Here is a 56312-nt window from a genome sequence, read left to right as displayed (position 1 = left end):
AGGACGGAAAAGTTCGAAACCTCCGGGGTGAGCCGCTGTACTACATAGACATGGACGAACGTGCGTTCATTTCGGTCGATTTTGTCTTTCAGGGTGAAATACAAAAATGTCGCGACACGTTTTGTGTGCTTAGCGACAAAACGCTTTTCACATTTTCCGAGATGCAGGTTAAGCCACTGGGAAACGAGACCGAGGAGCAGGCGCTTCACAAGGAGTTCAAAAAGAGGTCGCTAAGTTTGGCAGGGCAGATTGTTCAGGCGAAGAATGAGATGGTGCAGGCACGCTTGGATATGGCCTGGTCCAATTTAAACCCTTGCCGCCGTTTCCGTGCCTTCTTCACGAGCCGAGCCCGCAGGGAGCGAGCATCGCCAGGACGGCGTTACAGTGGGTTAGAAAGTGATCATGAGTTCAAATCGAAGTCTGTCCCCATCTCCTCGTCGTCTCTCGCGACAATGGTCTTGTGGGCTGCGGATGCAAGGAAAACACAGGCAGACCACGATTATGAGGCGGTCCGATTACACGTGGACTCAAATCGCGGTCTGCCCCCAGCTTTCTGGTTTCCGCCGATTGAGGTGGGTTCCATAGCGGCACTTGCAGCAAGTCCCCGTCGTAGCTCGCGCTGGGAAAGCATCCAGTCAATCTATACTCCGCGTTTTGCCCGGACACTCGTCAATTGATTGGGACTTAAATGAAAAAGGTAGTTTTGGCTCTCTCGCTGGCCGCACTGGTAGCCTGCATGCCTTATCAATCAGTGAGCTCGCCAGATCCAAATTGGATGCGTCTGGGTGGAGAAGAGCCTGAAGGTTATCCAAGGACGTTTGTTGAGAACCTGAGCGGCCATTGCGCTCTGGTTACCGAGTCATGGACTGATGGAAGAATCAACGGTCGTCTTTTGTGGACCAAGAAGCAGTCTCGAAAAGCTATTACCTGCCCATAGGCATCTGTGTAAGGGCTGATTCGCGGCGGGGGAGAAGGGACATACCGCGATTTTTGAGATCGCTAAATTAATGTACGCAATATCGTGGCCTGTCCCAGTCGTTCTGACTCCCACCCCGGCTCGTAGTAGCGAAGTAATGGTGCTAAATTCTGCGCGTCCAGCGTGTGCGCCCATCTGGCTAGACGGGGATATTCAACGCCCTCTCTCAACCGATTTTGTGGATATGGAAATTCAATGAACACATCCAAGCTTTCGATTGCGCTGTCCTGTGCTGTTGCTGTTTTGATGTTGAGCGGATGCGCTGCCTCTGTAAAAAGCGGCGGAACTGAAACGCTCGTCATTCAGGAGTCAGCCAAGCAGAATCTGGTCGTTAACTTTGAAGGAAATAGCAAGGTTCAACAAAACGAGGACTGGCCTCGCTTGAAGCGGGAGTGGAATGACGCCCTTCAGGTCGAAGCGACTCGCGCCGGCTACAGCCTTACAGAAGCTCAGGCATCAAGCCTCGACGGCAAGGACGGTGTTGGTATCAAGATCAACGTGACCAATTTCCGTTACCTGACCCCAGGCGCTCGCTACGGAGCAGGGGTTATGGTGGGGAATGCGTGGGTCAACTCCAGTGCAGATTACTCGGACCTGAAATCAGGCCGCCTGATTGGAACTCGGACGTATGACACGTCGTCTTCTGCCTGGGAAGGTGTCATGTCGGCTATGACCCAAGAGCAGGTTCAGGCTATTTCTCAGAAAATCATCAGTGACATCAAGAGCGCAAAAGCCAAGTGATGCAATCCTGGCTAATCAGCGTCGTTGATCGGGGCGGGTGTCGATCTGATGCACGCCGCTGTTGATCTTTCGGAAAGCGGATAGGTGGCAGGGGAAACGGGGGGCAGGTCACGATTATGGGATTCAGATGAATTCAAAATCGTGGTTTGTTCTGGTTTTTTAGTGGCTGGCTAGTCATCTGTTTTTAGTTTTTTAATGTCTCCGTTTGAAGTCTTGAAGTAGTTTATTATATCTTTTTGTTGTAATCCCGAGATTACTTTCATTTCGTTGAGGTTGTTGAAGTGAAAGAGCTTTAGTTCTCCGGCGTATGTGGCGACAATTGTTTCGTCGTTTTCAAGGTGGCATACATACATGTTGTGAAATGGGCCGCGTGTTTCGGGCCAGTCATCAGGCTTGGTGGTTGTGGATGGTATTGGGCCGGCGAACGTTTGATCGTTTCCTGACTTGAAGTCTTCAGTTAGATTTCCTGTATAAAATTCAAGGTGACCAATAACATATTCTATTTTTCGAGTTTGAGGTGGTGCCGACGGAAAGTGGTAAATGTCATTAAAGTCTCGGCTTAGAAAAGAGCCTGTGTCTCTATAGTTTCCTGCAGAATTGATCCCCTTGGAGATTTTCCATGATTCCCAGTAGGTTACAGTTTGGTTGGGGGTTTTTTCTACAAAGACTTCATCTGCCAGTGAAAACTCTCTTGTTGTAATAGTGACTTTTTGTATTAGATATCCATCCGATTTGGGGTTGTTAATTAAGAATGAACATTTCCAGCTTACGTCTCTTCCTTGTGTTCTGCTAGGTAAGTCCAGAGAAACTATTGCTATTTGGGGTTTGTCTTTCATTAATTCCATATGTGCGATCTCCGGGGGTATTACTTTCGGACTCCAAGAACCTTGAGCAGACTTATGGTTGAACGCCTGATCACCGGTGGAGTAGACCAGGACTTCAGTATGATCGATACCACGACAAGTCACGAACGCTGGTGTCTTGTGAGAGTGGTCCTTACCTATCCACCCTCCGAACTGGAAGCATAGCTGCGTATGGAAAAATGGAAAGACCACGATTGTGGGACGAGCTGATTGCAAATGAGCTCAAAATTGTGGTGTGTTCCCAGTTCTCTCTTTTGCTCGAAACCTTGTTGCTCATACAGGTCCGGTACCGAGAGTGCGAATGGTTGGTCGTTAGCCGGGTCTGGACACCTGCATAGTGTTCTGGCGCGTGATGTAATCGCGTTGATGCTGATGAAGCAACGCCCCCGAGGAAGGGTCAATCAATGCCAAAGAAACTTCAGGAAAGCAAAGCAGCGACTGCTGCTGACATTGAGCGTTCTATCCAGGCGCTGAACAAAATGGCTGAACGCCTTTGGGGTGATGGGCGGGAAGCTGAGGCGAAAGCCCTGCTCGATGCCTTGGATGCTTTAAACAGGGCGCTCGATAGGATCAGGATTGGGGAGAGTCGCCGGGTTCTTCATTGAAGCGTGAAGATATTGGGGGCACACCCACGATATGAAGCGGGTTTCCGATTCAGCCGTTGCTGTGCCCCAACAACCACTCACTAAACACCTGTACAGCCGCCTGTCGTTCCCGCCCCGGCACACACACCACGCTATACCGTGCACCCACCAGACGAACCTCAGGCCGATAGCCAACCAATTCCCCACGCGCCACAGCCTCAGCAACCAGCACATTGCTGGCAAGCACCAGCCCATGCCCGGCAATCGCCGCCTGCAGCGCATGTTGTTCTTCGTCATAACGCCGGAATCGTGCGTTATCCAACCAGCCCAGAGTGCCAGCCTTGGCGCACCAAGCAGGCCAGTCAACCGCTACGTTCGCGCTACTCAGCCACGGCACGTCGATCAATTCGACGGGGGAGCCCATAGCGGGCGGTTGCCAGCCAGGGCGGCAATAAACGCCAAAGTACTCGTCCAGCAAAGGCTGTTCGAACAGTTGTGGGTCAGGCGTGAACAGGGCGCGGATCGCCAGGTCGATGCTGGCGTCTCGCAGCAGGTCGACCACGTCGTTGCTGGTATGCAGCCTGACGTCGATATCCGGGTACAACCGATGAAAATCCCCCAGCCGAGGTATCAACCACAGGCTGGCGAACGCCGGCGTGGTGCTCACGACCAGGGACTGCGCAGCACAAGGCGGCGCCAACACTTGCAGGCCGTGCTGGATATCAAGCAGGGCGCGGTGCATGTAAGGGTGGAGGCGCTCGCCGTCGGCGCTCAGGCGCACGTTTTGGCTGGAGCGTTCGAACAGGCGCACGCCAAGGAAGGCTTCAAGGCTTTTGACCTGATGGGAAATCGCCGCCGGGCTGACATTCAGTTCCTGGGCCGCTGCCTTGAAGCTGCCCAGCCGTGCGGCGGACTCGAAGCCGCGCAGGGCGGTGAGGGGCAGTTTGGCGAACATGGGCGGGTAGGTTACTCAGGTTGAGCGTGGCTCAATTTAGCTCAATTGTGCGCGGGGGCTCAACTTGCCAGGCTGTGGTTTCCAAGTCCAACCAAGGAGCTCTCCGATGCAAGGCGCACCCCGTAAAATCCTCCAGGCCATCCTCTACGAAGCCGGCGGCGTGCTGTTCGTCGCACCGGCGCTGGCGCTGATCTACGGTCAGGGCGTGGGCTATTCAACCCTGCTGTCACTGGTTATTTCTGCCGTCGCGCTGGCCTGGAACATGCTGTTCAACGGCTTGTTCGAGTGGTGGGAGCGTCGCCAACGCAGCCGCCATCGCAACTGGCAGCGACGACTGCTCCATTCCCTGGGATTTGAAGGTGGCTTGACGCTGATTCTTACCCCCGTGATCGGGGCGTGGTTGGGCATTAGCCTGTGGCTGGCGTTGGTGACTAACCTGGGGCTGTTTGTGTTCTTCTTTTTTTACTCGCTGGTTTTTCAATGGCTGTTTGATCGGGTGTTTGATGTTCCGCTTTCGGCGCAGTCCTGAAGGCGGCTTTCGTTGGCTACAAAGTAAGCGTCATTCAGGCATCTCCCATATAGTGGCAATTGAATGGCATGATTGGCGCTCACCTAAGGAGAGACGCATGCAATTTTTACAAAAGGAAAAACGCCATTATTTGACTGACGAGTTCATCGGCACGGAGCAAGGGTGCGGCATATTCATACCTGCCAACAAAGCGCTCTACAGCTTTGTGCGAGAAAATCCCAGTCATACCGATCATGCGCAGGTGGCTTCAAAGGCGCTGATCATTGGTCGCAGCCTGGCTGCATCGGTCGAGCGTCGCACCAAGGATGAGGAGGATGGCTATGAGGGTTCCACGGGAGGCTTCTATGCGCGGTTGGCTAAATCTATTTGCATCTCAGATGTAGGTCTGGAAGCGTCCTTTCTTCCAGTCGGGGAAAGGCTTGCCGGATCTGTCTGTATCACGGTGAACAAGGTGCATTCCCGGCTCTGCGAGGCTATCAGTGCCGTCACTAACAAGGACGCGAGCAGCTTCGCTTCGAAGTATCTGCACTTCCATTATCCGACTTTGTTTCCAATGGTCGATTCGCGAGCCAGGGAAGCGCTGAAGTGGATCGCGGATGAGGAGGGGTTGGTTTTCGCTCCGACCACGGCGGGTATGTCGAAAAACTACGCGACCTACGTAGACTTCTATTTGCGCGTTCGCAGCCTGTTTGAAGAAGAACTTGGCCGGGAAATCAGTCTTAGGCAGATGGATAATATTCTGCTTAATCGCTACGACAATTGGGTTTAGAGACATCCTTTCAAACCTGCGTTGGCGGTTTTTATCGGAGCAACTAAGGCGCTAAGGTCATCTCGAGGGGGCTCCCAATGTTCTCCCAACTCTTCGGCAGTGTCCCGAGTTACCGGCGCCAGGTACTGACATCGATCCGCAACGCCCAGCCGACCGCAATCGATGAAACCCGTAAAACGAACGTCAATACCTCCCGATCGACAAGCCCGGCTTCCATTCGGGCTTGGGCCTCGGCAATGCGATGGCTGGTGCTATGGTCGAAGGGGCATCGACCGGATCGAGTTGATGGAGTTGGCGCAGGGCGTCGGTGATGACATTGACCTTGGATGCCTCGTCGATGGGGGCTGACAGCAGGTCAACCCCCGGCACTGCGCTTGACAACAGCCAATCCCTGTCAGTTGTGTGGGCTTCATCAAGGACATGGGCGCAAGGTGTGCCGGTAGACGCCAGCCAACGCAGACCAGGGCAGGGTGTCATTGGTCGGCGACTCGTCTAGACCGGGGTTTATACGGGGATAAAGGGTTGTCATGCAGGTTGATGGCGACTACCCTGAAAATGTTTGGATTGTTACGAAGTGTTTCAAGCGTGACGATTTTCGGTAAACCTACTTAAGGACGAGGTGAACACAATGTTTTCTCATGAAGGTACTGCAATAGAGGTTCTGCTCTTCATTTTTGGCTTTGCTGGGTTTGCCCTGGCGCTGTGGTTTTTTCACTCTTATTTTGAGCGCAAGAGAGAGAATGGTGTAAAAAAACAACATTTCGAGCGTTGAACACCAACTGTCGCTTCTTTCGCAGGTATGTAATCCCCAGAAACAACAAACCCGCACACTCGTGATGAGGTGCGGGCTCTTGATGACTCAAGCCTGCAATCAGAGACGCATGCCCTTGAACGGGTTCCAGCCTTGCTCGCCTTTCACTTCTTTGAGGTAGTACGCGTAGTTGGTCATGAGTGCGTACATCATCGACAGGGCGATGCTCAGGCCCGTGTTCAAAGGCCGAGGAAACTCCATGCCGATGATTGCGAAGATCACGCTCAATGCGATGTTGATCGCCAGGAAAATCCCAAGCAGGGCAAGATTTTTCTTCCACAGGCCCAGGACGAACAGGTAGATAGGGCCGAAGAAAAACGCAATCACGTTGGCGTTGATGAGAATTTTCTTCTTGAAGCCAGGCAGCGTCTTGACGGCTTCCTTGTAACGCGGGTCGTTTGGTGCCCCATAGGTTTCAAAGAAATCAAAGCGTTCCTGCCACTTCGCGCTGTACTTACCGGCGCTTTGCACTTGTTCGGTGCTGCTCATTGTTTAAGGCTCCTGTTTTCCATGAATGTTTTTTTCTTCCGAGAAATCCTGTGCCCTGTGTTTAGAGCATTGATTGCCTTGGTCTTGTCGAGAGGGCTCAAGTGAATCGCGTGAGGTGCTTATTCTGCCGTTTTATGGTCGTCGCTGTGGAACATTCCATACTGGTAGCTTAAGCGCTCATCTGGTCTGTGACGTGCTTCACTCTATTTGTTTCAACGGGCTCCTACTGCTCCAAGGCCGTCAGGTAGTCAGTCGCCTTCCGGTACTTTTCAAGTCGGTCCAGGTCTTTCTGGCTTGGTTCGCTTATGCGAGATAAATCGCTGTTTTCCGCAAGGTCAGCCAGCTTCACTCGGCGCGCTATCGGGTCACGCGCAGCTCGCTCGATAAAGGCCTGGTAAGTCTCCCCCTCGCGCTTGGTGAGGGAGTCGATGGCGCCAACGACCGCCTCACTGAAGCCTTCATTGCGCAGGTCGGCGAGGGTTACAGCGGTATCTTCGACCACGTCATGCAGCACCGCCACAATGCGCTCCTGATCATGGGCCAGGCGCAGCATGACCTTCAGTGGATGCAAAACGTAAGGGGAGCCGCCCTTATCCACTTGCCCTTCATGGGCCTGCGCGCAAATCGATATCGCTCTTTCAAGAGTACTCATGACATTTACCTTTAGCGTAGTGGCAATTTGATGCTGTTTCGGGTTGAATGACGCCGTTTTAAATGGGGAAATGGGGCAAGGTGCGCGTTCAGCGCGAGCTTTATGACTGTTTGCCTTTGGCAAGTGAGTGGCTGATTTTTATTCAGGGAGTGAAGTGTTGTGTATAAAACCACGATTGTCGTGTCGAGTCTGACTGAGTACATCGACGCAGTTAAGAAGCTCAATAAAGAATCCAGTACGGTCCACGGGTCGGTATATCGAGGCCAAGGCAACGCTAACTGGGGGTTAACGACTTCTCTGGCTCGAAGCCCCAAAACCAGGTCAGGGGATTTGATCTCTAGGGCCATCAAGGCCTTCAGGAAATTCAACGCCGAGCGTCACGCCTATCATCAACTTTCTTCTCATAATGATTGGGATGCGCTTGCGCTTGCGCAGCACTACGGCATGCCCACTCGCTTACTGGATTGGTCGTTGTCGCCCTTGGTTGCGCTTTTTTTCGCGCTGGACGGCTTGAGGTACAAACGGATTCCTCTGATCGAGAATGCTGGTTTGATCGCTGGCTACAATGAAAACGACACGATTCCTGTCGATACGGATGATCGGCTTGGGATCGTTGAAAATGATGCAGCGGTGTATGTGGTGACACCTCGCGGACAAGGAGGTGAACACATCTGGGTGGAAACCAAGGCCTTGCCGGAAGACGTTTTTTCGAGCGTCCCGGAGGCTCGCGAAGACGGGTTCTGTTTCTACACGCCGAACTATATGAATGAACGGCTGAGGTCTCAAAGCGGGTTATTCAGTATCGGCTACGAGGTAGAAGACAGTTTTCCAGCATCGGAGGCGCACCAAATCATCATAAGAAAACAGAGCGTAGCGACGGTGTTCTCCGAGCTGTTGTTGATGAATGTTGGTTCCAAGCTTGTTTATGGCGACCTGGAAGGCTTATGCAAGGATTTGACGTTCACCAACTTTGGTGGTTTTGCCACTCGAAACTCTAACTGAAAGGTAGCCATCCAAAGTCGCCCGCCGCATAAGCGGGCGACTGATTCCAATCAACACCCAGGTCAAAAACTCAGCGCAGCCGCCTCTCCGAACGAGTGATCCTGTACACCCGTCATAAAGTGCAACGACATCTCCTGTGGCGCTTCGATGGGTGGAATTTCAAAACTCCCCACCACCTGACCCTGAAGCGCACTCAGCCGCATCGACTCTTCTTCCTTTAACTTTGCCATTCTCGCGTGGTTCGCTGCGATTTCGTTGAGAGTTGACACGGTACATCTCCGTTTGCTGACCAAGCATTGATTAATTTGCCGCCGCGTCAGAATTACGTCGTTCTTGGCTGCTGAGACAGGCCAGTGCAAACCCTGAGCCAGACGTGGCCGCTTGTTGACCCCGACACTCGACAGGTGACGAATGGCGGGGCAGACGTGCATTGACGCCAACAACGTTGCAACCATGCCTCAACAATAAGTCACTGATAATACAAACCGCTCTCCGGAAGGGTCAGTCGGTCTCGGCGCTGTAGACGCTTGACCGGTGTGTCGAATACCTGTGCACCACAACCACCCCGGCTCCGATCAGGCTGCAGGCAACCGCCAACAGCAGAATCACCTCTTGCGTTCCAACCGGCGCCGCGAGCACCGCGACCAACAGCCCCGCGAGCGGTTGCGACAGGTTGTTGAGCAGCGTGATGACGCCGACGGTCTTGCCGAAGTCCTGGGGCGGAATGACTTGCTGGCGCAGGGTGCGGAAGTAGACGTTGAACATTTTGTCGAAACCGACAATCAGCAAGAAACCGACGACGTAGCCCCCTGTGTTCGGGCTGAGCGCGGTGATGAAGGCGCCGACGGCAATCAGCGTGTAGGAGAGGGCGCCCAGTAGTTTCAAGGGCAAGGTCAGCCGGGCCAGGAGGAACAGGATGAGGATGGTGGTCACGGCACCGGCTGCCTGTAAACCTGCATAGTCATCCTTGCCGGCGCCGTAATGGCCGATGACCATGGCAGCCGAGGTGGCGAGGGTGACGCCGATGATCAGGTTGACGCCCACCGCCAGGCCGATGATTTTTTTCAGCTCCGCCAGGCGACGGATATGGCCGAAGGCGATGCGCAGCGGGTTCAGCCAGAGGTCGTGATGCTGCTCGAAGGTTTCCAGGATGACCGAACTGGTGCGCTGCCAGTACAGCATGGCCAGGTCCGCCAGCAGGAACAGCCCGGCAATCGCCAGTACCACCCAGTGCCACGCCCACACCTCAAGCAGCAGCGCAGCGACCAGCGGGCCCAGTACCAAGCCGGTCTGATCGGCGATTTGCGAGTAGGACAGGGTCTTGGTGTAGGTGTAGTGCTTGAAGATGTAAGGCATCACCACTTCGCGGGCCATGATGCCTTGAGTGGTCAGTACGCCACACAGGGCCGAAAGGGCGACGATCCAATAGATACCGCCGAAGACGCCATAGAGCGCGACCGCTACCCCGCAAGCTACGGCGCGATAAACCTGGCTGATGTGCAGGATGCGAATTGGCGGAAACTTGTCGCACAGCGCGCCGCAGATCGGGAACGACAGGTAGCGTGGCAAGGATTCGACGAAGAAAGCCAGGCCCGCCCAGGAGACGCTGTTGGTGGTCTGGAAAACAATCAGCGGGACGATGAACAGCAAAATCTGATCGGCCAGCCGGGAGAGGAACATCGAGGCGAAAAAAGCCAGGTAATCCTTGCGCATGGAGCTCCTTGATTGCGGGTTGAACGCGTCATTCTGTCCTGGCGACGACGGTAGCGTGATATGGAACTAATATCACCGTTAGTCTCTATATCTTTACAGGGGACATCCCTTTTTCGAGAGAACTGCCATGTTCAAATTGCGCTCGTTGATTGCTGCAGTTACTTGTTTCGCCCTGGCGGCGGGCCCTGGCATTGTTGTCGCAGACCCGGGCAACGGCAAGGGAAGCGCTCAATTCGATCAAGGCCCCGGTCACGGCCAGGGAGGCAAAGGCGGGCAGGGCAACAAGGGCGGTCAAGGAAATTCTGGCAACAAGGGCAACCAGGGCGGCAAGGGAAACCAAGGCGGTGGTGGCGGCGATTGGCATAACGGCCCGAGCATCGATCGCGGCGGCATCCTGGGTGTGATTGGCGGCTATCGCGATTACTGGAGCCCTGGCCCGGCATTGCCGCCGGGCATCCAGAAAAATCTTGCCCGGGGCAAGCCGTTGCCACCCGGTATCGCCAAGAAACTCGACGGTCGACTGCTGGGGCGGTTGCCGCACTATGACGGTTATGAGTGGCAACAGGTCGGCACTGACCTGATCCTGGTAGCGATCGCCACTGGCATCATCTATGAAGTGCTCAACGGGGCGTTTGATTGACCCGGTGTTCCAACGAAATGGCAGCCTCTTCGGAGTAATGCCAGTCAGTTGAGTGCAACTCTGTGGGAGCGGGCTTGCTCGCGAAAGCGTCGGGTCAGTCAACATCAATGTTGAATGACACACCGCCTTCGCGAGCAAGCCCGCTCCCACAGTTTTTCCGAGTTGTCTCAGGTATCGCATTCACCACAGGTTTCGTATCAGTTTTCCAGTTGCCGCAGGCGTTTGTACAAGGTATTGCGGCTGACCCCCAGCCGTCGCGCCAAGTGCGAGATATTCCCGCCCACCGCCTGCAACTGGCGGTTCAGGTCCTCGGCATCGTTAAGGTCCACCGTCAGCGGCTCCGGTGTTTCCACCGGCTCCATTTCCAGGTCGACAAAAAAGTCGTCGGGCAGATGCTCCGGGCGGATCGGCTGTTCCTCGGCCATCGCCAGGGCCACTTGCAGCACGCTGCTGACCTGGCGCAGGTTGCCCGGCCATGGATGGCGCTCGAACAGATCCAATACTTCGCGACTCAAACCGGCCCATTGGGTCGGTTCGCGGTGGTGTTCCCAGAGGCGCTTGAATAGCGCCTGCTTGTCACTGCGTTCGCGCAGCGGTGGCAGTTCCAGGGTCAGGCCGCCGATGCGATAGTACAGGTCTTCGCGAAACCGCCCCAGTTGTACCTGTTCACGCAGTGAGCGGTTGGTGGCGGAGATGATGCGGATGTCCACCGGGAACAGCTCGGCGCTACCCACCGGTTGCACGCAACGCTCCTGCAAGACCCGCAGCAGCCGGGCCTGGGTTGGCAGGGGCATGTCGCCGATCTCGTCGAGGAACAGTGTGCCCCGGTCGGCCTTGCGGATCAGGCCGATACTGCCTTTCTGGTTGGCGCCAGTGAACGCGCCTTTTTCATAACCGAACAGTTCCGACTCCACCAGCTCAGCGGGGATCGCCGCGCAGTTGACGGCAATGAATGGCTGCTTGCAGCGGGAACTGGCCTGGTGTAAGGCTTTGACGAAGACTTCCTTGCCGACGCCGGTCTCGCCATGGATCAGCAGCGGAATGTCCTTCTCCAGCAGGCGCTCGGCCTGGCGCACGGCTTTTTCCACGCGGCTGTCGCCGAAGTGCAGGGTGTTGAGGCTGATAGCGTTGCTGGCGGGCGCTGGTGCAGGCGCTGCTTCGGTGAAAACCCGGGCCTTGATCGACACTTGGCTCGGGCGCCTGAGCAAGCACTGGAAGCGATTGCTGCCGGATGCTTGCAGGGCGAACGGCAGGCCGTCGGGTTGGTTCAGCAGTTCCAGTAACGAGACCTTGAACAGGCTTTCGATGCTGACCCGCGACAGGCTCAAGCCCAGCAGGTTGTCGGCCCGGCGGTTGGCGGACAGTACCTGGCCGCTCTCATCGAAGATCAGCAGCCCGGCCCATTGGCTGTCGAGGTTGTTCAAGCCGGTGTTGAAGGTCAGTTGGAAGTGTTCACCGCGAAACAGGTTGAGGATCAGCCGGTTCTCCACGGTCTGGCTCATCATCTTGACCATGCCCAGGGTGTGGGACGGCGGCAGGTAGCTGTCGCTGGATACGTCCAGCACGGCGATGACCTTGCGCTCGGCATCGAAGATCGGCGCGGCGGAGCCGGTCATGAAGCGGTTGGCCTTGAGGAAGTGTTCATCGTGTTCGATGTGCACCGCCTGTTCGCAGGCCAGCGCGGTACCGATGGCATTGGTGCCGGTGCAGCGCTCCATCCAGCTCGCCCCGGCGCTGAAGCCATGGGCCAGTTTCGGCTCGATGAAACGCTGGGTGCCCCAGGAGGTCAGCACTTGGCCCTGGTTGTCGGCCAGCATGATCAGGCAGTTGGAGTTGCTCAGGATGTTTTCGTAATACGGCAAGACTTCCTGGTGGGTGGTCTGCACCAGCGAATGCTGGCTCTCCAGCAACTGGGCGATGCCTTGGGCGGGCAATGGGTCGAAGGCCGGCACGCTTTGATGGTTCAGGCCGAAGGCGCGGCAACGGGACCAGGATGCCTGGATGATGGCCTCGTGGGACAAGGCTGGAGCAGGTGCGGCCATGGGGCACTCTCGCAGGTGCTGTTTTTATTGTTGTGATCAGTCTCGCACATCCTCCTTGTGCTGGGGCAGCCTGAATATCACTTCATACACAGCCCCTTTTGTGGAAGCAAGTCTGCTCGCGATAGCGATAGATCTGATGCATTAATGCGGCTGACACACCGCTATCGCGAGCAGGCTCGCTCCCACAGGTGTTATTCAGTGTTGTTCAAAATTGTTCATTGTCAACCCGAGCGTTGTTCAGTTGTTCACTCATGATTGTTCATTTGTGTTCATCAATGAACGCCTTTTTCCTACAGATCAAGGGAAATACCAATCTGATCAAAGGCTTGTAATTTCTGGCACGGCTTTCGCTTTCTAGCTCGGGTCGCTTGACTCCAAATAATAAAAAGGCCGAGCCATGTCATTAAAGCTTGAGCACATCTGTCGCACCGTCGAAGGCCAGACCTGGATCGACGATGCCAATCTGAGTTTCGAACCCGGATCCTTCAACGTCCTGCTGGGCCGCACGCTGTCCGGCAAGACCAGCCTCATGCGCCTGATGGCCGGTCTGGACAAGCCCGACAGCGGCCGCATCCTGATGAACGGCGTCGACGTCACCAACCGCCCGGTGCGGCTGCGCAACGTGTCGATGGTTTACCAGCAGTTCATCAACTACCCGACCATGACCGTTTTCGAAAACATCGCTTCGCCGTTGCGCCAGGCCGGGGTGTCCGAGGAGGTTATCCAGGGCAAGGTCCTGGAAACCGCAAAAATGCTGCGGATCGAGAAATTCCTCAAGCGTCATCCGCTGGAGTTGTCCGGCGGCCAGCAGCAGCGCACCGCCATGGCCCGGGCGCTGGTCAAGGACGCCGAGCTGATCCTGTTCGACGAGCCGCTGGTGAACCTGGACTACAAGCTGCGCGAAGAACTGCGCCAGGAAATGCGCGAACTGTTCCAGGCCCGCCACACCATCGCGGTCTACGCCACCACCGAGCCCAATGAAGCATTGGCCTTGGGCGGCACCACCACCATCCTGCATGAAGGCCGGGTCATCCAGAGCGGCAAATCGTCCTCGGTGTATCACCAGCCGCAGACCGTGCTGGCCGCCGAGCTGTTTTCCGAACCGCCCATCAACCTCATGCCCGGACGCATCGCCGGCAATGAAGTGAGCTTCGCCAATTTCGTGCACTTCCCGCTGAACGTCGACCTGCGCCCGGTGGGCGAGGGCGAGTTCCGCTTCGGCGTGCGCCCCAGCCATATCTCCCTGGTGCCGAGCAACGACGACGACCTCGAACTGGCGGTGACCGTCGAAGTGGCCGAGATCAGCGGCTCGGAGACGTTCCTGCATGTGCGCAACGAACATTTCCTGCTGGTGCTGCACTTGCCAGGGGTACATGAGTACGACGTGGATGCGCCGATCCGCATCTACATTCCGACCCATAAACTGTTTGTCTTCGATGCCCAAGGCAAGCTGGTCCAGGCCCCGGGCCTGCGTATTGCGAGGGTTGCCTGATGGCTGAAATTCGTTTGCAGAACCTCGCCCATAGCTACACCAGCACCCCGGCGGGCCCTGAGGACTACGCGATCCGCGAGATGAACCACATCTGGGAGCAGGGCGGCGCCTATGCGCTGCTCGGGCCCTCGGGCTGCGGCAAATCCACCTTGCTCAATATCATCTCCGGACTGCTCAGCCCCTCCGAAGGCCAGGTGATGTTCGACAGCAAGGTCGTCAACGACCTGACTCCGGAGCGGCGCAACATCGCCCAGGTGTTTCAGTTCCCGGTGGTGTACGACACCATGACCGTGTTCGACAACCTGGCGTTCCCGCTGCGTAACCAGGGCATGGCCGAAGCCAGGATCCACACCAAGGTGCAGGAAATCGCCGAGGTCCTGGACCTGCAGAACCTGCTGGACAAAAAGGCCCGCAACCTGACCGCCGACGAAAAACAGAAAGTCTCCATGGGCCGCGGGCTGGTGCGCGACGATGTGTCGGCGATCCTGTTCGACGAGCCACTGACGGTGATCGACCCGCACCTGAAATGGAAGCTGCGGCGCAAGCTCAAGCAGATTCACGAGCAGTTCAACATCACCATGGTCTACGTCACCCACGACCAGTTGGAAGCCTCGACTTTCGCCGACAAGATCGCTGTGATGTATGGCGGCCAGATCGTGCAGTTCGGCACGCCCCGGGACTTGTTCGAGCGCCCGAGCCACACCTTTGTCGGCTACTTCATCGGCAGCCCGGGGATGAACCTGATCGAAGTCACGGCGCAGCCCGGCGGCGTCGGCTTCGGCTCGACCCACTTGCCCCTGTCCGAAACCCTGCAACAACGCGTTGCCCAGGCCCAGGGCAAAACCCTGAAGGTCGGTATTCGTCCGGAATTCGTGCATGTCTGGGACGGCCCATACGACGACGCGATGCGGGCCGACGTGGTCCACGTCGAAGACCTGGGCACCTACAAGATCCTGACCCTCAACCTTGATGGCGCGCCGTTGAAAGTACGCCTGGCCGAAGACAAGCCGGTGCCGGAAGGCACGGCGTACATCAGTTTTCCGGCCCAATGGTTGATGGTTTATGCCGATGAATACCTGCTGGAACCACTGAGCGAGGTGCAGCCATGAACAAGGTGCAGAACAACAAGGCCTGGTGGCTGGTGTTGCCGGTGTTCCTGCTGGTGGCCTTCAGCGCCGTGATCCCGATGATGACCGTGGTCAACTATTCGGTGCAGGACATCTTCGACCAGTCCAGCCGCTACTTCGTCGGCGCCGACTGGTACAAGCAGGTGCTGCTCGATCCACGGCTGCACGATTCATTGCTGCGTCAGTTCATCTATTCGGCATGCGTGTTGCTGATCGAAATCCCCCTGGGCATCGCCATCGCCCTGACCATGCCGACCAAGGGCAAATGGTCGTCACTGGTGTTGATCATCCTGGCGATCCCGCTGCTGATTCCCTGGAACGTGGTGGGCACCATCTGGCAGATTTTCGGCCGCGCCGACATCGGCTTGCTGGGTTCGACCCTCAACGGCCTGGGCATCAACTACAACTATGCGGCCAACACCATGGACGCCTGGGTCACGGTATTGGTGATGGACGTCTGGCACTGGACTTCGTTGGTCGCGCTGCTGTGCTATTCGGGGCTGCGGGCGATTCCCGACGTGTACTACCAGGCCGCGCGGATTGACCGCGCATCGAACTGGGCCGTGTTCCGCCACATCCAGTTGCCGAAGATGAAGAGTGTGCTGCTGATCGCCGTGATGCTGCGTTTCATGGACAGCTTCATGATCTACACCGAGCCGTTCGTACTCACCGGCGGCGGGCCGGGTAACGCCACCACGTTCCTCAGCCAGACCCTGACGCAGATGGCTATCGGTCAATTCGACCTGGGTCCGGCGGCGGCGTTTTCCCTGGTGTACTTCCTGATCATTCTGTTGGTGTCGTGGTTGTTCTATACCGCCATGACGCATTCCGACGCCAACCGTTGAGGCCCGCACGATGAGCAAGAGAAAGCTGATTCCGCTTTTGATCTACATCCTGTTCCTGCTGGTGCCCATCTACTGGCTGCTGAACATGTCGTTCAAGAGCAACACCGAGATCCTCGGCAGCCTGACCCTGTGGCCCCAGGATTTCACGTTCCACAACTACAAGGTGATCTTCACCGACCCGAGCTGGTACACCGGTTACCTCAACTCGCTGTACTACGTCAGCCTGAACACGGTGATTTCCCTGACCGTCGCGCTGCCGGCGGCCTATGCGTTTTCCCGCTACCGCTTCCTCGGGGACAAGCACCTGTTCTTCTGGCTGCTGACCAACCGCATGGCACCACCGGCGGTGTTTCTGTTGCCGTTCTTCCAGCTGTATTCGTCCATCGGCCTGTTCGATACCCATATCGCCGTGGCCTTGGCCCATTGCCTGTTCAACGTGCCGCTGGCGGTGTGGATCCTCGAAGGCTTCATGTCCGGGGTGCCAAAAGAAATTGACGAGACCGCCTACATTGACGGCTACAGTTTCCCCAAGTTCTTCGCCAAGATTTTCATCCCGTTGATCGGCTCCGGCATCGGTGTCACGGCATTCTTCTGCTTCATGTTTTCCTGGGTCGAACTGCTGCTGGCGCGCACGCTTACCTCGGTCAATGCCAAGCCGATCGCCGCGGTGATGACCCGCACCGTGTCGGCATCGGGTATCGATTGGGGCGTGCTGGCGGCGGCGGGGGTGTTGACCATCCTGCCGGGCATGCTGGTGATCTGGTTCGTTCGCAACCACGTGGCCAAGGGCTTCGCCCTGGGCCGGGTCTGAGGAGTCGATGATGGAATGGATGAACTGGACCGCCCCCACGGCGGCATTCTTTGGAGTCATCGCCTTGCTGCTGGCAGGCATGACCACGTGGGAACTGCGTTCGCCGAGTATCCCTCGGCGCGGTTTCCTGCCGATTGCCACCACCCGGGGCGATCGGTTGTTTATCGGTCTTCTCGGTAGCGCCTACCTGCATATGCTGGTGATCGGCGCCACCGACTGGAGCATCTGGATAGCGTTCGCGTTGTCTCTGGTGTGGCTGTTGGCAGTGATGCGGTGGGGCTAGTCGGTTCGCGATCAGGCTCTCAAACCCAAACAGGAGGTCTCTATGTTCAATAAAAACAATAAGCTGCGACATAGCGTTTCATTGGCAGCCATGCTGGCACTCAGCGGGCTGAGCGCTGCGGCCTGGGCCGACGCCTATGAAGACGCCGCTAAAAAATGGATCGGCAGTGAATTCAAGCCGTCGACCCTGACCGCCGAGCAGCAGCTCGAAGAACTCAAGTGGTTCATCAAGGCCGCCCAGCCGTTTCGCGGGATGAAAATCAACGTGGTGTCGGAAACCATCGCCACCCACGAATACGAGTCCAAGGTGCTGGCCAAGGCCTTCAGCGAAATCACCGGGATCCAGCTGACCCACGACCTGCTCCAGGAAGGCGACGTGGTGGAGAAGCTGCAGACCCAGATGCAATCGGACAAGAATATCTATGACGGCTGGGTCAACGACTCGGACCTGATCGGTACGCACTTCCGCTACGGCAAGACCGAATCGATCACCGACCTGATGGCCAACGAAGGCAAGGATTTCACCTCGCCAACCCTGGACATCAAGGACTTCATCGGCATTTCCTTCACCACCGCGCCGGACGGCAAGATCTATCAACTGCCCGACCAGCAATTCGCCAACTTGTACTGGTTCCGCGCCGACTGGTTCGAGCGCCCCGAGCTGAAGGCCAAGTTCAAGGAGAAATACGGCTACGAGCTGGGCGTACCGGTGAACTGGTCGGCCTATGAGGACATCGCCAAGTTCTTCTCCGAAGACGTCAAGGAAATCGACGGCAAGCGTGTCTACGGCCACATGGACTACGGCAAGAAAGACCCGTCCCTGGGCTGGCGCTTCACCGATGCCTGGTTCTCCATGGCCGGCGGTGGCGACAAAGGCCTGCCCAACGGTTTGCCGGTGGATGAGTGGGGCATTCGTGTCGAAGACTGCCATCCGGTCGGTTCCAGTGTGACCCGCGGCGGCGATACCAACGGACCGGCGGCGGTGTTCGCCACCACCAAATACGTGGACTGGATGAAGAAGTACGCGCCACCGGAAGCGGCGGGCATGACCTTCTCCGAATCCGGCCCGGTACCGTCCCAGGGCAACATTGCCCAGCAGATCTTCTGGTACACCGCTTTCACCGCCGACATGACCAAGCCGGGCCTGCCGGTGATGAACGCCGATGGCACGCCGAAATGGCGCATGGCGCCGTCGCCGCGTGGTCCGTACTGGGAAGAGGGCATGAAGCTGGGGTATCAGGACGTGGGTTCCTGGACATTCATGAAGTCCACGCCGGAGAAACAGAAACTCGCCGCCTGGCTCTACGCGCAGTTCGTGACGTCCAAGACCGTGTCGCTGAAAAAGACCATCGTCGGTCTGACGCCGATTCGTGAGTCGGACATCAACTCTCAGGCCTTGACCGACCTGGCGCCGAAACTCGGTGGCCTGGTGGAGTTCTACCGCAGCCCGGCCCGTGTGCAATGGACCCCGACCGGGACCAACGTGCCGGACTATCCACGCCTGGCGCAACTGTGGTGGAGCCACATCGCCGAAGCCGCAAGCGGCGAGAAGACCCCGCAACAGGCCCTCGATGGGTTGGCCAAGGACCAGGACGCGATCATGACGCGCCTGGAACGCTCCAAGGCCCAAGCCACCTGCGCCCCGAAAATGAACCCCGAGCGCGACGCGCAATACTGGTTCGACCAACCGGGCGCACCGAAGCCGAAACTGGCGAACGAGAAGCCTAAAGGTGAAACGGTGAGCTACACCGAGCTGTTGAAATCATGGGAGGCGGCACGCAAGTAAAGCCCCACGCGTGAAAACGAACGGCACCGAAAGGTGCCGTTTTTTTTTGCGTGCGCTTGCACTGCTATCGTGAGCAGGCTCGCTCCCACATGGTCTGTCTTGGGGTGACCAAAGCTCCATGCACACCGCCAACCCCTGTGGGAGCGAGCCTGCTCGCGATAGCGGCGGGTCAGTTGCAGCGATGTTGACTGGGCTGACGCTTTCGCGAGCAAGCCCGCTCCCACAAGGGGGGTGGTGATCTGAAGGGAGAGTGATCAGCCCGCCTTGGCCGGGCTGGCCAGGGCGTTTCCAGCCACGGGCGCGGGTGAGCTTTTCATCAGGGCATCCAATGCCTGCCGGTAGCTTTTCCCCGCCAGACTCATGCTGTTATTGTGCGTCGCGCCGGGCACCAGCAACAGACGCTTGGGCTCCCGGGCGGCGTTGAACAGCTGCTCGCTGAACCGGGGCGGTACGTAGCGGTCGGCGGCGCCATGGACAATCAACAGCGGCATGTTGATCTCGCCGATTTTGTCGATGGAGTCGAACTTCTGCGACAGCAGCCAGCGCACCGGCAGGGACGTGTTCGCCATGGCGGTTGCAACATCGCCCAAGGAAGTGAAAGTGGATTCGATGACCAGGCCTCGGACCTGGGCACCGCCATTCTTCGCCGCCTCCTGGCCCAGCTGCGCAGCAAGGTCTACCGCGACGGCCCCACCCAGGGAATGACCATAGATCAGCCGCAGGGCCGGGTCCGGTTGCAGTACCTTGAGACGTTCCCAGGCGATGCGTGCATCTTCATAGACGCTGGCTTCCGACGGCAGATCCCCATGGCTTTTGCCAAAACCACGGTAATCGATCGCCAGCACCGAATAGCCCAGTGCCCTCAGTTGCTGGATACGAAACAACTGGCCGGTCAGATTCCAACGCACGCCATGCAAGTACAGGATGGCCGGAGCGTTCTTGCGTTCGGCCGGCCACCACCAGCCGTGGATATTTTCCTCGGCCTTGAAGCTCTTGGGCTTGAGATCGAATTCCTGCACGCTGCTGGGGAGCCCACTGAACCAGCTCGCTGTTCCCGGCTCGATACGAAAGACCAGCTCGCGTTCCTTATGCTGCAACACTGCACAGCCCACCGGCAGGCCGATCACCAATGCGCTCATGCACAGCCAGGCCAACCAGCGTCGTTTCAGGCGAGAAAGTAAGAGTGAAGACATCGGTGCAATTCGCTACTGCAAACGGAATATGCCTTGTAGCAGATTCTCCGGAAGTGGCGCAGGGATTTCTGTCGGATGCGGCTCCCTGTCAGTGCACATCCCCGTACTCAACCGGCGTCAACACCCGCGCGGTGCGGCCATAGGCGACCTTGGGCACACCCGCCAGGCGCTTGTACAGTACCTGGGTCAACGAGTCTCCCGGCATCAGGCTGGCATCGCCAAAATCCCCGTCCAGTTGCAGCGGATGCACGATAACCTCGAGTGAGCCATGTTCCGGTGGTGCGGCATGGTCCAGGTCGGCTGGGGTGCAGACGTAGTCCGCTGTCGCACCGCACAAGCCGCGCATGCGCCGGTTGAGCAGGGTCTTGAAAATGCGCTTGGGCATGGTCAAGTTCGCTCCCAGGTTGCGCGCCAGGCGCATGGGCACGCCTTGCCTGGCGGCGAAGCGGGCCACCAGTTCGCCGATGGGCCAGATGTTGTGCACGTGTTGATGGGAATCAAGGTGGCTGGGACGCAGGCCATGGTCCAGGCAGTGCTGCCATTGCGCCTGCAATTCATCCTCCACGGCCGCCAAGTCCTTTGAACCCAGGCGCAGGCAATAACGCGACAGGTTCAGGTCGAACTGCCCATAGGCATCGCAAAAGAGCGGTCGCGATGTGATCGCCCGGCCCAGTGGCGGGCCGTAGCTGAGGTTGAAATGCAGGCCGATGTGGCCGTCGAGCAGCGGTTGCCTGGCCAGTTCACACGCTTGCTCGAACCCTGGCATGTTGGCCATCGCCGTGGCCGAGCTGATAATGCCGCTTTCGAAGGCTTGCAGGATCAGCGCGTTTTCGCCGAGGCTGAGCCCAAAATCGTCAGCGTTGACGATCACTTGACGAGGCATTCGTGTGCTCCTAGTTCTTTGCGGGGGGCAATGCCGTCGTCGCGGTTGGTTTGGTCCGGCGTTTGCCAAGCCACGGCTTCAGGCTTTTCCATAGCCGCAAGGCAAATCCCAGGAGCAGGCCACCGGGTTGCCATGAGTAAAAACTCCAGCGCCAGTGCTCCAGTTGGCCGGTCATGCGTTCGTGCAATTGGTGGCTGGAGCTCTCCAGGCTGACGCGCGATGCATCGATCCAGCGCCAGTTGTCGTCCAACCCCCAGCGAATCCACTCTTCGAGCAATACCCGACCGCTGCCCAGGTCGGCGTGCTGCGGCAGGAACGCCAGGTTGTAGTCGTACAGCCGTCCCTGGTCCAGCAAGCCGAGGCGATAGCTGATGCATTCGCCGTTCAGCTCCAGCATCACCACCCGCACCAGGCCTTGGGCGGCGAAGGCGGTGAAGGCGAGGTTCATCCATTGTCGACGCCTGGGATCGGCGAAGATGCCAACGCCTTCCTCGCCCTTCCAACTGGCCGCCTCGACATCAGCGAGGCTGCGCAACAGTTGCCCCATGCTGATGGCGTCCGGCGTCACCCGACGGATCTGAGCGCCACAGGCGGCGATCCGCTTGCGGGCCCGGCGCAGCTTGTAGCGCGGGTCGCCAGAGATTTCCTGGTGGTCGCTGTCGCTGATCAGATGCACCGGAACCCGACAACTCAGGCGCCGCTCCCCGGTGGAGCTCAGCGCCATCCAGCCACTGAGCACGCTTTGCTCACCGACCGGCTCGACCACTTCATTCAATTGCAGCAGCGCGTGAGGCAAGTGCTGACGGATCTGCATCAGCGCCAGGCTCATGTCTTCGGCGTCCAGGCGCGCCAGCAGGGCGATGCGGTCGGCCATTGGAAAACCCAAGTGATGCAACACCCGGAACCGCAGCCCGCCGATACGTTCAAGGCCTGATATCAGGGGCAGGAAAAGGCACAAGGTCTGGTCCTGCCAGCCCAGCAACACATGCAATTGCTGCTCGGGCAACAGGGCCAATTCCGCCGCTTGCAGCCAGGCCAGGGTGTTGAACGGCGTTGCGTCGGCCACCTGGGTTCGCAGCTGTTCATAAGCTGATACAGGAAAGTCCGCCGCGCCCAGGGAGCGACACCATTGGAACCGGATCGTCATGGGGATCAGGCCGCCGAAGTCGAGGCCGCCGGCCGGGCCTGTTTACGAAAAGCGTCCAGTACCGTGCCGGTGTAAGACGTATTTCGCAGAAACCGCCAGCGACCGAGCAAGTGGTACAGGTGGGTGATCTGCCCGCGCTCCTGGAAGCCCATGCGAATATGCATCTTGATCGCCTGGATGTTTTGCAAATCGCAAACATCGACCATGGTGTTGCAACCATGGTCCGCCATGACTTTCCATACCTCCAACTGCATGTCCGCCGATATTCTGGAACCCCAGTATTCACGGATCGCCTCGCCACCGAACTGAAAGTATTCGCCAGGCTTGATCGGAAAGTTGCAGTGATAGAAATGGCGGTCGAAATAGTCCCGTGTACTGGCCCAGGCGAAACCCACGGTGTCGCCCTGATCATCCAGATACATCAAGCCTGTGTAGCCTTCGGCCGCCAGCTCGCGCATGGTTTTGACGCGGTCGCCGAAGTGCCGGGCAAAAGCATCGGCATTGGCGACGGTGATGAACTCCAGGCGCATCGGTGGGTAGGGCTTTAGGTTGTGTGGGGGGAGCGGGGTCCGTATATCGTGCTCCAGCCACACCAATCGGGTGTGGGAAAATACGTAGTGTTTGCGTAGCTGCTTTAGAACGGCGCGCAGACCTTTTTTCTGAATGCGATCACGCAATGTTTGCAGAGCGTTCATGGTGCCTCCTGGCGGGCGGCAGGTTGGGGGGAAAGGGAAGCTGTCCAACTGAGGGCGAACACGGTTTCCCCTGGCAGGAGAAAACCGACCTGGCCGGCCTTGCAATCGAGCGGAGCGCTTTGGCTGCGGTTGTCCGGGCCGAAATACACTAGGGTCATGCCAGGTTGAGGGCAGATCGTGCCGTCGAGGCTGACCCGATGAGCCCGCGTGCTTTTGTTCACGCCCAGCAGACTGCGTTGCTTCCCGGTGGCCATGGCCAGGGCGTCGACTTCAAAGGCGTCGTTGTCCAGGCGCAGCACTTGGTCGAGCCAATGCTGTTGAATGAACTGCTGGGCCAGGCCCACGGGCTTGAGCTCGAAGTGCTGATCGTCCAGCACCCGCACCATGCCTTTGGGATACTCCGGTTCGTCGGCGGCCATGAACCAGTTGAGCATGTCCAGCCAGCCGTCGGCCGAGGCGTTGATGGCCACCGATGTCCACCACAGGGCGGCGTAATGGGTTTCCTGATCGTAAGGGCTGAGACTCGAGCCACTGGACATATTGGTCTGGTCCAACAGCAACGCCTTGCGCGGCCGACCCTGGCTGTCCAGTCCCACCAGGTTGGCGGCCTGACGGACACTGTCGCGGTAGACCCGGGTCGCCAGCAGGTCGCGGACCATCCATTCATGCCAGGCCAGGGCGTCGATCTGGTCGTCGGACGTCGCCAGCAGGCGCCGTGCCCAGTCGATCCCGCGCTTGTCAGCGGCATTTTCGATGAAGGGGCCGTTGGTGAACTGGGAGCTGGCCGGCATGGCGATGCGGACACCGGCTCGTGCGTTGGCAGGATCGGCGCGGACCTGGGCAGCCATGCTCTGGAACAGTTGCTGGAAACTGGCGAAGTCTGGGTAATTGAGGTTCGGCTCGTCGGCAAAACTGAGGTAATGGAGGCTTTTGCCGCCCAGCGCGCGGGTCGACGTGAGCCAGGCTTGCAAGCCGTTGTGACTGGTCCGGTCGTCCTTTAGCTCTACCTGGCGCTGGCTGCGGGCCAACAGGGTGATGTTTTGGCTGATGGCGAAGCGGTCCTGGTACAAGCGTCGGAAGGCATCTTCATAATTGGCCCTGGCCGCCGTGATATCGACGAAGCTGTAAAGGGTCGCCGCCTGGGGTTTGAGCGCGTCGAGCACGGCGTAGGTGGACGGCGGCAATAACTCGTAGGGTAGGGCCGTGCCCAGCTTGGGGGTCGTGCCGAGCGCCTCGTCGTACAGTTTCAGGTGAGTCTGCCCCTGATCCTGGCGCACCGGTTGCAGGTGCGCCGGGTCTTGGGCGAACAGGTTGGCGGTGCCGTCCAACCAGAACGCGACCTTGCCGTTGCCTTGCAGATGCAGGCGCCAGATTTGGTCCACGTCCGCCACCGGCAGGGTCACCTGGTCGAATTGCCAATAGGCCCGTTGTGGCTTGAGATTCAGTTGCAACTGCTTGCCGTCCGCGACTCGCCGGACTTGCAGCGCACGTACGCCGCCGTGGAACTTGCCGGCCAACACCGCCTGTTCGCCGGCTGCCACTTTGAAATACAGCTCATCGCCATCGTGGGTTTCAGCACTGAAATGCACCTTGGCCGGGGCAAACAGGGCGCGGGTGCGCACGTCGTGCTCAACGCTATAGCGCCGGAAACTGTAGCCGGGAATTTCCAGCCGATAACTGGCGGTGCCGGGCAGCAGGGGCCATTGTTGCTCTCCACGCACCTGGTCGGCCTTGATCAGGCGCTCACCCGCCAATCGTCCCTGGCCGTCGAGCAGATACAGGTGTTCGGTATTGGCTTCGGCTTGCCAGGCGGGCACCCAGCGCACGGTGACAGCGTCCTGGCGGTCGGTTTGCAGGTACAGGCTGCCGTCACGGATGCCGGTCCATTGCATGGACGCGCCGTGGACCGAAGTTGCCAGCGCGAGAAGACATAGGCACGCGCCGATCTTCCACTGTGGGAGCGAGCCTGCTCGCGAAGAGGCCTTCAGCCTCAACATCGCCGCTAACCGACCCACCGCTTTCGCGAGCAGGCTCGCTCCCACAAGGGGGGTGTGGTGGACACAGGTGTTCTGTCCGGCACCGGACCCTGTGGGAGCGAGCCTGCTCGCGATGGCGGTTTTGCCGACAACGGTATTCACGCGGATTTCCCCAGTAGCATCTGACGCATTGGCAGCAAATCGCTGGGCAGGATGATCAGCGTCTGCCACAGCGCCACGCCGCTGAGGCGGCAATACATGACAAGCATTGCCAGGGTGACACCCAGGTAGGCGGTCGAGGACGCGGCGGCAGCGCCGACGATGCCGTAGCGCGGGATCAAAATCAGGTTCAACGCCAGGTTCAACAGCGCCCCCCCGCCCATCAGCAGCGAAACGGTGCCGGGGCGGTTCTTGCCCAGCAGGTCCAGGCGCAGGATGCTCGCATAGCACAACCCGAACACCCCTGGCAGCAGCGCCAGCAGGGCCGGGTACGCCGGCTGATAGGCGATGCCGAACAGGGTGACGATCAGCCATTCGCCGACCAGGACCATCCCCAGGCAGGCGCCCAGCATGGCCGTGGCTGTCAGGCGCAAGGCCAGCGGGGTCAGGCGCTTCATGTCGCTGTCCTGCTGCAGCAGGCGTTTCATCAGTGGCGTGGTGACCGCTTCCGGCACGATATGCAGCAGTTCGGCCGCCGCGCTGGCCATGGCGTAGTGCCCTAGCGCCGTGCTGCCCAACAGCGCGCCGATGAACAGGTAATCCGAACGCGTCATCAGTTGCTGGAACAAAAGGTCCGGATGACTGCGGACACCGTAACGCAACAGTTCGGTCTGGCCGGCGCGATCCCAGCGCAGGGTGACCGCGTGATCGCGACGCAACCACATCCAACCCGCCAGCACCACCAGGCTCAGGCCCGCCAGCCAACTGATCAGCGCCGCTTCCAGCGCCGTGTCTTTCCACATCCAGAACAGCGCCACGAACAGCAACAGCGGGACCAAAGATTCCATCAGCCGCAAGGCGTTGAACACGCCGACGCCGCCGGAGGCGTTGTGCAGCGTCAGCAGGCCGGTCTTGAGCGCCGCCAGCGGCACGGCCAGCAACAGCAGCCAGGCCAGCAGTCCCAGTTGCGTGGTGACGTCCAGTTCGGCGCCGAACTCACGCACCAGCGCCACCACCAGCAGCGTCAGCAACCCCGCCAACAGACAACCGAAGACCAGCACGTGGCTGAGCAACAGGCTCATCGAGCGATGCTGCGCAGCCTGATAACCGACGGCGGAATTCAGGCCCCCACTGGTGGTGGCACTGATCAGGTCCGGCAGGGTGCTGAGCAGCGCCAACAGCCCGCGTTCGCTGGGCCCGAGGATCCGTGCCAGCAACACGTTGCGCAACAGGCGCAGGCCGATCATCGCCAGGCTCGTGCCCATGCTCATCACCAAGAGCCTGAGGTAACGTGCACGGTTCATGAGCGGACTCCTCGGCGAATACGCCAGGCCAATAACTCGGGGTGACAGGCGTTGCGTTGGCTGACGCCGAAACGTGGCAGGTTCAGGGGGTCGCCGTCATGGCGATACAGTCCGGCCTCGGTGCCCAGCGCGAACGGAAAACCGTGGGCCGCCACCTGCTCGCGCACACGGGCGTCATTGTCCCCGTTGGGGTAGCAATACACCGGCAAGGGTTGGGCACAGCCATTTTCCAGGGCCGTCCAACTGCGGGACAGTTCTTCATGCAGGCGCTGGTCGTCCAGCCCGGTCAGGATCGCGTGGCTGGCGCCGTGGGGACCGAAACGCACCAGTCCGGAATCTTCGAGCATGCGTACCTGGGACCAGTCCAGGGCTTGGGGTTGGGAGCCCTGCGGGCAGGCGTCGGTGAGGTCGCTCAAGATGCGTGGATCGAGGCTCTTGAGGCTCTGCAGGAAATGCATCAGCGCCAGGCTGCGGCGCTCGTCGTCGATGTCGTCGAGCAACACCGGCAACGGCCGACCGGCGTGCTGCAAATGCTCGATCAGCGAGCGCCGCGCCACCTGCCCATGGCTGCCCCACAAGGTTTCGCCGATGCTCTCCCACCAGAAATGCTGGCGACTGCCGACGAAGTCGGTGGAGAGGAAAATGCTCGCCGGCATTTGGTACTGGCGCAGCAGAGGAAAGGCGTTCATGGCGTTGTCGCGCCAGCCGTCGTCGAAGGTCAGGGCCACCCGGGGACGGTTCGGAATGCTTTCAGGGTCGGCCAGCAATAAGGTCATCAATGGCACGCATTCAAAGTATTGCTGCAACCAGATCAACAAATGTTCGAACGCTTCGGGCCCCACGCACAGCTCGTTGCGATGAGGCAATTCGGCGGCGCGGTCGTTGTTCAGTACCCGGTGCAACATCAGGATGATGCCGGCGCCACTTAATGCGTGGCGACCCAGGGACGTGTTCAGGTACAGCCAGCCGCCGGTACGCTTGATTGTGGTCTTGATACGGGTATTGATCGGCATGTCAGGCCTCATCGAGTCTGATCGGGATTCCATTGGTTGTAGCTATGCCCGCGCAAGAACTGCCACAGGCCGACGACCATGCCGGCCAGGCTCACCAGCACGAACGCGGCGAGCCGAAACGGTCTGGGCAAGCGATGACGCACGTCCAGCAGGCCGGCCACTGCGAAGGTGTAGCCGAGTAGCTGGGCAGACAGGGTCAGGCGATAGAAACCATGCTCATCGAGCAGCCAGAGGTTGGCCACCAGCAGGGGTAGCAACAGCACCGGCGCCAGCCGGCGGATCAGCTTGTGGCTAATCAATGCGATGGCGTACAGGCCATGACACAGCGGGTTGAGTAGCTCACGCCGGGCCGCCAGGCTGATCAGGCCGCCGACGGTGACGCGCTGGCGGCGGCTGAACTGTCGGTCGGCTTCGTCCACGCCTTGATCGAGCACCTTGGCGTCGTCGACGTAGACGACGCGTTTGCCGGTGACCGGTGCGCAGGTGTTGATAAAAAAATCGTCGTTGACCATGGCTGGAATCGGTTGGTACAGCTCGCGGCGCAACGCCTGCAGCGCACCATCGGCCGAGACCGTGCAACCGGTGCGACTTTCCACTCGGCGTAGCCAGGCTTCGTAGTGACGGTACAGGCTTTCGCCCACGCTCAGGCCTGAGCCCGGGACGGGAATGTTCATATTGCCGACAGTACCGCCGACCCCTGGATCGGAAAACGGCGCCAGCAGGCGTTCAAGCGTGCCGTCGAGCCAGTGGACATCAGCATCGGTAAACACCAGGATATCGCCCGTGCAATGACTGACCGCGACGTTGAGCACGCTGTTCTTGCCTTGGCGCGGCAGGTCGAGCACCTCGATGCGCGGATCTTCGAAGTTGCGCGCCAGGGCCACGGTCTGATCGGTGGAGCCGTCGCTGGCGACAACGATCTGCAGGCTGGCGGCCTGATAGTCCTGGGCCAGCAGATTGCGCAGTTTGTTCTCGATATTGCGTTGTTCGTTGTGCGCGGCAACGATCACACTGACCCGTTGCGCAGGCAGAGGCTCAGGCCTGAGCCTGGGAAAAAATGGCCCGGCGAGCGTCAGCAGCAATGGGTAACCCAGGTAGGCGTACACCGGCAGTAACAGGCACAACCAGAAAATGAACTCAGCCACGGGCAGGCCTCCTTGCTTTCCAATGACAAAGGCTGAGGATGAGCGCGACGCCGGCCAGGTGCAGGCGCACCCAGTGCAGGCCCCAGAGCTGCAGGGTCAGGCACGGGTTACGGTGCTTGTGGCTCTGGTTCAAGCTCAGCACCAACCCCGGCACGGTCGTCAACAGCCCCATCATGAGTGCATATTGAGGAGCGCCAGTGGCCAGCGCGCAGATCGCCAGGAAGTCCAGCAGCCAGACGAGCACGGCCAACATCGGGAAGCGCAACAGGCGCAGGCTCAAGCCATTGGTACGCAGCAACTGCACCAGACTGCCCTGGCGCCACAATTCCTTGCCCATCCACTCGCGCCAGTTCATTTCGTAGCCCCAGTGCAGGGCGGTGTATTCATTGACCGACAGTAATCGTGCGCCCTTGGCCGTCTGGCGCAGGGTCAAGTCTTTGTCCTCACCGGTGCGCAGCGTCTCGTTGAACCCGCCGGTCCTGTCGAACCAATGGCGGCGCATCAGCAGGTTGGCGGTTGGCAGCCAATCCACGCGCTGCACGGTATGTCGCGAGGGGAGCGAGGTCCGCCGATGCCAGGCCGTGGCGTACCAGGGGGCCTGCGCGGGGGTGTACAGATCCAGGCCGAAGACGTCGGCGATGTCTGCGGTCTCCAACGCCAGCAAATGCGTCAGCCAGTCCTCGGGCATTTCGATGTCGGCGTCGATGAAGGCCAGCCATTCACCGGTGGCAACCTGCGCTCCGCGATTGCGCAGGGCACCGATCGGCACGCCTGGAATCACCAGGACCTGCGCACCGAACTGCCGGGCAATCTCCGGGCCTTGATCCTGCGAGCCGTTGTCGACCACGATCAACTCGCACGCAAGGTTGGCGGCATTGGCGGCGCGTTGTGCGGCGAGCAGCGTGCGGGCGATATGCCGGGCCTCGTTGTACATCGGAATGACGATACTGATGCGGCTCATGAACGGGCCTCCCGCGGCGCGGCCTGTTCGGCGTCGTAGCGCAATATGCTGGTCAAGGCGAGCATGATCCACAGTAACTTGTGGTTCGGCGCGCTGAGGAACATCAGGAACAGCGCCAGCGACAGGAAACTCATGCCCAGGTGCGTCAACAGGTCCGCCTGGGCCCAGTCCCGACGCTGGAGCCAGAGTTGGCGCGTGCGCACCAGGTTGTAGAGGCCCAGCCCAATCATGCCGACAAACATCAAGCCGGCTGGTACGCCGATTTCACTGAAGATTTCCAGGTAGGTGTTATGGGCCTCGCGGTACAGATCCCCCCGTTTGCGATTGGCCGAGAACGCCTTGGCGTAGCCGGTGGGGGCGTAGTGCTCCGGAAACGTCCCGGGGCCTGAACCGAGTATCGGCTTCTCGCGGATCATCTGGCTGCCCACCACAATGTACGAGGCGCGGCGCCCCAAGGATCCGTCCTTGTGGTCGTTGGTGCCGGAGCTGAGGATGCTCAATGTCTGGATGCGTGCCACGTAGCCGGCAGGCATCAAGGCGATTGTCGCCGGGACCATGAGTGCCAGGCCGAGCATCGCGAACCCGAGGTGCCGGGGACGCACGCGTGGTAGCTGCGCCCGATAGTGATACAACCCGATCATCAGAGTGAGCAGCAGCACGACCAGTCCTGAGCGCGATTCGGTCTTGGTCATTCCACCCAACAACAGGATGACACCGCCAGCCCAGAACAACCGGTGCAGCAGGTTCTGGCTGCGTATGGTCAACAGCAATGCCAGCGGTATGGTAAACGCAATCAACAGCGCAAAGGCGTTCGGGTCTTCCAGCAAACCCGAGGCGCGCCCCTGATCCTGGTATTTGGCTGAAAACATCGCGAGCACGCAGGTCGTGGCGACGCTCACTGTCATCAGCCGGGCGAACATCTCCAGGTTCAGCTCGCGACCGATCAACAACGTGATCACGAACAGAATCAGCCCGACTGCGAGTTCACGCAGATGCATCAGGGACTGCTCCATGTTTTCCGAGATCAACAGGCTCAGGCCATACAACACCATGAAGCCGAGCAACGGCTTCCAGATGTTGCTACGCAAGCGCGTCGCAGGGATCTGATGCAAGGCCAGCTGCAGCATCAGGATCAGGATCAGCGCCACGCCGAGGAATTTGCTGCCGGAAAACACGTTGTCCTTGAACAGGCGTTCGAGCGGCAGCAGTGCGGCAATGCCCAGCAAACCCCAGCCGGGCTTGCGGTACAGCATGGCGACGCCCACCAGCCCAAGCACCGCACCCGGAGCAAGAAACGGATAAGGACTGGCCAGCAATGCCAGGCACACCAGCCCCAGCAGACTGACGATCGAGAGCGGGACAATCATGGCCGAGCCTCCCGCGCCGTGCGGATATAGAGTTGCGACCAGCGTTCGGCCAGCGTGCGCAGGTCGTAGCGGTCGCGTTGGGTGCGGCGCGCGTTGTCGGCGAGGATCCGCGCCAGGGGCGGTTCGCTGAACAGCGTTTCGATCTGGCGGGCCAGTTCCTCGCTGTCGGCTGGCGTGGCGAGCAGGCCGTTGTGACGGTCCTGCAAGACATCGGGAATGCCACCGACGCCGAACGCTACCACGGGCACGCCGGCCTGCATGGCTTCGAGCAGGATCATTGGCGTACCTTCAGTGCGTGAACTGATCACCAGTGCATCGAGGCGGCTCCACCAGTCGTTCATGTCCGTCTGATAACCGGGCAATTCGATGCGCGTGGGCAGATTGGCGTCAACGATGCGCTTGAGCAAGGGCTGGCGTTCCGGGCCATCACCGAGCATGACCGCGTGCAGCGACGCATGGCGTTGACACAGCGGGATCATCGCATCGAGGAACAGGTCCGGGCCTTTCTCGCTGCTCAAGCGGCCGACGTAGCCGACCCGCCAGCGTTGCCTGTCGTCGCGATGAGGCAGCGGCGTCGTGACGGCCGGCAGGCCGTTGGGGATCACGTCGAGTTTTTCCGCGTTCACGCTGGCCTGGCGGTGCAGCGCCGCGATGCACTCAGCCACGCACACCACTCGCTTGACTGGCGCGGTGCGGCATAGTTGCAGGCTCAACCACGTATAGAAACGTTGTTTGGGGCTGCGTGGCGTGAAACCGTGCTGGGTGATCACCAGCGGCAGGTGCAACAGGGTCGCTGCGGCCCAGCCGAACACCAGGCCCTTGAAGTTGTGCGTATTGATCAGCGGGCGCTCGGCGCGCCGTTGCCGCAGATGCTGCAACAGTTCGGGCCAACTGGCGCAGTGGTGGCAGTCGATCCCAGCCTGGCGGAACCGCGTGATCAAGGTCGGCGGCGCCCCCAGGAACAGCACCTGATGCTGGCCGGGTGTCGCCACGCAATGATCGAGCAGCATCCGCTCGGCCCCATAGAAGCCACCGCTGCCGAGCAGATGAATGATCGACAGGGGGAGGCTGCGTTGGGACTGGCTGAACGGCGCGTTCAATTTTTCACCCAATGGACAAGGCTGGGCACGCTCCAGTTGCGGTGCGGGTTGACCTGCTCGGGCGACTGCTCGTTGATCACCAGCAGCACCGGTAGATCCAATTGGTGGCCGATTTGCGCCGGATGCTTGAAGCGATGGTCGAAGAACTCACGCACATAGACCAGGGCGATCGCCAGCAGCAGGCCACAGAACATGCCGAAGACAATAATCAGCATCGGCTTGGGAAAGGCCGGGGTGGTCGGTTCGAACGGCGGGCTCAGGACCCGGGCGTTGGACAGGTCGTTGTCCAGCGAGCGAGTAGAGCTGGCTTCGGCGAACCGCTGGGCATAGGTGGAGAATGCCGCATGCAGGGCGTTGATTTCGGTGTCCATCTGCCGCAGCTTGCTCTGGGTTTCCTGAAGTTGGTGGATGCGTTCCTTGAAGGCGGCGATACGTTCGATTTTCTGTTTGATCACCGAGCTGACCACCGCCAGGTCGGTGGTGCGTTCCTGGATGCGGTTGTTCACCACTTTGAGAAATTGCTGGCGGGTGCGCACGATCTGCTCGCGAGCCAGCAACATCGGTTCGCTGCCGGGTTGGAAGATCGCCAGGTCGTTCATGTAGCGGCTGACCTGGCTGGTCAATTGCTCGCCCATTTGCCTGATTTCCCGATCGTCGAAGGCAACGTTGTCCACGGTGGTGGTGAAGGTGAACGGGAAGGTGTAGTCGTTGAATCGCGAGCTGTTCGCCGCCGCCAGGCTGGTCTTGAGGTAATCCAGCCAGCGTTGGCCTTGCAGCAGGCGGTCCTGGTACAGGTTCAGGGCCTGCTCCTCGGTGTTGATCGCATTCAAGCGAAAAGTGATTTCTTCCTTGGGATCGGATGAGCCGACGCCTTCAAGCAGCGTCAGGCGGTTACCCTCCAAACCGTCAAGGCGAGTCTGGTACTGGACTTTTTTCTGCTCGTAGAACGTCTGGGGTAACTCTATCGATTGCAGGTCCTGGCGACCGGTGAGGTAGTTTTCCAGCAGTTGCGCCACGAACCGAGTGCCCTGGGCCGGGTCGCCGAAGCTGTAGACGATGGAGATGACGTTGGAGCCGGGCAAGGTCTCGATCTTCAGGTTGTCAATGGCCTCGTCGGTCAGCGTATCGAGCACGGTGTCGCGTACCGGATCGACCTCGAGCCCCAAGCCGTCGCGCAGCGGATTGATGACGTACTCACGCAACGGCTGGGTGACGTAGCGCTTGAGTGGTTCGCTCACCCACTTGTTGAGGATGCCCGGGCTCGGGGTGTACTCGCCCTGGTCGCGCAGGGTCTTGATGGTTTCGCGAATCAACGCCGGCGAGCGCAGGATGTTGCTCTCGGTTTCCATGTCCGCCAGGGACGGTGGAACGAACGTCGCGTTTTCCTGGTTCAGCGAAGTCGTGGCGTCGCCTTGGGAGAGCTTTTTCGACTGGACGATCACTTGGGCGGTGATATCGAAACTCTGCTTGAGCATCAACGGCAGCACCAGGGCGATCACGGCAAAAATCAGGAAGACGCGCTTCACCCACTGCTTGTTGGCGAAGAAGATCCTGAAGAACTCGTGCAGATAGTTTTCCTTGGGGTTCATGATCGATCACCTGGGTCAGTTTCTGTCGCTGCTTTTGTTGTCGAGGTCGTAGCCGAGGCTGACGCCAATGCCCTGGAACAGCACCACATCGGCCAGTTGCCGGGCCATTTCACCGGCTTTGGCCAGGCCGGTCTTGGGCACGAAAAGCATGTCTTCCGGTTGCAGGTAGGCGATCTGCGAGGCGTCGCCGCTCAGGGCCTTCTCCACGTCGTAGTGGCGGGCCTCAACCTGATTGCCGTTGCGCCGCATGATCACCACCGAGTCGAGCCTTGCCTTGACGTTCGTGCCCCGGGCCAGGGTCAGCGCCTCGAGAACGGAGATCGGCCGGCGGATAGGGTAGGAACCGGGTTGAGCCACTTCACCGAGGACATAGATCTCGTTACCACCGGTGGACTTGAGCAGCACATCCACGGTCATGTGGCCGGGTAGCTGGGCATAGCGCTCATTGAGGAAGGTCTCCAGCTGGGTGACGGTCATGCCTTGCAACGGGACGGCACCGATTTCCGGGAAGCTGGCGTAGCCATCCCGGCCCACGATGATTTCCCGGCTCATGCCGGTGGCAGGGTGGGTCAAGGTGTTACGCAGGTTCGTCTCGCCGGACAGCGGGCTGGTCACCATTACGGTCAATTGGTTGCGATTGGGCTGGAACAGCATCTTCTGGTTGTAGGCCTGCTGCACCGCCAGGCGCGCCTCTTCGGTGGTCAGGCCGGAGACTTTCACCGAGGTGTTGGCTCCCGGCAGTTCGATACTGCCGTCGGGCATCACCTGTTGCGTGCCGTTGAGTTGGCTGGCAGCGGTGAAGTTCAGGGCAACCTGGTCGCCCGGCTGCACGCGGTAAGCCTGGGAAGAGGTGGTGTCGATGTGAAAAATCACATCCAGCACGTCCTGGGGTCTCAGGGTCTGTTCGACCCTGGGCATGTCGGTGGCTTGGGCGTTGGCTGGCGCGGCCGTGAGGATCTGCACCGGCATCGAACGGGTATCGGTGGTGCTGGAGCAACCGGCAAGCGGCAGCAACAGCAGGACAAGCATTCTGGCGTTCATCTCGTCATCCTTTTGCGGGCTTACAGGTTGTTGTAGAGCCATTTGGGCATGTAGTACTTGCGTCGGTTGAACACGCTGCCGACTACCTTCGCGCCCGCCTGGACCAAGCGTTGCCGGGCGGCTTGGGCCACTTCCCAGCGGGTATCCTCACCACGCACCACCAGCACCACGCCGTCCACCTGGGTGCTGATGACCAGTGTGTCGCTGGCCGAATACACCGCGTCGGCGTCGATCACCACGAAGCGGTACTGCGCCGCCAGTTGCCTGAACAATGGACGCAGTCGCTCGGGGCTCAGGCGGTCGGCGTTATGCCCCAGGCGGCCATTGGGCAGCACGTCGAAGGGCAGGCTGGAAACCTGCACCACGCAGTCCTGCAACAGCGGTGGGGCGAGGGTGTTGAACAGCAGGTCGCTGAAACCGCGCTCTTTTTGCAGCAACAGTTGGTGGCTGAGGTTGTGCGGCGACTGGCTCGCATCCACCAGCAACACCCGTCCGTTGCTCATCTGCGCCAGTTGAGCGGCGAGCGCCATGGCGCTGGTGCTCGTGCCGGTGCCGATGTTGGCGGCTGTCATGAGAAGGATCCGCAGATCCGGGTCAAGCACGGTCGAGGTCAGGTTGGTCTCGCTCGGGCTGGCTATGGTCAGGATATTCGTTGAACCGTCCATTTAACTCGCTCCGTGGCCGCTGAAAACTTTGAAGGGGGTAAGCATCAGGATCTTCAAGTCCAGCCACAGGCTTTGTTCAGCGATATAGCTGAGGTCCAATTCCACGCGCTGGTCGAAGTCGATATTGCTGCGCCCGGAGATCTGCCACAGACCGGTCATGCCGGGGTAGATGCTCAGGCGCACAAGGTGATTGTCCTTGTAGCGATAGGCGTTGAACGAGGTCGGCCGCGGGCCCACCAGGCGCATGTCGCCGGTCACTACGTTGATCAGGTTCGGCAGTTCGTCGAGGCTGCTGCGGCGCAGGAACCGGCCGATGGGCGTGATGCGCGGGTCGTTGTCGATCTTGAAATCGATGGCATCGGCGCCGTGTTTGTTGAGGTGGCGCAGCGACTCCTTGAGGGCCTCGGCATCGGCGACCATGGTGCGGAACTTGTACATGCCGAAGACCCGGCCGCGATAACCGGTGCGCTTCTGTACGAACAGCACGGGGCCGGGGCTGGAGAACTTGACCAGCAGCGCCAGGCCCAGCAGCAGTGGACAGAACACCAGCAGGATCGCCAGGGCGCCGAGGCTGGCCACTACGCGGTTGGTACGTGAGACCGTCCAGGGCCGGCCGCCGTCGCGACCGGTCAACCAACCACGGCCCTGGCGGTGGATGGCCGCGTCCAGGCGCCTGCGGTGGTCGGGATCGACACGCTTGTCGCGTCCAGGGGTATTGATCGTAATGATTTGCTCATGTCGGGTCATAGACTCCTCCGCTGAGGTTGGGCCGCAAGCGGCGCGTGGGCAGGCCGTAGGTAATACTCGAGGAACCACTGGATGAAGCGGCCTAGGCCGTCGTCCAGTTCGATACCCGGCTTGAAGCCGGTGGCCCGTGCCAAGTCGCTGGCATCGGCGCAGGTGTTGAGCACATCGCCTGCTTGCAGGGGCAGCAGCTCGACGCGTGCGGTGCGTCCCAGGTGTTTTTCCAGCAGCGCGACATAGGTGCGCAGCGCCACCGGGTGCTGTCCGCCGATGTTGTAGATCCGCCAGGGCGCGCGGCTGGTGGCAGGGCCCGGTTGTTCGTGATCCAGCAAGGGCGTGACCTGGGGCGCACGTTCGATCAGGCGGGCGATGCTTTCGACGATGTCGTCGATGTAGGTGAAGTCGCGTTGGTGTTCGCCGTGATTGAACAGTTGCAGCACACGGTCTTCGATGATGGCGCGGGCAAACTGGATCGGTGACATGTCCGGCCGACCCCAAGGGCCGTACACCGTGAAGAACCGCAGGCCGGTGCAAGGAATACCGAACAGGTGGCTGTAGCTGTGGGCCATGAGCTCGTTGGCTTTTTTGCTGGCCGCGTACAGCGACAGCGGATGATCGACGTTGTCCTGCACCGAATAAGGCGTGCGCGGGTTGGCGCCGTACACGGAACTTGAGGAGGCGTAGATCAGGTGCCTGACCGGATAGCGGCGGCAGCTTTCCAGGATGTTCAGGAATCCGGTGATGTTGCTGTCGACATAGGCCTGCGGGTTTTCCAGGGAGTAGCGCACACCCGCCTGGGCCGCGAGATGAATCACTGCGTCGGGGCGTCGGGCCTGGAACAGCTCGTCGATGGCCGGCGCGTCGGCCAGGTCGATCCGCGCCAGGGGGAATTCGCCGGCCTGATCGTTCACCCAGGTCACGCGGTCGTGCTTGAGCTGCGGGTCGTAGTAGTCGTTGAAATTGTCCAGCCCGCATACTCGATGGCCGTCGCGCAGCAGTCGCAGCACAACGTGGGCGCCGATGAAGCCGGCTGCGCCGGTGACCAGGATGTTCACGCTTGTGGCCCTGACGCCGGGGTGCCCGGCACGGTGTGCCGCAGACCGATGCCGCGATACAACAGCCCGGCGGCGGCCAGGTGTTCGGGGTTGTACAGGTTGCGACCATCGATGATCACCCGGGCGCGCAACTTGCTGGCCAGCAGGTCGAAGTCCACTACGCGAAAATTCTTCCACTCGGTGCAAATCACCAGTGCATCGGCGTCTTCCAGGGTGTCGTCGCGGGTGGCGCAGAGGTTCAGGTCTTTGCGATAGCCGTAGAGGCGGCGGCATTCGGACATGGCTTCCGGGTCATAGGCCTGGACCCGGGCGCCTTCGCGCCACAGCGCTTCCATCAGGTAGCGGCTGGGGGCTTCGCGCATGTCATCGGTGTTGGGTTTGAACGCCAAGCCCCAGATGGCAATCGACTTGCCCGCCAGGCCATCCTGGAATTGCTTCGCCAGTTTCTCGAAGAGGATGTGCCGCTGGCTGTCGTTGACGTCGGTGACGCTGCGCAGCAAGCGCAGTGGCATGCCGCTTTGTTCGGCAGTGTGCAGCAAGGCCCGCAGGTCCTTGGGAAAGCACGAGCCGCCAAAGCCGCAGCCGGGGTAGATGAAGTGGTAGCCGATGCGCGGGTCCGAACCGATGCCCTTGCGCACCGCCTCGATGTCGGCGCCGAGCCGTTCGGTGAGGTTGGCCAGTTCGTTCATGAAGCTGATGCGGGTGGCGAGCATGGCATTGGCGGCGTACTTGGTCAGTTCGGCGCTGCGGTTGTCCATGAACATCAGTTTTTCGTGGTTGCGGCAAAAGGGCGCGTAGAGCTCGGTCATTTGGTCGCGGGCCAGCGGGTCGGCGGTGCCGACGATGATCCGGTCCGGGCGCATGCAATCGGCCAGGGCGCTGCCTTCCTTGAGAAATTCGGGGTTGGAGACCACGCGCACGGCAAGTTTTTTCAGGCCCCGGCGCTCCAGGACCTGGCGCGCGCATTCGGCCACTTTGTCGGCCGTGCCCACCGGCACCGTCGACTTGATGATCAGGGTGCGGTCACTGTCCATGAAGTCGGCGATTTGCCGGGTGACGCTCAATACATGGCTGAGATCGGCGGAGCCGTCTTCATCGGCGGGGGTGCCGACGGCGATGAAAATCAGCTCGCCATGGTTGACCGCGTCGCTGGCCTGAGAACTGAACGACAAGCGTCCGGACTTGATGTTGTCTTCGAGCAAACTGGACAGCCCCGGTTCGCTGATGGTCGGTACGGCTTGTTGCAGTTGCCGGATCTTGTTCAGGTCGATATCGATGCACAAAACGCGGTGTCCGACGTCGGCCATTGCGGCCGCCTGGATCAGCCCGACATACCCCGTACCAAATACGCTCACGTCCATTTTTGGCGCGCCTCGCAGACCGAATGATGTAACTCGGATGAAACTGTTTAGAGGGGTATAGCGCAGCTTCAGGAAAGCGTGTCAGCAAAATGACAGTTGTCACTGTTGGCAATTCAAGTGGAGTCGGGCCTTTTGATATCAAGTTATTGAGTGTCTTAGAAAAGTGGCTGTTTTATTGGGCTTCACGGGAATTTGACAAAGCGATAAACGGTAGCAATCCATAGGCTTTTACATTTTGCGACGTGTTTTCGTGTCATTTTTGGGGTAACTTTTTTTTGACGCGTGCGACGTTTATCCCTTTCTTGCACTTTGGAAACCCCCTGCTAGTGTGCAGAAAACGAACCCCTTTCCAACGTCGCGATAGAGTCGAAATCGACATGGCCCGATACCTCAAGGAACTGCTGTTGGTGCTGTATCTGGTGCGGGGGTACGACTATTACCTTGATCGTCTGCAGGCGCTGGGTTTTGGTTTCCCCACGCTGTTGTACAGCGCGATGTTCGTGGTGTTGGTGGTGGCGTTGTGGATGAGCGCGTACATCCGCCCGGCCCTGGTGCGGCATCTGTTCGCGCTGGTGATGTTTGCCTCGGCGGTGTTCTTCGAGGTGTACACCCGGGTCACCGACAGCTACCTGACCTACAGCCAGTTCGTGTCGCTGGTGTACTCCGGTGGGTTCATCCAGGAGGCGGCCTATCAGTACCGCGAAGTGATCATCAGGGCGGCGGCCGCTGGTGTGTTGCTGTTGTTGGGGATCGGACTCAAGCCTCGCCGACGGCTACCGTTGCCAGGCTTTCTGCCAGTTGCTGCGCCATTGCTTGGCGTGCTGTTGCTCAGTGCTGTGTTGTTCATGCGGGCGGGCGAGGGCGCGCGCGGGCTGCCGGTGATGTACACGCCGTTGGCCTATTTGAACCTGTTCATCTATGAGGCCCTGCACAACATCGTGGGTCCTCGGGAACCGGTGCGCATTGCGCGGCTAACTTCGGTCATCGAGCATGACATTGTGCTGATCATCGATGAAAGCGTCGCCGGCAACTACCTGGACATCAACGCGCCGTTCGGTGTGTACACCAGCCTGAAAATGCCACCTTCGGGCGTGGAGGTCATCAATTTCGGTTACGCGGCCTCCATCGCCAATTGCAGCGCCGACACGAATATCACCCTGCGTTACGGCGGTACTCGCGCCGACTACATACGTATCAACAGCACCCTGCCGTCGATCTGGCAGTACGCTAAAAAGGCTGGGTTGCGCACCCTCTACATCGATGCCCAACGCACCGGAGGCAACCTGCAGAACCTGATGACCGACCTTGAGAAACAGGACATCGACGAATTCATCCAATTCGACCAGGTCAGCGTGCGCGACCGTGACATGGCGGCGGCGGCGAAGTTGATCGAGTTGCTGGGCGATGACCACGCCGAGCTGGTGCTGATCAATAAGGTTGGCGCGCATTTCCCTGTGCACGACAAATACCCTGACGACTTCATGAACTACCGCCCGGCCTTGCCGCGAGGGCTGTTCCAGGAAGTGTCCGACACCGGCCTGCGTGACGGCTTCAATGGCCAGAAGGACGACTGGGTGTTGTACCGCAACGCCTACCAGAACACGTTGCTGTGGAATGTCGGTGAGTTCTTCAAACGAATCTTCCAGCAGGCTGATTTGAGTCGTGCCGTATTGATCTACACCTCCGATCACGGCCAGGACCTGCACGAGCGCGGCAACCCGGGGCTCAACACCCATTGCGACGGCGACCCGGTGGCGGAAGAGGGGCTGGTGCCGCTGGTGGTGATAGAGGGCGCGCAGTCGCACACCCTGGATTGGCAGCAAGCTTGGGCGCAGAACAAAGACCGTTCCAGCCACTACAACATCTTCCCGACGCTGTTGCAGTTGATGGGGTACGATCCGGCCGGGATTGAAGCAATCTATGGCAAGTCCCTGAGCCAGCCGACCGACGACGCCTTCACCTTCAACTACCGCTTCAATGCACGGTTGGGGGCTGTGCCTGAATGGAAACACATCGACCTGAACCACATCGTCACACCGGGGCCGACGCAAGCGCAGATGGCGGCGGGGCAGTGATCCCTGTGGGAGCGGGCAAGTCTTGCTCCCACAGTTTTTTGCGGGTCGTTCACCGGCATCGCGGACCCCACAAATCCCCTGTGGGAGCTGAGCTTGCTCGCGATAGTGCATCGATATTGGATGTGCCGATGCCCTCGCGGGCAAGCTCCGCTATCCTGAGCCTCATGTTTATCCATCGAGCCTTTCCATGCTTGAAGTGCGCGAAGTCTTCAAAAGCTACGTCACTCCCCAGGGCCCGTTGCCGGTGTTGCAAGGCATCGACCTGACATTGCCGCCCGGCAGCAGTCTGGCGCTGATGGGAGAGTCCGGCAGCGGCAAAAGCACCTTGTTGCATCTGGTCGCCGGGCTGGACAAGGTCGATGGCGGCAGTATCCGCAGTGGCCAATACCGACTCGACGGCATGAGCGAAAGCCAGCTGGCGAACTGGCGGCGTACGGAAATCGGTCTGGTGTTTCAGCAGTTCAACCTCATCAGCAGCCTGTCGGTGGAGGACAATCTGGCGTTCCAGGCGCGTCTGTGCGGGCGCTATGATCCTGTCTGGCAGGCCCATCTGGTGCAGCGGCTAGGGCTTGCAGACTTGCTGCGGCGTTATCCGGAACAGCTTTCCGGCGGGCAGCAGCAACGGGTCGCGCTGGGGCGGGCGCTGGCCTCGCGACCGCCCCTGTTACTGGCCGACGAACCTACCGGCAGCCTCGACGAAACCACCAGCGACGAAGTGCTGCAACTGCTGCTGGAACTGCTGGATGGCAGCTCCACCAGCCTGCTGATGGTGACCCACAGCCCCCGGGTGGCGGCGCGCCTGGCCCATCGGGTGGTGTTGCAGCGCGGTCGCCTGGCTGAAGTGGCCCAGGGTTGATGATCTTTCGGCAGACCCTCAAGGCGTTGCTCAGTCACTGGCGCCAGCACCCGGTGCAGTTTTTCAGCGTATTGACCGGGCTCTGGCTCGCCACCAGTCTGCTAACCGGCGTGCAAGCGCTGAACAGTCAGGCCCGGGACAGCTACGCCCGGGCCAGCCAACTGATTGGCGGCGAACCCCAGGTCAGCCTCAGTGCACCCGGCGGCGGCACGTTTGCTCAGCAATGGTTTGTCGATCTGCGGCGCCAGGGCTGGCCGGTGTCGCCGGTGTTGCAGGCGCGAGTGATGCTCGAGGGCCACGAGGAGCAGCGCCTGCAATTGATGGGGATCGATCCGGTGTCGCTGCCCCCTGGTGCGGCGCTGGTGGGGCAGGCGCGGGAGATGACCGAGGTGGTGGCGTTTTTCAGCGATCCCGGCCGCACCTGGATCGCCCCGCAGACGTTGCAAGCCTTGGGCATGGGCGAGGGTGATCGGCCCCGGACGGTCGATGGGCGATCCCTGCCGCCGCTGCACGCCCAAGTGGACATGGCGCCGGGCGTGCTGTTGATGGACATTGGTTTTGCCCAGCAGGTGCTCGGGTTGCCGGAGCAGCTGTCGCGATTGCTGTTGCCCGCCACGTTCAGTGCGGCGTTGCCGGAGGCATTCAACGGTCGGTTGCAACTCAAGCGCGCCGATGAAGAAAACAATCTGTCGCGTCTGACCGAAAGCTTTCACTTGAACCTCGACGCCCTGGGATTTTTATCCTTTGTGGTGGGGCTGTTCATTGTCCACGCTGCCATTGGCCTGGCCCTGGAACAGCGTCGTGGCTTACTGCGAACCCTGCGGGCCTGTGGCGTCAGTGCGCGGGTGCTGATCACCAGCCTGGTCTTCGAACTGGGGGCGCTGGCGTTGCTGGGGGGCATCGCCGGGGTGCTCAGCGGCTATTGGCTGGCGAGCCTCTTGTTGCCCGATGTCGCGGCAAGTCTGCGGGGCTTGTACGGTGCTGAAGTGCCCGGGCAGTTGAACCTCAGCCCGTGGTGGTGGCTCAGCGGCGTCGGCCTGAGCCTGCTCGGTGCGCTGCTAGCCGGGGCCGACAGTTTGCTGCGGGCCGCGCGTCTGCCCTTGCTGGCGCTGGCCAATCCCCAGGCCTGGCATCAGGCTCATGCGCGCTGGTTGCGACGCCAGGGTTGGGTGGCGACACTGGCCGGGGTGATCGCTGCGTCGGCGTTGATCTGGGGCGATAATCTGGCCAGCGGTTTTGTCTTGATGACGGCCTTGCTATTGGGGGCGGCGCTGGCCTTGCCGGTGTTGCTCAACAGCGCTCTGAACCTGTTGTCGCGTCGCAGCCGCTCGGTACTCGGACAATGGTTTCTCGCCGATTGCCGCCAGCAATTACCGACGTTGAGCCTGGCGTTGATGGCGTTGTTGCTGGCGCTGGCGGCGAACATCGGTGCCGGCAGCATGACCGCCGGTTTCCGCCAGACCTTCAGTAACTGGCTCGAACAACGGCTGACCGCCGAGTTGTACATCAATCCGCAAACCCCGGCCCAGGCGAACGAACTGCACGCCTGGCTCAAGCAGCAACCGGCGATCACTGCCGTCGTTCCCCTCTGGCAAATCTCGGTCCCGTTGCAGGGCTGGCCGACGGATATCCACGGCATCATCGATCATCCCCACTATCGCCAGCACTGGCCGCTGCTGGAATCGGCCGGCGACAAACCGTGGGAGCAACTGGCGGCCGCCGATACCCTCATGCTCAGCGAGCAACTGGCCCGACGCCTCAAGGTGAGCATCGGCGATCAGTTGACCCTGCCGACGCCGCAGGGGCCATGGTTGCTGCGCATCGTCGGGATCTACGCCGACTACGGCAATCCCAAGGGGCATGTGCTGGTCAATGCCGATCACTTGCTGGCGCACTGGCCGAACCTGACACCGAACCGTTTCAACCTGCGTATCGATCCGCCCGCGATCCCGGCGCTACTGACAGCGTTGCAAGGCCGCTTCAGCCTGGATGACAGCCGCATCGTCGATCAAGCCCGGCTCAAGGGTTGGTCGACCCAGGTGTTCGAACGCACCTTCGCCGCCACCGCCGCCCTCAACAGCCTGACCCTGGCGGTGGCCGGGGTGGCGTTGTTCATCAGCCTGCTGACCCAGAGCCAGAGTCGCCTCGGTCAGTTGGCGCCGCTATGGGCGCTGGGCGTGACGCGCCGGCAGTTGATGTTGCTCAATCTCGGCCAGACCTGGTTGCTGGCACTGCTGACCCTGGTCCTGGCGTTGCCGCTGGGCATCGCCCTGGCCTGGTGCCTGGACGCGGTGATCAACGTGCAGGCCTTCGGTTGGCGCCTGCCGCTGCGGGTGTTCCCGTTGCAATTGGTGCAGTTGCTGGCCCTGGCGATGCTCGCCACGCTACTGGCATCGGCCTGGCCGCTGTACGCGTTGTACCGCACGCAGCCGGCGGATTTGCTGAGGACCTTTGCCCATGAGGATTAGTGTCTGCGTGTTGTTGCTGGCGTTGCTCAGCGGTTGTGATGACTCGGCGCCGGCGCAAAAGGGCTTTGCCGGCCTCGGCGACCAGGCTGTCGCGTTCACGCCGGTTGTGCCGGGGCGGCTGTTCAGTTTTCCGACCGATCATGGCCTTCATGAAGGTTTTCGCATCGAGTGGTGGTACGTCACCGCCAATCTCAAGGATGCCCAGGGCCGTGATTTCGGTGTGCAGTGGACGCTGTTTCGCAGTGCCTTGGATGCCGCGCCCCAGGCCAGCGGCTGGCGCAACCAGACGATCTGGCTCGGTCACGCTGCGGTCACATCCGCCACCGTGCACCATGCCGCCGAGCGTTATGCCCGAGGTGGGGTAGGGCAGGCCGGGGTGCAGGCGGTGCCCTTTGATGCCTGGATCGACGACTGGCAATTCGGCACCCGGGTTTCAGGGGCCGAGCCGTTGGCGGACATGCAGTTGAAGGCTCGCGACCCGCGCTTCAGCTATGCGTTGCGGCTCACATCGAGCCGGCCGCTGGTGTTGCAGGGCGATCAAGGTTTCAGCCAGAAATCCGAACAGGGGCAAGCGTCGTACTACTACAGCCAGCCGTTCTTCCAGGCCAGCGGTGAATTGGAGATCGACGGCCGGCGTTACGCGGTCAGCGGCCCGGCCTGGCTCGACCGCGAATGGAGCAGCCAGCCCCTGACCGCCAACCAGACCGGTTGGGACTGGTTCTCCTTGCACCTGGACAACGGCGAGCACCTGATGCTCTACCGCATGCGCCACAAGGACGGTGCGCCGTACCTCACGGGCACCTGGATCGACGCCCAGGGCCAAGCGCAAACCCTGCGCGCCGGGGAAATCAGCCTGCAACCCCTGGACACCGCCAAGGTCGCCGGGCGCTCGATGCCGGTAGGCTGGGCCATCAAGATCCCCGGCAAGCAACTCGACATTACTGTCCACGCGCTGAATCCCAATGCCTGGATGAACTTGCGCATCCCCTACTGGGAAGGACCGGTGCAACTGCATGGCAACCAGGGCGGCACGGGTTACCTGGAAATGACCGGCTACTGAGAATCATTGGAACTCCCCGCGAACGTCGCCCCTCATAACTTATGAATGTCTCGCAGGAGCCCGTCATGAGCGATGACCTCAAACTTGCGTCGCTGGCCGATTGGCAGCGATTGTTCGACGACAAGGCCTACTGGCAGCAGTCCCCCGACGCTCACTTCACCGAACTGATGCGGCTGGCCAATGATCTGTTCGGCCTGGGCGCCATCGACCTGGCGCAGTGGCAGGCCTTGAAGACCAAGGCCGAGCAACTGCACCAACGCTCCCCGGACGCCAACGTCGCTGAAGAAGTCGCCGACCCCGACGCGTGATCCAAGCCTGAAGGATTCAAGGAGTTCGCCATGAAGCACAGCCCCGACCAAACGCCGCAGAACCCCGACGAGCCGGCGTTGCCCGGTGAAGTGGAACGCGATAACGATGCCTTGCGGCCCAATGACCCGGCCAAGCGCAAGCAACAGCACGGCGATCCTGAGGCAGGGGATACCGATGCGCAGAAAACCGGTCGGCGTGGCTGAAGTGAGTCACACGGGGTATTAAAAGATTTTTTTAATGACTGTTTAAACTTGCAACGACGTGTTGCGAATAACGTTTGTACTTATTCATCGTTTTGTATAACTGTTTGTACAGCTAATACATAATGCCCATTCAAACACAAACCCCTGGCGAGGATGCATGCTCCCGTCGGGCTCTATGGCGAGTGGCCGTTGCGCGCGGGATGCCCACCCAGCCGAGTGGGAAGTGCTCTCGTCACGGCGCACTGTAATTGTACAAGCGGCTGGGGGGCTCAGTTGTGAACAGTTGTAACGATGAATAATTATTTAAACAGGCTCACGGACATCTTCTAAAAGTTCGATTATTATTGTGCCCGTTCGCCCAGTGTCAGGCTCTTTACCAGTGCATGGATTGCCGAGGCCATCGCACTGGGCGAACACCATCCTGAATCAACCCCCATCGATTGTTTTCAACTGCACATTAGTCAGCGGAGTTGGCCGATGCATGGACGGCTGCTCCCGATTTAACCGACCACGGGCGAACGCCAGTCATCGGAGCCCGTGGTATTGCTGACTTCGTGAGTCCAAGTGATCTTGCGATACGCGAAATGCACGTCCTCCAGATGGGTGAAGTGTGCATTCGCCGGGTCCTGGCAGTTGAACATGTAGTCCTTGATCTCGACGATGATCGCGTCTTCCAGCGTGGTGGTGAAGTAGTGTTCCTGGGTGCCCGAGGCGGATGTCCGGAACCATTGAATCACGACCTCTTCCATGCGCTCACCACTGGCCAGCGCCGCCAGTAGCAACGGCGTGGCCTTGTCGAATACTTTGGTGATGATGAGGGGTTGATGAACGCGTTGGCCGGTTGGCTGGCCGGATTGAGGATCGCGTGGGACGGTCATCTGATGCTGGAAACCTTGCACCATGATTTTGTCTTCACGACCTTCCTGAAAGATATTGCCAACCGAGTCAGCGGTAAACGCGCCTTCAGTGATCAGACCTTGTTTGATGCCTTTGATGGTCATGTACGCGGGGGTAGCCAATGGATGCTCTCCTTCCTGGATAACTATGGGCCTGGGACGGGAATCGCCCCGAGGTGGCCTGACGATTATCAAGAGCTATGCCATTTTAAAAAAAAACGATAAATATCAAATAGTTGAACAGATTATTGGCGATTCTTTCCCTCAGCCAAGCAAGAAAGCGCACAAAGGTTTGCCCGGCGCGTTGCAGCTCTTTGTGGCCTGAGCAAACACCGCGAAAGCCAGGCAAAGTGGCCGATGTAGGCGTGCTACACAACACGCCTGGTCATGCAGCTTTTTGCCGTTTTATCCTTCGGCCTGTTCCTACAAGCCCAATGTGGCCCTGCACTCATCGATAGAGCGCTGTTGAGTCTGGGCATACAACCCCAGCTCATCGATGGTCGCTCCCCCCAACGCCTCTTCAAAGGCCTGGCGGTTGGACTGCCCGGCGTAATGGCTCTGGGCGGCATCGCCGAGGTTCGACTGGAAGATACCGGCAGCGCTGACTGGCAGGAAATCCTCGTACACCAAAGGTTCGGCGCGCAGGTATTGCTGCGCGAGCAAGTGCTCCAGGGACGCCGCTTGCCCGAGGGTGCCCTTGGCGGCGAGGCCCTTGGGCGTCACGAAATAGCGAAAGTAGGCCAATGCTTGTCGGCGCAGCTCATCGTGGTTGTCAGGGAATTCGACAAAGTGTTCGCTCATCAGCCGGTTGTAACGTTCGGCGTTGGCTTCGTTGGGAAACTCCCCCAGCGCATCCCGCGCGGCGTTCAGCAATCGGTCGTAGAGCGCGCGGCCCTTGGGCGTGAGCGCGGCGCCCCGTTGTTCGATTTCGCCGAAGCGGGCGCTGTGGCTGCCCTGGGCTTGTGCCTGGTCGGTAAAGGCGACGGGTTCGTCCAGTGCCTTGAAACTGGTCTGGCGCAGCAGGATCGGGCACTGCCGACGGGGTGGACCTTCGATCACGGCCTTGGGGGTAATGCCGTGTACGGGCATCCGCGCCTGAACGATGTCGATGTCCAGGGTGCGCGGCGTCAGGTGGTTGATGTGCGGGCCCTTGAACGCCACCACGTCGGCGATCAAACGATGTTGGGCGCTCAATTGCCGGTACTGTTCGGCGGTGACCGTGGCGCTGTGGTGCCAGCGAAAGGTTTCCAGGGCCTGTAGGACGAAGTCCTCGGCCTGGGCCTCGGTCAGGCCACCCTGGCGTTCGGCCAGGTCAATGAGCTCAAGGGCGCTGGGGGTGAAGATCTGCCGTTTGGCCAGCACCGACTCGGCAAAGGCCCGAAGCTCGGCATTCTCGATCAGTTCCAGGCGCAGCAGCGAGGTAAACACCCGGAACGGGCTGACCTGCAACGCGCTTTCGTGCACGGCGCGGAAGGCCGTGGAATGCACCGGCACCCCGGCCGGCGTGAGGTCGTAGTAGCCCACCGGCTGCATGCCCATGACCGCGAACAGACGCCCCAGGGTCGCCAGCTCGGCGGCGGTGCCAACGCGAATCGCGCCGTGGCGTTCCAGGTCCAGGCGTTCGAGTTCGCCGGTGCTGCGCAGGTGTGCGGCCAGGGCCGGGTCTTCGGCCAGCACCTGGGCGTTGGTGTGCTCCACCAGCTTCATCAGGGCGCCATACAGTGGCACCTCGTCGCGGTACATGTCGGACATCGCCCTGGAGAAGCGTTGGCGGATCAGGTCGGGGCTGACGAAGCTCATCGTGAGAATTCCTGGCGAGGGCTGTGGGAAAGTTGGACGAAAGATCGCAGCCTTCGCCGGCCCCGGCAAACGAAGAATCTTCAGGACTTCATTCTGCCAGGGACTGATCCACCAGCTCGATCCAGTGTCGTACGGGCGTGCGACCGGCGCCGTCGAGGTGGTTCTGGCAGCCGACGTTGGCCGTGACAATCAGCTCCGGCTGGCCGCTTTCCAGCGCGTTGAGGCGGTTGTCGCGCAACTGCCGCGCCAGGGCCGGCTGGGTCAGCGAATAGGTGCCGGCCGAGCCGCAACACAAATGGCCGTCGGGCACCTCGGTGAGGTTGAAACCCAACCGCGTCAATAGCGCTTCGATGCTGCCGCCGAGTTTCTGTGCGTGTTGCAAGGTGCAGGGGCAATGCACGGCAATGCGCTGGTTCCTGGCCGCGCAGATCTGTTCCAGCGGTTCCTTGCCGAGTACCTGCACCAGGTCCAGTGCTCGTTCACTCACCTGTCTGGCCTTGGCGGCGTAGGCGGGGTCATGTTCCAGCAGATGCCCGTAGTCCTTGATGAATGCGCCGCAGCCGCTGGCCGTCTGGACGATGGCTTCAGCGCCGTTCTCCAGGTGCGGCCACCAAGCGTCGATGTTACGTCGGGCACGGTCCAGTCCGGTGGCTTGGGCATCGAGGTGATAATCCAGCGCACCGCAGCAGCCGGCCTCTGCACAGGGGATCACGCTGATGCCGAGTCGATCCAGCACCCGGGCTGCCGAGGCGTTGGTGTTGGGCGAGAGACCTGGTTGCACGCACCCTTCGAGCATCAACACCGTACGCCCATGTCGAAGCGGTGGGCGCTCGCTACGGGCAGGGGAAGGGCGGGGCAACTTGGCGCTCAGGTTCGTCGGCAGTAATGGACGGAAGATCGCCCCAAGACGCAGCAGGGCCTTGAACCGCTCGGGGCTGGCCGCCAGGCTTCGCAGTCCCAGGCGCAGTGCGCGCTGGCCAGTGGGGCGCGGTATGGCCTGATCGACCACTGCCCGGCCGATGTCCAGCAGGTTGTGGTAATCCACGCCGGACGGGCAGGTGGTCTCGCAATTGCGACACGACAGGCAGCGATCCAGGTGCAGTTGGGTGCTGGCTGTCGCCGGCTGGCCTTCGAGCACCTGCTTGATCAGGTAGATGCGGCCTCGCGGGCCGTCCAGCTCATCGCCGAGCAATTGGTAGGTGGGGCAGGTGGCATTGCAGAAACCGCAATGCACGCAACTGCGCAGGATCCGTTCGGCTTCTTCGGCGCGGGGCAGGTTTTTGCTTTCCTCACTGAACCGAGTCTGCATGCTAGATCTCCGGGTACATCCGGCCAGGGTTGAACAGCCCGAGCGGGTCGAGCTGGGCCTTCAACTGCCGGTGATAGCGCAGCAGCGCCGGAGCCAGTGGCTGGAACGGTGTATCGCTGGCACCCTGACGATAGCAGGTGGCATGGCCGCCCACTTCATGGGCCAGGGCTTGCACCGTGTCGGCCTCGGTTTTCAACCAGCGCTGCGCGCCACCCCAATCGATCAATTGCGCGCCGGGCAGGGCGAGCGGGCCGGTATGGTTGGGCAACGACAGGCGCCACAGTGGCAAGCCCTCATCGAAGAATGCCAGCCGATGCTCATTGAGTGCCGTCCAGTATCGATCGTCGATCACCTCGCCCCCGAAACGTTGATGAGCGGCGCTGACCGAGCCTTCGCCCCCCTCCAGGCGCATGTGCAAACAGCTGCCGTCATGGCTGGCGGCGCTGATGGGCAACGGTTGTCGACCCCATTCGGCGAGTTTCTGCAGCGCTTCGGTGCTGTCCAGTTCCAGGCGGATGCTCAGGCTGTGACGTGGCTTGGGCAGGACCTTCAAGGACACTTCGGTGATCACCCCCAGGCAACCGAAACTGCCGGCCAGCAGGCGCGAGAGATCATAGCCGGCGACATTTTTCATCACCTCGCCGCCGAAACGCAGCAACGTGCCGTGACCACTGATCAGGCGCGTGCCGAGGACGAAGTCGCGCACCGAACCGGCCCACGGGCGACGTGGCCCCGATAGTCCGGCAGCGACCATGCCGCCGACCGTGGCGTCGTCGCCGAACGCCGGCGGTTCGCAGGGCAGCCGCTGTCCGGCGGCGTCGAGGGCGGCGAGCAGTTCCCGCAATGGGGTACCGGCACGGGCCGTGACCACCAACTCGGTCGGGTCGTAGTGGACGATGCCACGATGCACGCGGGTATCCAGCACTTCGCCGGCCACTTCGCGCCCCAGGAAGGCCTTGCTGTTCGAACCCTGGATGCGCAGTGGCGTGGTATTGGCCCGTGCGCGATTGACCTGTTCGAGTAGCAGGTCGCTGGCGTCCTGGTCGGCTTCGCGGCTCATCAGAAACGCTCCAGTTCAGGAAATGGCAACTGCCCGCCATGGATGTGCATGGCACCGAACTCGGCGCAGCGGTGCAGGGTGGGAATGTTCTTGCCGGGGTTGAGCAGGCCTTGGGGGTCGAACGCCGCTTTTACCGCGTGGAACAGGTTCAGTTCGTCGCTGTTGAACTGTGTGCACATCTGATTGATTTTTTCCCGGCCAACCCCGTGTTCGCCGGTGATGCTGCCGCCCACCTGGACACACAATTCGAGGATTTTCCCGCCCAGGGTTTCGGCGCGCTCCAGTTCGCCGGGCTGGTTGGCATCGAACAGGATCAGTGGGTGCATGTTGCCGTCACCGGCATGAAAGACATTGGCCACCCGCAGGCCATGCTCGGCACCGAGGCTGGCGATGCGCTGCAGTACCTCGGGCAAGGCCCGGCGCGGGATGGTGCCGTCCATGCAGTAATAGTCCGGCGCCAGGCGACCGACCGCCGGGAAGGCGTTCTTGCGCCCGGCCCAGAACCGCAACCGCTCGGCCTCGTCCCGCGCCTGGCGGACCTCGGTGGCGCCGGCCTGCTCCAACACCTGGCGGACCCGTTCGCAGTCGTCATGGACGTCGGCCTCGACGCCGTCCAATTCGCACAGCAGGATCGCTTCGGCGTCCACCGGGTAACCGGCATGGATGAAGTCCTCGGCGGCGCGGATCGCCAGGTTGTCCATCATTTCCAGGCCGCCGGGAATAATGCCGGCGGCGATGATGTCGGCCACTGCACGGCCGGCCTTGTCCACCGAATCGAAACTGGCCAACAGCACCTTGGCGACCTGGGGCCGGGGCAACAGCTTGACCGTCACTTCGGTGATCACCCCGAGCAAGCCTTCGGAGCCGGTGAACAGCGCCAGCAGGTCCAGGCCCGGTGAATCCAGGGCTTCGCTGCCCAGGGTCAGGCGTTCGCCTTCGATGGTGAGGATCTCCAGCTGCAACAGGTTGTGCACCGTCAGACCGTATTTGAGGCAGTGCACGCCTCCGGCGTTTTCCGCGACATTGCCGCCGATGGAACAGGCGATCTGCGACGAAGGATCTGGTGCGTAATACAGCCCGAACGGCGCCGCCGCCTGGGAGATCGCCAGGTTGCGTACACCCGGCTGAAGCCTCGCGGTGCGGGCGTCGGGGTCAATGTGCAGGATCTGGTTGAACCGCGCCATCACCAGCAACACGCCGCTCGCCAGGGGCAAGGCGCCGCCGGATAGACCAGTTCCGGCGCCCCGGGCGACCACCGGGACGTTCTGCCCATGGCAGAGCTTGAGCAGCGCTTGCACCTGCTCGACACGCCTGGGCAGCACCACCAGCATCGGCGTGGTGCGATAGGCTGACAAGCCGTCGCATTCGTAGGGCTTGAGGTCTTCCTCTCGATGCAGGATGTCCAGGTCTGGAATCTGTGCCTGCAAGGCTTGAAGCAGGGCTTGCTTGTCCACCTTCGGCAAGGGACCGTCGAGGTGTTCGTCGTAGAGGATGTTCATGAAAATCGATACCCCTCAGTTGCCACGAATCCCGGTGGGAGCGAGCTTGCTCGCGATGGCGGTGTGTCAGCTTGAATCAGTGTTGGATGTATCGCCGCTATCGCGAGCAAGCTCGCTCCCACATGATTTACATTGCCGTCATTGCCCCAAGCCCTTGAGAAAATCCCGGTACAGCGCGGCGGTTTTCCCCGGTCGTTCGACCATGGGCATATGGCCGATGCCGTCCCAGATCTCCACCCGCAGGTCGGCGATGCCCTTGCTCCACACCGGCACGCTGCTCACGTCGATCAGCCGGTCCTTGCGGCCCCAGAGCAGCAAGGATGGCGCGCGGATGTCGGCCAGGCGCGGCTCCATCGGCGGGCTGGCGCGAAAGTCGACGAATATCTCCGCCAGTTCATCGCGGCGCTGTTCGTAACGTTCGGCCAACGCCGCCAGCACCACGCTGGGTACCCAGGGTGGGGAGGCCATGGTCATGGCGTAGAATGGCGCGAAATCATCCCGTGAGTCGACGAGGAACGGGTTATGCCCGGCGGCCAGGTGGCGCTCCATGTCGCTGGCCTGGGGAGCGGTGACGCCGGCCGGATCGATCAGCGCCAAGGTCAGTACGCGCTCGGGCGAAGTGGCCGCCAGCCAGGCGGCGAGGTAACCGCCCATGGAATTGCCGACCACATGGACCTTGTCCAGGCCACAGGCGTCGAGCAACTCGATCACCCGTCGGGCCTGGGTCGGGATGTCATAGCCGCCGCCGGCCTTGAAGCCGGTTTCGCCATGGCCGGCCAGGTCGGGCACCACCACCCTGTAGTCGCCGACAAAATGCCGGGCAAAACGCAGCCACAGATTCTTGTCGGCGCTGTAGCCATGCAGCATCAGGATGCTGCCGGACGCTTCATATGGCCCGCCTTGCCAGGTCGACACGGTCATCTCACTGATGGGGACGGTGATCTTGTGCAACCGGTAGAGCCGTGCCTCCAGCGCCGTGCCCATGTCGTACAGCACATGACCGATGCCTGGATACGTCAACCAGCTCCAGGCGATAAACACGGCAAGGACTACCCACAACACCAGCATGTTTTGCCCTCCATGGGTCAGGACAGAATGTGTTAAGTGAAGCTGAAACCCGGGCATATCGCGATGACAGGGCCGCTTTTGCTTTGATACCAACCATGACAGCCGCCTGATGAGTCATGTATAGCCAAGATCTGTGGCAGGGCGGGGCATTTGAAGAAGAATAAATACCCCTTCATTCACGGATGTCTATTGGGTGCTGCCCTGATAGACGCCAGGCAACCCCGCTGACCTGGGAAGCTCGCGATGCAGAGGTTTCCAGGCAAAGCCACTTGCGGCCACGGGGCTGAGATGGCCACCTGCTGTCTAGAGCCTTGGGTCATTGTCGGGTAGGGTGCCTGTGGCACTCTTTCGATACGGAACAAGGATGAAATCATGACGATTACCGCTCTTCGCACTCGCCTGGCCGTCAGTCTCGGCCTGAGCCTGGCCCTTGGCGCCTTCGCCCCCATGGCCTTTGCGCAGCCCCACCAGCAAGTCCTGGCCGATGCCGAGCAATACAAGGGCGAAGCCCTGAAGCTGTTGGAACGGCTGGTGAATATCGACTCCGGCTCCGGGTATGTACCGGGGCTGAGCCAGGTCGGTGACATTGCCATCGACGAATTGAAGAAGCTGGGCGCCACCATCGAGAAGGTGCCGAATTCGGACGGTACCCAGCACATCCTGGCGACCCTCAAGGGCACCGGCAAGGCGAAGATCCTGCTGATGGCCCACATGGACACGGTGTTCAAGGAAGGCTCGGCCGCCGAGCGTCCGTTTCACATCAAGGACGGTCGCGCCTATGGGCCGGGGGTGATGGACGACAAGGGCGGCATCGTCGCCGGTATCTACGCGTTGAAGATCCTCAAGAACCTCGACTTCAAGAATTACGCGCAGATCACCTTCCTGCTGGATGCCAGCGAAGAAACCGGCTCGGACGTGGCCACCGACCTGATCAAGAAAACCGCTAAGGCCCATGACGTGACCCTCAACCTGGAACCGGGTCGCCCGGCTGATGGCTTGGTGGTTTGGCGCAAGGGCAGTGCCACCGCGCTGGTGGAGGTCAAGGGCAAGGCGTCCCACGCCGGTGTCGCGCCGGAACTGGGGCGTAATGCGGCGATGGAAGCCGCGCACCAGATCCTGCAGCTGGGCAAGCTCGGCGACGCGGAAAAGAAAACCACCATCAACTTCACCGTGCTCCAGGCTGGCGACCGGACCAACGTGATCCCCGACCGGGCCAGCGCCAAGGCTGACGTGCGGGCGGCGGTGCCGGAGGAGTTCGACCGCATCGAAAAAGACCTGGCGCGGGTGTCGCAGGACAAATTGATCGCCGACACCGAAGTCACCACCAGCCTCAAGCGCGGCCTGCCACCGATGCCGCAGACGGCGGAGTCGGATCGATTGATGGCCATGGCCCAAGGGATCTATGGCGAACTGGGGCGCAAACTCACCGAAGAAGGCAGCGGCGGCGCGGCGGATGCCAGCTTGTCGGCCGGGGTGGGTACGCCGACGCTGGATGGTTTTGGCATTGTCGGTGGCAACATCCATACGCCGGAGGAATACGCGGAGGTTGAGAGCGTAGTGCCAAGGATTTATCTGTTGTCGCGGATGATCATGGAGTTGGCGGGGCGCTAATAGTCAACCAGGCACAAACCGTCGGGGCAAAGGCAAACCTGTTGTGGGAGCAAGCTTTGCTCCCACAGGCCTCTGGTGTGCTCCAGAGGCGGTGAGTCGGTTAGCGCGGGTCGATGTTATCCAGCGCCCGGTTCGCCAGCAATCCGCTCAGTTCGATCAACTGCTGGATGCCCAGGGCAATGTGGCGCCTCGGGCCTTCCAGGTCGAAGGCCAGATTGCTGACCATGGCATTGGCCGAGGCCAGGTTTTCACTGAGATTGGCGAGCAGGGATTCGGTGTCGACGCCGTTGACGACCGTGAAGAGTTGGCTTGGATCAGGCTCGGGTTTGTCGGGTTTGGGTTTGAGGTAGTAGTCGAGGGCGCGGTCAGCGGCTTCGTCGAATTCTTTTGAGTTGTGGGTCGTTGGATCGGAATCCGGCGGGTTGGGTGTTGCTTTGAACATGGATGACACTCCTTGGTAATTGGAGCCGCAACCTTTTGCTACCAAACATTGGGTGGCGGCTATACGCAGGTTGGTAGACCGGGTACCAAGGCAAACCCAGCGCGCCACAAGGGCGCCCCGCGCACAGCCGCCATAATAAATATGCCGGAGCTGTGCGCCTTAGTTTTACCCGGGCTACCAAACCCGATCGCTGATTCGTCAGCGACCGGAAAACGATAGGGCCGAGCCTCCAGGCGCACAAGCCGGCGGATTCTGGCGTAGTTGTAGGCAATGGCGCAAGGTGAAGCAGTTCGGTCTTACGCCGAGGCTAATGCGATAAACATCCAGACTTTTGTGGCGAGGGAGCTTGCTCCCGCTCGGCTGCGCAGCAGTCGTAAAACCGGCTGGCGCGGTGTCGCTGGAAAACCGCGTCAGGCCATTTGGGGCCGCTGCGCGACCCAGCGGGAGCAAGCTCCCTCGCCACAAAAAGCGGGTTCGTCTTTTGATGGCGGCGTTGCTAGTAAACCCAAACCTCCACCCGCCGATTCCTGATCCGCCCTCCATCTTCATTATTGGCCGCCACCGGCATCAGCGCGCCGAAGCCGCGCACTTCGCGCAGGGTCACGCCGTACTTGACCAGTTCACGTCGCACCGCCATGGCCCGCAGTTTGGATAAAAGATCCGCCCGTGCCGGGTCGTCCTTGGCGTCACCGAAACCCACCAGCGTCACGCGCCGCTCGGTCTTGCCGTGCTTCTGGATATAGTCGAGCACCCGGCCCAGATCCTGATGAGCCTTGTTGTCGAGGTTGGCACTGCCTTCTTCGAAGCGAAAATTTACGCTCAGGCGTTGGGCATGACGACTCAGGGCCTGGTAACCCTCGGGCATCAGTGCATTGGGGGTGACGGCCATGGCCTGGACGGTCTGGGCGATGAACCCATTGGCCGCGACGATGGCCTGGCCCTGGTCGCTTTGGGTGAACTCGACCAGCGCCGTGGCCCAGGGGTTGGTTTCCCGAGGGGGCAGGTAGAAGAACAGCCGGCGGGACAAGGGATAGTCTTCGGTGGCGATCAGGTGGTTCAACGGCAACATGGGTTGCGAGTCGCCGTCGACAATCGCCAGCGCCTTGGCCTGGCGTATGTAGGGCAGACCGATGAAACCGATGCCTTGCG

Annotated in this window: 54 protein-coding genes (2 of these 54 only partly in view); 22 read left to right on the top strand and 32 right to left on the bottom strand. The window is 60.5% G+C overall.

Going from position 1 to position 56312, the window contains the following annotated elements:
• Positions 1-677, top strand: partial view of a hypothetical protein gene (locus tag PSH86_RS20730; RefSeq protein WP_305484650.1) — the 3' portion only. It extends 82 nt beyond the left edge of the window; only the last 677 of its 759 coding nucleotides appear in the window; its start codon lies beyond the left edge, outside the window; the stop codon is at positions 675-677.
• 494 nt (positions 678-1171) lie between these two features.
• A complete protein-coding gene (locus PSH86_RS20725; protein WP_176689397.1) occupies positions 1172-1717 on the top strand; it encodes a DUF4410 domain-containing protein in 546 nt (181 codons plus the stop codon).
• A gap of 170 nt (positions 1718-1887) precedes the next feature.
• On the opposite strand, the gene PSH86_RS20720 is transcribed toward PSH86_RS20725, so the two are convergent.
• Positions 1888-2562, bottom strand: coding sequence for a hypothetical protein (locus tag PSH86_RS20720; protein ID WP_212801217.1), 675 nt, complete (start codon positions 2560-2562; stop codon positions 1888-1890).
• Between the two features lie 422 nt (positions 2563-2984).
• Between PSH86_RS20720 and PSH86_RS20715 the strand changes: the two genes are divergently transcribed.
• A complete protein-coding gene (locus tag PSH86_RS20715) occupies positions 2985-3185 on the top strand; it encodes a hypothetical protein (RefSeq protein ID WP_013693816.1) in 201 nt (66 codons plus the stop codon).
• A gap of 49 nt (positions 3186-3234) precedes the next feature.
• Here the strand turns inward: PSH86_RS20715 and PSH86_RS20710 are convergent, their stop codons facing one another.
• A complete protein-coding gene (locus PSH86_RS20710; RefSeq protein ID WP_305484648.1) occupies positions 3235-4119 on the bottom strand; it encodes a LysR substrate-binding domain-containing protein in 885 nt (294 codons plus the stop codon).
• Positions 4120-4225: 106 nt separating this feature from the next.
• On the opposite strand from PSH86_RS20710, the gene PSH86_RS20705 reads away from it, so the two are divergent.
• From PSH86_RS20705 to PSH86_RS20690, 3 genes are all read left to right on the top strand, one after another.
• Complete coding sequence (locus PSH86_RS20705) at positions 4226-4648, top strand: PACE efflux transporter (RefSeq protein ID WP_305484646.1); 423 nt, start codon at positions 4226-4228, stop codon at positions 4646-4648.
• Between the two features lie 97 nt (positions 4649-4745).
• Positions 4746-5417: a hypothetical protein gene (locus PSH86_RS20700; RefSeq protein ID WP_305484644.1), complete on the top strand. Its 672-nt coding sequence runs from the start codon at positions 4746-4748 to the stop codon at positions 5415-5417.
• A gap of 628 nt (positions 5418-6045) precedes the next feature.
• Positions 6046-6189: a hypothetical protein gene (locus tag PSH86_RS20690; protein WP_176689403.1), complete on the top strand. Its 144-nt coding sequence runs from the start codon at positions 6046-6048 to the stop codon at positions 6187-6189.
• A 99-nt stretch (positions 6190-6288) separates the two neighbouring features.
• Here PSH86_RS20690 and PSH86_RS20685 read toward each other — a convergent pair whose 3' ends face one another.
• Together PSH86_RS20685 and PSH86_RS20680 are read right to left on the bottom strand one after the other, a co-directional pair.
• Entirely contained in the window at positions 6289-6717 is a 429-nt protein-coding gene (locus PSH86_RS20685) for a DUF2628 domain-containing protein (protein WP_163857748.1), read from the bottom strand.
• A 223-nt stretch (positions 6718-6940) separates the two neighbouring features.
• Complete coding sequence (locus PSH86_RS20680) at positions 6941-7369, bottom strand: HD domain-containing protein (protein WP_305484640.1); 429 nt, start codon at positions 7367-7369, stop codon at positions 6941-6943.
• A gap of 159 nt (positions 7370-7528) precedes the next feature.
• On the opposite strand from PSH86_RS20680, the gene PSH86_RS20675 reads away from it, so the two are divergent.
• A complete protein-coding gene (locus PSH86_RS20675) occupies positions 7529-8371 on the top strand; it encodes an FRG domain-containing protein (RefSeq protein WP_305484638.1) in 843 nt (280 codons plus the stop codon).
• Positions 8372-8433: 62 nt separating this feature from the next.
• Here the strand turns inward: PSH86_RS20675 and PSH86_RS20670 are convergent, their stop codons facing one another.
• Both PSH86_RS20670 and PSH86_RS20665 read right to left on the bottom strand, forming a co-directional pair.
• Positions 8434-8640 carry a hypothetical protein gene (locus tag PSH86_RS20670; RefSeq protein ID WP_027912993.1) on the bottom strand — a complete coding sequence of 69 codons (207 nt, stop codon included), beginning with the start codon at positions 8638-8640 and terminating at the stop codon, positions 8434-8436.
• 232 nt (positions 8641-8872) lie between these two features.
• Positions 8873-10084, bottom strand: coding sequence for an MFS transporter (locus PSH86_RS20665; protein WP_305484635.1), 1212 nt, complete (start codon positions 10082-10084; stop codon positions 8873-8875).
• A 127-nt stretch (positions 10085-10211) separates the two neighbouring features.
• Between PSH86_RS20665 and PSH86_RS20660 the strand changes: the two genes are divergently transcribed.
• A complete protein-coding gene (locus PSH86_RS20660; RefSeq protein ID WP_305484633.1) occupies positions 10212-10724 on the top strand; it encodes an anti-virulence regulator CigR family protein in 513 nt (170 codons plus the stop codon).
• A 197-nt stretch (positions 10725-10921) separates the two neighbouring features.
• On the opposite strand, the gene PSH86_RS20650 is transcribed toward PSH86_RS20660, so the two are convergent.
• Complete coding sequence (locus tag PSH86_RS20650; RefSeq protein WP_305484631.1) at positions 10922-12766, bottom strand: sigma-54-dependent Fis family transcriptional regulator; 1845 nt, start codon at positions 12764-12766, stop codon at positions 10922-10924.
• A 397-nt stretch (positions 12767-13163) separates the two neighbouring features.
• On the opposite strand from PSH86_RS20650, the gene PSH86_RS20645 reads away from it, so the two are divergent.
• Genes PSH86_RS20645 through PSH86_RS20620 form a run of 6 tightly spaced genes read left to right on the top strand, consistent with a single transcriptional unit; the run spans position 13164 to position 19109 of the window.
• Positions 13164-14258, top strand: a complete 1095-nt coding sequence (locus PSH86_RS20645; protein ID WP_053123386.1) for an ABC transporter ATP-binding protein — start codon at positions 13164-13166, stop codon at positions 14256-14258.
• The gene (locus PSH86_RS20640; protein WP_109754633.1) at positions 14258-15367 is read left to right on the top strand and encodes an ABC transporter ATP-binding protein; all 1110 of its coding nucleotides are present in this window, start codon (positions 14258-14260) and stop codon (positions 15365-15367) included. The genes PSH86_RS20645 and PSH86_RS20640 overlap by 1 nt, the downstream gene beginning before the upstream one ends.
• A complete protein-coding gene (locus tag PSH86_RS20635; protein WP_030142069.1) occupies positions 15364-16230 on the top strand; it encodes a carbohydrate ABC transporter permease in 867 nt (288 codons plus the stop codon). Before PSH86_RS20640 ends, PSH86_RS20635 begins: the two co-directional genes overlap by 4 nt.
• A 10-nt stretch (positions 16231-16240) precedes the next feature.
• Complete coding sequence (locus PSH86_RS20630) at positions 16241-17041, top strand: carbohydrate ABC transporter permease (protein WP_109754634.1); 801 nt, start codon at positions 16241-16243, stop codon at positions 17039-17041.
• A gap of 10 nt (positions 17042-17051) precedes the next feature.
• Positions 17052-17324: a DUF2160 domain-containing protein gene (locus PSH86_RS20625; protein WP_057451631.1), complete on the top strand. Its 273-nt coding sequence runs from the start codon at positions 17052-17054 to the stop codon at positions 17322-17324.
• Positions 17325-17366: 42 nt separating this feature from the next.
• On the top strand, positions 17367-19109 hold the full coding sequence (locus tag PSH86_RS20620; protein WP_109754635.1) for an ABC transporter substrate-binding protein: 1743 nt from the start codon (positions 17367-17369) through the stop codon (positions 19107-19109).
• Positions 19110-19363: 254 nt separating this feature from the next.
• Here the strand turns inward: PSH86_RS20620 and PSH86_RS20615 are convergent, their stop codons facing one another.
• The 17 genes from PSH86_RS20615 to PSH86_RS20535 all read right to left on the bottom strand — a co-directional run bounded on the left by PSH86_RS20615 (position 19364) and on the right by PSH86_RS20535 (position 38507).
• On the bottom strand, positions 19364-20302 hold the full coding sequence (locus PSH86_RS20615) for an alpha/beta hydrolase (protein ID WP_305484626.1): 939 nt from the start codon (positions 20300-20302) through the stop codon (positions 19364-19366).
• A gap of 88 nt (positions 20303-20390) precedes the next feature.
• The gene (locus PSH86_RS20610; protein WP_305484624.1) at positions 20391-21185 is read right to left on the bottom strand and encodes a ChbG/HpnK family deacetylase; all 795 of its coding nucleotides are present in this window, start codon (positions 21183-21185) and stop codon (positions 20391-20393) included.
• A 10-nt stretch (positions 21186-21195) separates the two neighbouring features.
• On the bottom strand, positions 21196-22332 hold the full coding sequence (locus PSH86_RS20605) for a GNAT family N-acetyltransferase (protein WP_305484622.1): 1137 nt from the start codon (positions 22330-22332) through the stop codon (positions 21196-21198).
• A gap of 5 nt (positions 22333-22337) precedes the next feature.
• On the bottom strand, positions 22338-23027 hold the full coding sequence (locus PSH86_RS20600) for an N-acetyltransferase (protein WP_305484620.1): 690 nt from the start codon (positions 23025-23027) through the stop codon (positions 22338-22340).
• Positions 23024-24919: a hypothetical protein gene (locus tag PSH86_RS20595; protein WP_305484618.1), complete on the bottom strand. Its 1896-nt coding sequence runs from the start codon at positions 24917-24919 to the stop codon at positions 23024-23026. The genes PSH86_RS20600 and PSH86_RS20595 overlap by 4 nt, the downstream gene beginning before the upstream one ends.
• A gap of 242 nt (positions 24920-25161) precedes the next feature.
• A complete protein-coding gene (locus tag PSH86_RS20590) occupies positions 25162-26466 on the bottom strand; it encodes an oligosaccharide flippase family protein (RefSeq protein ID WP_305484616.1) in 1305 nt (434 codons plus the stop codon).
• The gene (locus PSH86_RS20585) at positions 26463-27479 is read right to left on the bottom strand and encodes a polysaccharide deacetylase family protein (protein WP_305484614.1); all 1017 of its coding nucleotides are present in this window, start codon (positions 27477-27479) and stop codon (positions 26463-26465) included. The genes PSH86_RS20590 and PSH86_RS20585 overlap by 4 nt, the downstream gene beginning before the upstream one ends.
• Before the next feature lie 8 nt (positions 27480-27487).
• Positions 27488-28624 (bottom strand): glycosyltransferase family 2 protein, encoded by a 1137-nt coding sequence (locus PSH86_RS20580; protein ID WP_305484612.1) that lies wholly within the window; start codon positions 28622-28624, stop codon positions 27488-27490.
• On the bottom strand, positions 28617-29585 hold the full coding sequence (locus PSH86_RS20575) for a glycosyltransferase (RefSeq protein ID WP_163857786.1): 969 nt from the start codon (positions 29583-29585) through the stop codon (positions 28617-28619). Before PSH86_RS20575 ends, PSH86_RS20580 begins: the two co-directional genes overlap by 8 nt.
• Positions 29582-30952 (bottom strand): O-antigen ligase, encoded by a 1371-nt coding sequence (locus tag PSH86_RS20570; RefSeq protein WP_305484610.1) that lies wholly within the window; start codon positions 30950-30952, stop codon positions 29582-29584. Before PSH86_RS20570 ends, PSH86_RS20575 begins: the two co-directional genes overlap by 4 nt.
• Positions 30949-32064, bottom strand: a complete 1116-nt coding sequence (locus PSH86_RS20565) for a glycosyltransferase family 4 protein (protein WP_370873682.1) — start codon at positions 32062-32064, stop codon at positions 30949-30951. Before PSH86_RS20565 ends, PSH86_RS20570 begins: the two co-directional genes overlap by 4 nt.
• A complete protein-coding gene (locus PSH86_RS20560) occupies positions 32049-33641 on the bottom strand; it encodes a Wzz/FepE/Etk N-terminal domain-containing protein (RefSeq protein ID WP_163857792.1) in 1593 nt (530 codons plus the stop codon). The genes PSH86_RS20565 and PSH86_RS20560 overlap by 16 nt, the downstream gene beginning before the upstream one ends.
• Before the next feature lie 15 nt (positions 33642-33656).
• On the bottom strand, positions 33657-34682 hold the full coding sequence (locus tag PSH86_RS20555) for a polysaccharide biosynthesis/export family protein (protein ID WP_163857794.1): 1026 nt from the start codon (positions 34680-34682) through the stop codon (positions 33657-33659).
• Positions 34683-34702: 20 nt separating this feature from the next.
• Positions 34703-35347: a CpsD/CapB family tyrosine-protein kinase gene (locus PSH86_RS20550; RefSeq protein ID WP_163857796.1), complete on the bottom strand. Its 645-nt coding sequence runs from the start codon at positions 35345-35347 to the stop codon at positions 34703-34705.
• A complete protein-coding gene (locus PSH86_RS20545) occupies positions 35348-36094 on the bottom strand; it encodes a sugar transferase (protein ID WP_305484607.1) in 747 nt (248 codons plus the stop codon).
• Positions 36091-37146, bottom strand: a complete 1056-nt coding sequence (locus PSH86_RS20540) for an NAD-dependent epimerase (RefSeq protein ID WP_232199670.1) — start codon at positions 37144-37146, stop codon at positions 36091-36093. The genes PSH86_RS20545 and PSH86_RS20540 overlap by 4 nt, the downstream gene beginning before the upstream one ends.
• Positions 37143-38507 (bottom strand): UDP-glucose/GDP-mannose dehydrogenase family protein, encoded by a 1365-nt coding sequence (locus PSH86_RS20535; RefSeq protein WP_116832955.1) that lies wholly within the window; start codon positions 38505-38507, stop codon positions 37143-37145. The genes PSH86_RS20540 and PSH86_RS20535 overlap by 4 nt, the downstream gene beginning before the upstream one ends.
• Positions 38508-38884: 377 nt before the next feature.
• Here PSH86_RS20535 and PSH86_RS20530 point away from each other — a divergent pair, with 377 nt between their 5' ends.
• From PSH86_RS20530 to PSH86_RS20505, 6 genes are all read left to right on the top strand, one after another.
• Positions 38885-40582 carry a sulfatase-like hydrolase/transferase gene (locus tag PSH86_RS20530; protein WP_305484605.1) on the top strand — a complete coding sequence of 566 codons (1698 nt, stop codon included), beginning with the start codon at positions 38885-38887 and terminating at the stop codon, positions 40580-40582.
• Positions 40583-40769: 187 nt separating this feature from the next.
• Entirely contained in the window at positions 40770-41438 is a 669-nt protein-coding gene (locus tag PSH86_RS20525; protein WP_109754654.1) for an ABC transporter ATP-binding protein, read from the top strand.
• Positions 41438-43906, top strand: coding sequence for an FtsX-like permease family protein (locus PSH86_RS20520; protein ID WP_305484603.1), 2469 nt, complete (start codon positions 41438-41440; stop codon positions 43904-43906). Before PSH86_RS20525 ends, PSH86_RS20520 begins: the two co-directional genes overlap by 1 nt.
• Positions 43896-44966, top strand: coding sequence for a lipocalin-like domain-containing protein (locus tag PSH86_RS20515; protein WP_305484601.1), 1071 nt, complete (start codon positions 43896-43898; stop codon positions 44964-44966). Before PSH86_RS20520 ends, PSH86_RS20515 begins: the two co-directional genes overlap by 11 nt.
• A 65-nt stretch (positions 44967-45031) precedes the next feature.
• Positions 45032-45274: a hypothetical protein gene (locus tag PSH86_RS20510; RefSeq protein ID WP_109754657.1), complete on the top strand. Its 243-nt coding sequence runs from the start codon at positions 45032-45034 to the stop codon at positions 45272-45274.
• A 30-nt stretch (positions 45275-45304) separates the two neighbouring features.
• Positions 45305-45478, top strand: a complete 174-nt coding sequence (locus PSH86_RS20505; RefSeq protein WP_162893849.1) for a hypothetical protein — start codon at positions 45305-45307, stop codon at positions 45476-45478.
• Positions 45479-45978: 500 nt separating this feature from the next.
• Here the strand turns inward: PSH86_RS20505 and PSH86_RS20500 are convergent, their stop codons facing one another.
• Positions 45979-46497: an Hcp family type VI secretion system effector gene (locus PSH86_RS20500; RefSeq protein WP_116832952.1), complete on the bottom strand. Its 519-nt coding sequence runs from the start codon at positions 46495-46497 to the stop codon at positions 45979-45981.
• A gap of 25 nt (positions 46498-46522) precedes the next feature.
• On the opposite strand from PSH86_RS20500, the gene PSH86_RS20495 reads away from it, so the two are divergent.
• Positions 46523-46699 carry a hypothetical protein gene (locus tag PSH86_RS20495; protein ID WP_305484597.1) on the top strand — a complete coding sequence of 59 codons (177 nt, stop codon included), beginning with the start codon at positions 46523-46525 and terminating at the stop codon, positions 46697-46699.
• A gap of 98 nt (positions 46700-46797) precedes the next feature.
• Here the strand turns inward: PSH86_RS20495 and PSH86_RS20490 are convergent, their stop codons facing one another.
• The 5 genes from PSH86_RS20490 to PSH86_RS20470 form a co-directional block, all read right to left on the bottom strand.
• On the bottom strand, positions 46798-48174 hold the full coding sequence (locus PSH86_RS20490) for a VOC family protein (RefSeq protein WP_109754659.1): 1377 nt from the start codon (positions 48172-48174) through the stop codon (positions 46798-46800).
• Positions 48175-48262: 88 nt separating this feature from the next.
• Positions 48263-49483 (bottom strand): glycolate oxidase subunit GlcF, encoded by a 1221-nt coding sequence (glcF, locus tag PSH86_RS20485; protein ID WP_305484594.1) that lies wholly within the window; start codon positions 49481-49483, stop codon positions 48263-48265.
• A gap of 1 nt (position 49484) precedes the next feature.
• Positions 49485-50543, bottom strand: a complete 1059-nt coding sequence (gene glcE, locus PSH86_RS20480; RefSeq protein ID WP_109754661.1) for a glycolate oxidase subunit GlcE — start codon at positions 50541-50543, stop codon at positions 49485-49487.
• Positions 50543-52042, bottom strand: coding sequence for a glycolate oxidase subunit GlcD (glcD, locus tag PSH86_RS20475; RefSeq protein ID WP_109754662.1), 1500 nt, complete (start codon positions 52040-52042; stop codon positions 50543-50545). The genes glcE and glcD overlap by 1 nt, the downstream gene beginning before the upstream one ends.
• 138 nt (positions 52043-52180) lie before the next feature.
• On the bottom strand, positions 52181-53110 hold the full coding sequence (locus tag PSH86_RS20470; protein ID WP_109754663.1) for an alpha/beta fold hydrolase: 930 nt from the start codon (positions 53108-53110) through the stop codon (positions 52181-52183).
• Between the two features lie 372 nt (positions 53111-53482).
• Between PSH86_RS20470 and PSH86_RS20465 the strand changes: the two genes are divergently transcribed.
• On the top strand, positions 53483-54721 hold the full coding sequence (locus PSH86_RS20465) for a M20/M25/M40 family metallo-hydrolase (protein ID WP_305484590.1): 1239 nt from the start codon (positions 53483-53485) through the stop codon (positions 54719-54721).
• Positions 54722-54821: 100 nt separating this feature from the next.
• On the opposite strand, the gene PSH86_RS20460 is transcribed toward PSH86_RS20465, so the two are convergent.
• Entirely contained in the window at positions 54822-55163 is a 342-nt protein-coding gene (locus tag PSH86_RS20460; RefSeq protein ID WP_109754665.1) for a DUF6124 family protein, read from the bottom strand.
• 496 nt (positions 55164-55659) lie between these two features.
• Positions 55660-56312 carry the end of a substrate-binding domain-containing protein gene (locus PSH86_RS20455; protein ID WP_370873825.1) on the bottom strand. It continues 673 nt past the right edge of the window, so 653 of the gene's 1326 nt are visible here — the last part of the coding sequence; its start codon lies beyond the right edge, outside the window; it ends in the stop codon at positions 55660-55662.

The sequence above is a fragment of the Pseudomonas sp. FP2300 genome (assembly GCF_030687595.1).
Taxonomy (GTDB): Bacteria; Pseudomonadota; Gammaproteobacteria; order Pseudomonadales; family Pseudomonadaceae; genus Aquipseudomonas; species Aquipseudomonas bijieensis.
This window is presented reverse-complemented; position numbering and strand designations above follow the sequence as displayed.

Coding starts and splice junctions, on each gene's coding strand:
- PSH86_RS20645 (WP_053123386.1), top strand. CDS start 13,164: ATGTCATTAAAGCTTGAGCACATCTGTCGCACCGTCGAAGGCCAGACC.
- PSH86_RS20710 (WP_305484648.1), bottom strand. CDS start 4,119: ATGTTCGCCAAACTGCCCCTCACCGCCCTGCGCGGCTTCGAGTCCGCC.
- PSH86_RS20680 (WP_305484640.1), bottom strand. CDS start 7,369: ATGAGTACTCTTGAAAGAGCGATATCGATTTGCGCGCAGGCCCATGAA.
- PSH86_RS20640 (WP_109754633.1), top strand. CDS start 14,258: ATGGCTGAAATTCGTTTGCAGAACCTCGCCCATAGCTACACCAGCACC.
- glcD (WP_109754662.1), bottom strand. CDS start 52,042: ATGAACATCCTCTACGACGAACACCTCGACGGTCCCTTGCCGAAGGTG.
- PSH86_RS20705 (WP_305484646.1), top strand. CDS start 4,226: ATGCAAGGCGCACCCCGTAAAATCCTCCAGGCCATCCTCTACGAAGCC.
- PSH86_RS20620 (WP_109754635.1), top strand. CDS start 17,367: ATGTTCAATAAAAACAATAAGCTGCGACATAGCGTTTCATTGGCAGCC.
- PSH86_RS20725 (WP_176689397.1), top strand. CDS start 1,172: ATGAACACATCCAAGCTTTCGATTGCGCTGTCCTGTGCTGTTGCTGTT.
- PSH86_RS20515 (WP_305484601.1), top strand. CDS start 43,896: ATGAGGATTAGTGTCTGCGTGTTGTTGCTGGCGTTGCTCAGCGGTTGT.
- PSH86_RS20610 (WP_305484624.1), bottom strand. CDS start 21,185: ATGCCTCGTCAAGTGATCGTCAACGCTGACGATTTTGGGCTCAGCCTC.
- PSH86_RS20525 (WP_109754654.1), top strand. CDS start 40,770: ATGCTTGAAGTGCGCGAAGTCTTCAAAAGCTACGTCACTCCCCAGGGC.
- PSH86_RS20660 (WP_305484633.1), top strand. CDS start 10,212: ATGTTCAAATTGCGCTCGTTGATTGCTGCAGTTACTTGTTTCGCCCTG.
- PSH86_RS20545 (WP_305484607.1), bottom strand. CDS start 36,094: ATGACCCGACATGAGCAAATCATTACGATCAATACCCCTGGACGCGAC.
- PSH86_RS20585 (WP_305484614.1), bottom strand. CDS start 27,479: ATGCCGATCAATACCCGTATCAAGACCACAATCAAGCGTACCGGCGGC.
- PSH86_RS20635 (WP_030142069.1), top strand. CDS start 15,364: ATGAACAAGGTGCAGAACAACAAGGCCTGGTGGCTGGTGTTGCCGGTG.
- PSH86_RS20560 (WP_163857792.1), bottom strand. CDS start 33,641: ATGAACCCCAAGGAAAACTATCTGCACGAGTTCTTCAGGATCTTCTTC.
- PSH86_RS20570 (WP_305484610.1), bottom strand. CDS start 30,952: ATGATTGTCCCGCTCTCGATCGTCAGTCTGCTGGGGCTGGTGTGCCTG.
- glcF (WP_305484594.1), bottom strand. CDS start 49,483: ATGCAGACTCGGTTCAGTGAGGAAAGCAAAAACCTGCCCCGCGCCGAA.
- PSH86_RS20685 (WP_163857748.1), bottom strand. CDS start 6,717: ATGAGCAGCACCGAACAAGTGCAAAGCGCCGGTAAGTACAGCGCGAAG.
- PSH86_RS20625 (WP_057451631.1), top strand. CDS start 17,052: ATGGAATGGATGAACTGGACCGCCCCCACGGCGGCATTCTTTGGAGTC.
- PSH86_RS20550 (WP_163857796.1), bottom strand. CDS start 35,347: ATGGACGGTTCAACGAATATCCTGACCATAGCCAGCCCGAGCGAGACC.
- PSH86_RS20555 (WP_163857794.1), bottom strand. CDS start 34,682: ATGAACGCCAGAATGCTTGTCCTGCTGTTGCTGCCGCTTGCCGGTTGC.
- PSH86_RS20615 (WP_305484626.1), bottom strand. CDS start 20,302: ATGTCTTCACTCTTACTTTCTCGCCTGAAACGACGCTGGTTGGCCTGG.
- PSH86_RS20650 (WP_305484631.1), bottom strand. CDS start 12,766: ATGGCCGCACCTGCTCCAGCCTTGTCCCACGAGGCCATCATCCAGGCA.
- PSH86_RS20575 (WP_163857786.1), bottom strand. CDS start 29,585: ATGAGCCGCATCAGTATCGTCATTCCGATGTACAACGAGGCCCGGCAT.
- PSH86_RS20505 (WP_162893849.1), top strand. CDS start 45,305: ATGAAGCACAGCCCCGACCAAACGCCGCAGAACCCCGACGAGCCGGCG.
- PSH86_RS20460 (WP_109754665.1), bottom strand. CDS start 55,163: ATGTTCAAAGCAACACCCAACCCGCCGGATTCCGATCCAACGACCCAC.
- PSH86_RS20600 (WP_305484620.1), bottom strand. CDS start 23,027: ATGAACGCTCTGCAAACATTGCGTGATCGCATTCAGAAAAAAGGTCTG.
- PSH86_RS20690 (WP_176689403.1), top strand. CDS start 6,046: ATGTTTTCTCATGAAGGTACTGCAATAGAGGTTCTGCTCTTCATTTTT.
- PSH86_RS20720 (WP_212801217.1), bottom strand. CDS start 2,562: ATGGAATTAATGAAAGACAAACCCCAAATAGCAATAGTTTCTCTGGAC.
- PSH86_RS20590 (WP_305484616.1), bottom strand. CDS start 26,466: ATGAACCGTGCACGTTACCTCAGGCTCTTGGTGATGAGCATGGGCACG.
- glcE (WP_109754661.1), bottom strand. CDS start 50,543: ATGAGCCGCGAAGCCGACCAGGACGCCAGCGACCTGCTACTCGAACAG.
- PSH86_RS20530 (WP_305484605.1), top strand. CDS start 38,885: ATGGCCCGATACCTCAAGGAACTGCTGTTGGTGCTGTATCTGGTGCGG.
- PSH86_RS20715 (WP_013693816.1), top strand. CDS start 2,985: ATGCCAAAGAAACTTCAGGAAAGCAAAGCAGCGACTGCTGCTGACATT.
- PSH86_RS20605 (WP_305484622.1), bottom strand. CDS start 22,332: ATGACGATCCGGTTCCAATGGTGTCGCTCCCTGGGCGCGGCGGACTTT.
- PSH86_RS20510 (WP_109754657.1), top strand. CDS start 45,032: ATGAGCGATGACCTCAAACTTGCGTCGCTGGCCGATTGGCAGCGATTG.
- PSH86_RS20490 (WP_109754659.1), bottom strand. CDS start 48,174: ATGAGCTTCGTCAGCCCCGACCTGATCCGCCAACGCTTCTCCAGGGCG.
- PSH86_RS20630 (WP_109754634.1), top strand. CDS start 16,241: ATGAGCAAGAGAAAGCTGATTCCGCTTTTGATCTACATCCTGTTCCTG.
- PSH86_RS20495 (WP_305484597.1), top strand. CDS start 46,523: ATGGGCCTGGGACGGGAATCGCCCCGAGGTGGCCTGACGATTATCAAG.
- PSH86_RS20700 (WP_305484644.1), top strand. CDS start 4,746: ATGCAATTTTTACAAAAGGAAAAACGCCATTATTTGACTGACGAGTTC.
- PSH86_RS20535 (WP_116832955.1), bottom strand. CDS start 38,507: ATGGACGTGAGCGTATTTGGTACGGGGTATGTCGGGCTGATCCAGGCG.
- PSH86_RS20665 (WP_305484635.1), bottom strand. CDS start 10,084: ATGCGCAAGGATTACCTGGCTTTTTTCGCCTCGATGTTCCTCTCCCGG.
- PSH86_RS20470 (WP_109754663.1), bottom strand. CDS start 53,110: ATGCTGGTGTTGTGGGTAGTCCTTGCCGTGTTTATCGCCTGGAGCTGG.
- PSH86_RS20595 (WP_305484618.1), bottom strand. CDS start 24,919: ATGCAATGGACCGGCATCCGTGACGGCAGCCTGTACCTGCAAACCGAC.
- PSH86_RS20465 (WP_305484590.1), top strand. CDS start 53,483: ATGACGATTACCGCTCTTCGCACTCGCCTGGCCGTCAGTCTCGGCCTG.
- PSH86_RS20520 (WP_305484603.1), top strand. CDS start 41,438: ATGATCTTTCGGCAGACCCTCAAGGCGTTGCTCAGTCACTGGCGCCAG.